This is a genomic window from Lysinibacillus sp. NPDC097868 (assembly GCF_044761135.1).
Lineage (GTDB): Bacteria > Bacillota > Bacilli > Bacillales_A > Planococcaceae > Lysinibacillus.
In genome coordinates this window covers 749,295-806,965 of the sequence record NZ_JBIWBS010000001.1, presented here as the reverse complement: position 1 = coordinate 806,965, position 57,671 = coordinate 749,295, and the positions used below count along the sequence as shown (strand labels likewise).

General features: G+C 37.2%; 57 protein-coding genes (2 of these 57 cut by a window edge). 8 read left to right on the top strand and 49 right to left on the bottom strand.

What is annotated here, in order from left to right; genetic code table 11:
- From mtaB to ACIQXJ_RS03725, 9 genes are all read right to left on the bottom strand, one after another.
- Positions 1–564 carry the start of a tRNA (N(6)-L-threonylcarbamoyladenosine(37)-C(2))-methylthiotransferase MtaB gene (gene mtaB, locus ACIQXJ_RS03765; protein WP_340823610.1) on the bottom strand. The gene continues 771 nt to the left of window position 1, outside the view, so the window shows 564 of its 1,335 coding nt (coding positions 1–564); the start codon lies at positions 562–564; its stop codon lies beyond the left edge, outside the window.
- A 15-nt stretch (positions 565–579) separates the two neighbouring features.
- Positions 580–1,317, bottom strand: a complete 738-nt coding sequence (locus ACIQXJ_RS03760; RefSeq protein ID WP_403049808.1) for a 16S rRNA (uracil(1498)-N(3))-methyltransferase — start codon at positions 1,315–1,317, stop codon at positions 580–582.
- Between the two features lie 77 nt (positions 1,318–1,394).
- Positions 1,395–2,336: a 50S ribosomal protein L11 methyltransferase gene (gene prmA / locus ACIQXJ_RS03755; RefSeq protein WP_403049805.1), complete on the bottom strand. Its 942-nt coding sequence runs from the start codon at positions 2,334–2,336 to the stop codon at positions 1,395–1,397.
- 21 nt (positions 2,337–2,357) lie between these two features.
- The gene (dnaJ, locus tag ACIQXJ_RS03750) at positions 2,358–3,476 is read right to left on the bottom strand and encodes a molecular chaperone DnaJ (protein WP_401010573.1); all 1,119 of its coding nucleotides are present in this window, start codon (positions 3,474–3,476) and stop codon (positions 2,358–2,360) included.
- A gap of 242 nt (positions 3,477–3,718) precedes the next feature.
- Complete coding sequence (dnaK, locus tag ACIQXJ_RS03745; protein WP_403049802.1) at positions 3,719–5,560, bottom strand: molecular chaperone DnaK; 1,842 nt, start codon at positions 5,558–5,560, stop codon at positions 3,719–3,721.
- Between the two features lie 76 nt (positions 5,561–5,636).
- A complete protein-coding gene (gene grpE, locus ACIQXJ_RS03740; protein ID WP_401010578.1) occupies positions 5,637–6,203 on the bottom strand; it encodes a nucleotide exchange factor GrpE in 567 nt (188 codons plus the stop codon).
- 17 nt (positions 6,204–6,220) lie between these two features.
- A complete protein-coding gene (gene hrcA / locus ACIQXJ_RS03735) occupies positions 6,221–7,249 on the bottom strand; it encodes a heat-inducible transcriptional repressor HrcA (protein WP_340823604.1) in 1,029 nt (342 codons plus the stop codon).
- Positions 7,250–7,338: 89 nt separating this feature from the next.
- Positions 7,339–8,484 (bottom strand): radical SAM family heme chaperone HemW, encoded by a 1,146-nt coding sequence (gene hemW / locus ACIQXJ_RS03730; RefSeq protein ID WP_403049798.1) that lies wholly within the window; start codon positions 8,482–8,484, stop codon positions 7,339–7,341.
- 252 nt (positions 8,485–8,736) lie between these two features.
- Positions 8,737–9,138: a YhfM domain-containing protein gene (locus ACIQXJ_RS03725; protein ID WP_403049796.1), complete on the bottom strand. Its 402-nt coding sequence runs from the start codon at positions 9,136–9,138 to the stop codon at positions 8,737–8,739.
- Between the two features lie 479 nt (positions 9,139–9,617).
- On the opposite strand from ACIQXJ_RS03725, the gene ACIQXJ_RS03720 reads away from it, so the two are divergent.
- Both ACIQXJ_RS03720 and rpoN read left to right on the top strand, forming a co-directional pair.
- Positions 9,618–10,268 (top strand): hypothetical protein, encoded by a 651-nt coding sequence (locus tag ACIQXJ_RS03720; RefSeq protein WP_403049793.1) that lies wholly within the window; start codon positions 9,618–9,620, stop codon positions 10,266–10,268.
- Between the two features lie 176 nt (positions 10,269–10,444).
- Positions 10,445–11,710: an RNA polymerase factor sigma-54 gene (rpoN, locus tag ACIQXJ_RS03715; RefSeq protein WP_403049790.1), complete on the top strand. Its 1,266-nt coding sequence runs from the start codon at positions 10,445–10,447 to the stop codon at positions 11,708–11,710.
- 132 nt (positions 11,711–11,842) lie between these two features.
- Here rpoN and hutH read toward each other — a convergent pair whose 3' ends face one another.
- From hutH to hutU, 8 genes are all read right to left on the bottom strand, one after another.
- Positions 11,843–13,348, bottom strand: a complete 1,506-nt coding sequence (gene hutH / locus ACIQXJ_RS03710; RefSeq protein WP_403049787.1) for a histidine ammonia-lyase — start codon at positions 13,346–13,348, stop codon at positions 11,843–11,845.
- A 38-nt stretch (positions 13,349–13,386) separates the two neighbouring features.
- Positions 13,387–14,703, bottom strand: a complete 1,317-nt coding sequence (locus tag ACIQXJ_RS03705) for a Na+/H+ antiporter family protein (protein WP_403049784.1) — start codon at positions 14,701–14,703, stop codon at positions 13,387–13,389.
- Positions 14,704–14,723: 20 nt separating this feature from the next.
- Entirely contained in the window at positions 14,724–15,893 is a 1,170-nt protein-coding gene (locus ACIQXJ_RS03700; RefSeq protein WP_403049781.1) for a hypothetical protein, read from the bottom strand.
- A gap of 12 nt (positions 15,894–15,905) precedes the next feature.
- Positions 15,906–17,084, bottom strand: coding sequence for a M20 metallopeptidase family protein (locus tag ACIQXJ_RS03695; protein WP_403049778.1), 1,179 nt, complete (start codon positions 17,082–17,084; stop codon positions 15,906–15,908).
- A gap of 16 nt (positions 17,085–17,100) precedes the next feature.
- Complete coding sequence (locus ACIQXJ_RS03690) at positions 17,101–18,264, bottom strand: M20/M25/M40 family metallo-hydrolase (protein WP_403049775.1); 1,164 nt, start codon at positions 18,262–18,264, stop codon at positions 17,101–17,103.
- Positions 18,265–18,279: 15 nt separating this feature from the next.
- Positions 18,280–19,545, bottom strand: coding sequence for an imidazolonepropionase (hutI, locus tag ACIQXJ_RS03685; protein ID WP_403049772.1), 1,266 nt, complete (start codon positions 19,543–19,545; stop codon positions 18,280–18,282).
- A 12-nt stretch (positions 19,546–19,557) separates the two neighbouring features.
- Positions 19,558–20,910, bottom strand: coding sequence for a YjiH family protein (locus tag ACIQXJ_RS03680; protein WP_403049769.1), 1,353 nt, complete (start codon positions 20,908–20,910; stop codon positions 19,558–19,560).
- A gap of 77 nt (positions 20,911–20,987) precedes the next feature.
- The gene (hutU, locus tag ACIQXJ_RS03675) at positions 20,988–22,703 is read right to left on the bottom strand and encodes a urocanate hydratase (RefSeq protein WP_403049766.1); all 1,716 of its coding nucleotides are present in this window, start codon (positions 22,701–22,703) and stop codon (positions 20,988–20,990) included.
- A 291-nt stretch (positions 22,704–22,994) separates the two neighbouring features.
- Between hutU and ACIQXJ_RS03670 the strand changes: the two genes are divergently transcribed.
- Complete coding sequence (locus ACIQXJ_RS03670; protein ID WP_403049763.1) at positions 22,995–24,677, top strand: sigma-54 interaction domain-containing protein; 1,683 nt, start codon at positions 22,995–22,997, stop codon at positions 24,675–24,677.
- Between the two features lie 347 nt (positions 24,678–25,024).
- Here ACIQXJ_RS03670 and chrA read toward each other — a convergent pair whose 3' ends face one another.
- Together chrA and ACIQXJ_RS03660 are read right to left on the bottom strand one after the other, a co-directional pair.
- Entirely contained in the window at positions 25,025–26,185 is a 1,161-nt protein-coding gene (gene chrA, locus ACIQXJ_RS03665) for a chromate efflux transporter (protein ID WP_403049760.1), read from the bottom strand.
- A gap of 100 nt (positions 26,186–26,285) precedes the next feature.
- Complete coding sequence (locus ACIQXJ_RS03660; protein ID WP_403049757.1) at positions 26,286–27,152, bottom strand: DUF4179 domain-containing protein; 867 nt, start codon at positions 27,150–27,152, stop codon at positions 26,286–26,288.
- A 497-nt stretch (positions 27,153–27,649) separates the two neighbouring features.
- On the opposite strand from ACIQXJ_RS03660, the gene ACIQXJ_RS03655 reads away from it, so the two are divergent.
- Both ACIQXJ_RS03655 and ACIQXJ_RS03650 read left to right on the top strand, forming a co-directional pair.
- Positions 27,650–29,293, top strand: coding sequence for a pyridoxal phosphate-dependent decarboxylase family protein (locus ACIQXJ_RS03655; protein ID WP_403049754.1), 1,644 nt, complete (start codon positions 27,650–27,652; stop codon positions 29,291–29,293).
- On the top strand, positions 29,277–30,974 hold the full coding sequence (locus ACIQXJ_RS03650; protein ID WP_403049751.1) for a methyl-accepting chemotaxis protein: 1,698 nt from the start codon (positions 29,277–29,279) through the stop codon (positions 30,972–30,974). Before ACIQXJ_RS03655 ends, ACIQXJ_RS03650 begins: the two co-directional genes overlap by 17 nt.
- Before the next feature lie 116 nt (positions 30,975–31,090).
- Here ACIQXJ_RS03650 and ACIQXJ_RS03645 read toward each other — a convergent pair whose 3' ends face one another.
- The 14 genes from ACIQXJ_RS03645 to ACIQXJ_RS03580 form a co-directional block, all read right to left on the bottom strand.
- On the bottom strand, positions 31,091–31,516 hold the full coding sequence (locus ACIQXJ_RS03645) for a GatB/YqeY domain-containing protein (protein WP_403049748.1): 426 nt from the start codon (positions 31,514–31,516) through the stop codon (positions 31,091–31,093).
- Between the two features lie 68 nt (positions 31,517–31,584).
- The gene (locus ACIQXJ_RS03640; protein WP_403049745.1) at positions 31,585–32,034 is read right to left on the bottom strand and encodes a DUF7310 family coiled-coil domain-containing protein; all 450 of its coding nucleotides are present in this window, start codon (positions 32,032–32,034) and stop codon (positions 31,585–31,587) included.
- A gap of 131 nt (positions 32,035–32,165) precedes the next feature.
- Positions 32,166–33,176 (bottom strand): DUF1835 domain-containing protein, encoded by a 1,011-nt coding sequence (locus ACIQXJ_RS03635; protein WP_403080840.1) that lies wholly within the window; start codon positions 33,174–33,176, stop codon positions 32,166–32,168.
- 55 nt (positions 33,177–33,231) lie between these two features.
- A complete protein-coding gene (locus ACIQXJ_RS03630; protein ID WP_403049739.1) occupies positions 33,232–33,564 on the bottom strand; it encodes a formate/nitrite transporter family protein in 333 nt (110 codons plus the stop codon).
- The gene (locus ACIQXJ_RS03625) at positions 33,539–34,222 is read right to left on the bottom strand and encodes a VOC family protein (protein WP_403049736.1); all 684 of its coding nucleotides are present in this window, start codon (positions 34,220–34,222) and stop codon (positions 33,539–33,541) included. Before ACIQXJ_RS03625 ends, ACIQXJ_RS03630 begins: the two co-directional genes overlap by 26 nt.
- 116 nt (positions 34,223–34,338) lie before the next feature.
- A complete protein-coding gene (locus ACIQXJ_RS03620; RefSeq protein WP_403049733.1) occupies positions 34,339–34,677 on the bottom strand; it encodes a cupin domain-containing protein in 339 nt (112 codons plus the stop codon).
- 84 nt (positions 34,678–34,761) lie between these two features.
- A complete protein-coding gene (locus ACIQXJ_RS03615) occupies positions 34,762–34,971 on the bottom strand; it encodes a hypothetical protein (RefSeq protein ID WP_403049730.1) in 210 nt (69 codons plus the stop codon).
- Between the two features lie 37 nt (positions 34,972–35,008).
- Positions 35,009–35,476, bottom strand: coding sequence for a tetratricopeptide repeat protein (locus ACIQXJ_RS03610; RefSeq protein WP_403054815.1), 468 nt, complete (start codon positions 35,474–35,476; stop codon positions 35,009–35,011).
- Positions 35,477–35,554: 78 nt separating this feature from the next.
- On the bottom strand, positions 35,555–35,926 hold the full coding sequence (locus ACIQXJ_RS03605; protein WP_483869681.1) for an SMI1/KNR4 family protein: 372 nt from the start codon (positions 35,924–35,926) through the stop codon (positions 35,555–35,557).
- Positions 35,927–36,603: 677 nt separating this feature from the next.
- The gene (locus ACIQXJ_RS03600) at positions 36,604–36,801 is read right to left on the bottom strand and encodes a hypothetical protein (protein WP_403049724.1); all 198 of its coding nucleotides are present in this window, start codon (positions 36,799–36,801) and stop codon (positions 36,604–36,606) included.
- A gap of 14 nt (positions 36,802–36,815) precedes the next feature.
- The gene (locus ACIQXJ_RS03595) at positions 36,816–37,358 is read right to left on the bottom strand and encodes a Pathogenicity island protein (protein WP_403049721.1); all 543 of its coding nucleotides are present in this window, start codon (positions 37,356–37,358) and stop codon (positions 36,816–36,818) included.
- Positions 37,359–37,665: 307 nt separating this feature from the next.
- Complete coding sequence (locus tag ACIQXJ_RS03590) at positions 37,666–38,304, bottom strand: DUF2306 domain-containing protein (RefSeq protein WP_403049718.1); 639 nt, start codon at positions 38,302–38,304, stop codon at positions 37,666–37,668.
- A gap of 223 nt (positions 38,305–38,527) precedes the next feature.
- Entirely contained in the window at positions 38,528–38,917 is a 390-nt protein-coding gene (locus tag ACIQXJ_RS03585; protein ID WP_403049715.1) for a VOC family protein, read from the bottom strand.
- Between the two features lie 244 nt (positions 38,918–39,161).
- On the bottom strand, positions 39,162–39,866 hold the full coding sequence (locus ACIQXJ_RS03580; protein ID WP_403049712.1) for a hypothetical protein: 705 nt from the start codon (positions 39,864–39,866) through the stop codon (positions 39,162–39,164).
- A gap of 189 nt (positions 39,867–40,055) precedes the next feature.
- Between ACIQXJ_RS03580 and ACIQXJ_RS03575 the strand changes: the two genes are divergently transcribed.
- On the top strand, positions 40,056–40,220 hold the full coding sequence (locus tag ACIQXJ_RS03575) for a hypothetical protein (protein WP_172772122.1): 165 nt from the start codon (positions 40,056–40,058) through the stop codon (positions 40,218–40,220).
- A gap of 226 nt (positions 40,221–40,446) precedes the next feature.
- On the opposite strand, the gene ACIQXJ_RS03570 is transcribed toward ACIQXJ_RS03575, so the two are convergent.
- From ACIQXJ_RS03570 to gpr, 5 genes are all read right to left on the bottom strand, one after another.
- Positions 40,447–40,671 (bottom strand): PepSY domain-containing protein, encoded by a 225-nt coding sequence (locus ACIQXJ_RS03570; RefSeq protein ID WP_139859978.1) that lies wholly within the window; start codon positions 40,669–40,671, stop codon positions 40,447–40,449.
- Between the two features lie 360 nt (positions 40,672–41,031).
- Positions 41,032–42,858 carry a translation elongation factor 4 gene (gene lepA, locus ACIQXJ_RS03565; RefSeq protein ID WP_403049707.1) on the bottom strand — a complete coding sequence of 609 codons (1,827 nt, stop codon included), beginning with the start codon at positions 42,856–42,858 and terminating at the stop codon, positions 41,032–41,034.
- Between the two features lie 550 nt (positions 42,859–43,408).
- The gene (locus ACIQXJ_RS03560) at positions 43,409–45,292 is read right to left on the bottom strand and encodes an acyltransferase family protein (protein WP_403049704.1); all 1,884 of its coding nucleotides are present in this window, start codon (positions 45,290–45,292) and stop codon (positions 43,409–43,411) included.
- 602 nt (positions 45,293–45,894) lie between these two features.
- On the bottom strand, positions 45,895–46,737 hold the full coding sequence (gene spoIIP / locus ACIQXJ_RS03555) for a stage II sporulation protein P (protein WP_403049701.1): 843 nt from the start codon (positions 46,735–46,737) through the stop codon (positions 45,895–45,897).
- Positions 46,738–46,788: 51 nt separating this feature from the next.
- A complete protein-coding gene (gpr, locus tag ACIQXJ_RS03550) occupies positions 46,789–47,805 on the bottom strand; it encodes a GPR endopeptidase (RefSeq protein ID WP_403049698.1) in 1,017 nt (338 codons plus the stop codon).
- Positions 47,806–47,968: 163 nt separating this feature from the next.
- Between gpr and rpsT the strand changes: the two genes are divergently transcribed.
- Positions 47,969–48,217 (top strand): 30S ribosomal protein S20, encoded by a 249-nt coding sequence (rpsT, locus tag ACIQXJ_RS03545; RefSeq protein ID WP_172772128.1) that lies wholly within the window; start codon positions 47,969–47,971, stop codon positions 48,215–48,217.
- 194 nt (positions 48,218–48,411) lie between these two features.
- Here the strand turns inward: rpsT and ACIQXJ_RS03540 are convergent, their stop codons facing one another.
- Positions 48,412–49,446, bottom strand: coding sequence for an acyltransferase (locus ACIQXJ_RS03540; protein ID WP_403049695.1), 1,035 nt, complete (start codon positions 49,444–49,446; stop codon positions 48,412–48,414).
- Between the two features lie 57 nt (positions 49,447–49,503).
- Entirely contained in the window at positions 49,504–50,514 is a 1,011-nt protein-coding gene (gene holA / locus ACIQXJ_RS03535; protein ID WP_403049692.1) for a DNA polymerase III subunit delta, read from the bottom strand.
- 169 nt (positions 50,515–50,683) lie between these two features.
- On the opposite strand from holA, the gene ACIQXJ_RS03530 reads away from it, so the two are divergent.
- The gene (locus ACIQXJ_RS03530; RefSeq protein ID WP_340826450.1) at positions 50,684–50,821 is read left to right on the top strand and encodes a YqzM family protein; all 138 of its coding nucleotides are present in this window, start codon (positions 50,684–50,686) and stop codon (positions 50,819–50,821) included.
- 32 nt (positions 50,822–50,853) lie between these two features.
- On the opposite strand, the gene ACIQXJ_RS03525 is transcribed toward ACIQXJ_RS03530, so the two are convergent.
- From ACIQXJ_RS03525 to aroE, 9 genes are all read right to left on the bottom strand, one after another.
- Positions 50,854–53,103 (bottom strand): DNA internalization-related competence protein ComEC/Rec2, encoded by a 2,250-nt coding sequence (locus tag ACIQXJ_RS03525; RefSeq protein WP_403049689.1) that lies wholly within the window; start codon positions 53,101–53,103, stop codon positions 50,854–50,856.
- A 35-nt stretch (positions 53,104–53,138) separates the two neighbouring features.
- The gene (locus ACIQXJ_RS03520) at positions 53,139–53,708 is read right to left on the bottom strand and encodes a ComE operon protein 2 (RefSeq protein ID WP_403049686.1); all 570 of its coding nucleotides are present in this window, start codon (positions 53,706–53,708) and stop codon (positions 53,139–53,141) included.
- A gap of 120 nt (positions 53,709–53,828) precedes the next feature.
- Positions 53,829–54,467: a helix-hairpin-helix domain-containing protein gene (locus ACIQXJ_RS03515; RefSeq protein ID WP_403049683.1), complete on the bottom strand. Its 639-nt coding sequence runs from the start codon at positions 54,465–54,467 to the stop codon at positions 53,829–53,831.
- Between the two features lie 196 nt (positions 54,468–54,663).
- Positions 54,664–55,404, bottom strand: coding sequence for a class I SAM-dependent DNA methyltransferase (locus ACIQXJ_RS03510; RefSeq protein ID WP_403049680.1), 741 nt, complete (start codon positions 55,402–55,404; stop codon positions 54,664–54,666).
- A complete protein-coding gene (gene rsfS, locus ACIQXJ_RS03505) occupies positions 55,405–55,749 on the bottom strand; it encodes a ribosome silencing factor (protein WP_340823538.1) in 345 nt (114 codons plus the stop codon).
- Positions 55,746–56,318 (bottom strand): bis(5'-nucleosyl)-tetraphosphatase (symmetrical) YqeK, encoded by a 573-nt coding sequence (gene yqeK, locus ACIQXJ_RS03500; protein WP_403049678.1) that lies wholly within the window; start codon positions 56,316–56,318, stop codon positions 55,746–55,748. The genes rsfS and yqeK overlap by 4 nt, the downstream gene beginning before the upstream one ends.
- Complete coding sequence (locus tag ACIQXJ_RS03495; protein WP_403049675.1) at positions 56,287–56,877, bottom strand: nicotinate-nucleotide adenylyltransferase; 591 nt, start codon at positions 56,875–56,877, stop codon at positions 56,287–56,289. Before ACIQXJ_RS03495 ends, yqeK begins: the two co-directional genes overlap by 32 nt.
- 9 nt (positions 56,878–56,886) lie before the next feature.
- Positions 56,887–57,189 carry a ribosome assembly RNA-binding protein YhbY gene (yhbY, locus tag ACIQXJ_RS03490; protein WP_139860444.1) on the bottom strand — a complete coding sequence of 101 codons (303 nt, stop codon included), beginning with the start codon at positions 57,187–57,189 and terminating at the stop codon, positions 56,887–56,889.
- A 5-nt stretch (positions 57,190–57,194) separates the two neighbouring features.
- Positions 57,195–57,671, bottom strand: partial view of a shikimate dehydrogenase gene (gene aroE / locus ACIQXJ_RS03485; protein WP_403049672.1) — the 3' portion only. 354 nt of this gene lie beyond the right edge of the window; only the last 477 of its 831 coding nucleotides appear in the window; its start codon lies beyond the right edge, outside the window — the gene reads right to left on this strand; the stop codon is at positions 57,195–57,197.

Genomic DNA, 57,671 nt, shown 5'->3' with positions numbered 1-57,671 from the left:
ACCAGCATCAACTAATTGTTGCGCTTGGTTTAGTACTTCCTGTGGATCACGCGAGCGCATTAAACCACGCGCCCAAGGAATAATACAAAACGTACAGAAGTTATTACAGCCTTCTTGGATTTTTAATGATGCACGTGTTCGGTCTGTAAATGCCGGCACATCTAATTCTTCATATACACGGTTTTTCATAATGTTGCGTACAGCATTAATTGGTTGACGCTCGTTACGATATTGCTCGATATAGCCAAGTAATTTTGTACGATCCTGTGTCCCTACAACAATATCAACACCAGGAATCGCCATAATTTCAGCTGGAGACGTTTGAGCATAACAGCCTGTAACACAAATAACAGCATCTGGATTTTGACGCACAGCTCGACGAATAACTTGACGTGATTTTTTATCTCCCGTATTTGTTACTGTACATGTATTAATAACATAAACGTCCGCTTGATGATCAAATTCCGTACGGTCATAACCGTCTTCTTTAAACAGTTGCCAAATAGCCTCTGTTTCATAGTGATTTACTTTACAGCCAAGTGTGTGAAAAGCCACTTTTGACAAGGCTAAACACCTCTTTCATTCAAATTCATATGATATTGCAGATAGCGCATAAAGTGGCGCTGTTTCTGCACGTAAAATTCTTGGACCAAGAGACATCGTTTGTGCGCCAGCTTGCTTCAGTGTATCTGCTTCTTTGCGCGCAATTCCACCTTCTGGACCGAAGATAATAAGGATTGATTTCGACTCCTTATCATACACGTTTTTTAGCTTATCCGCAAACCTTGTGCGTTTTTCTGACTTTGCATCCTCTTCGTCTGCAATGAATACAGCGTCAAAATCGCCCATATGCGATACAAGCTGCGAAAATTTTATTGGTTCGTATATTTCTGGTATGTGCGTGCGATGTGATTGCTCCGCTGCCTCTTTTGCAATTTTTTGCAAGCGCTCCTGCTTTTTCGCACCTTTTTTAACATCCCATTTTACAATAGATCGCTCCGCTTCAAATGGTAATAAGGCGTACATACCAAGCTCTGTTGCTTTTTGTGTAATGAGTTCTAGTTTATCTCCTTTAGGCAGCCCACAAGCAACTGTTACACGAATTGGGAGCTCTGGAGATGGGATTGTTCGCCCCGTCGCTTTCACAATAACATCATCCTCTTCAAATGCAGCAATTGTGCAAATATAAGCGGTGTCTTGTGCCACGACGATGATTTCCGCACCTTCTTTCATACGCATAACACGCATAATATGGCGCGCATCTTCGCCTGAAATGCGGGCTGAATCAATGGTTGTGTCAATGAAATAACGTTGCATAGCTCACACTCCTTTCTTATAGAGAAAACGCCAAATCGTAAGCACTCGGCTCACGATTTGGCGCTTCCTTGGTCAATTTATTGTGGTCGACGAGCGATAATCGCTACCCAATCTTCCATTAATAATACTTCTTCTATCACAAACCCTGAAGCTTCAAGAGCTGTTTTCACATCATCTCGTTTCGCCCCAATGATGCCTGAAGTGACATATAATCCACCTGGTTTGACAATTGTAAATGCATCGTCAGTAAAGGACATAATTATCTCTGCTAAAATGTTTGCGACTACAACATCAGCTGGCTCTTTCACAGTATCTAATAAGTTACCATGGAAAACTTCAACTTTATCGCTTACTTTGTTTAACGCAACATTTTCTTTGGCAGAACGTACAGCTACTTCATCCAAATCAAGCGCATGCACACTTTTTGCACCAAGCATAGCTGCACCAATCGAAAGAACCCCAGAGCCTGTGCCTATGTCGACAACCGTGTCGCCTTCTTTCACGACTTTCTCGAGACCTTGTAAGCACATAACCGTTGTTGGGTGTGTTCCTGTACCAAATGCCATACCAGGATCTAACTCAATGATTAATTCATCTGTTGAAACTGGTGTATAGTCTTCCCATGTCGGTACAATTGTAAAACGTTCCGAAATTTTAACAGGATGATAGTATTGCTTCCACGCTGTCGCCCAATCTTCCTCGTTCACTTCTACAATAGAAACAACATTTTCTCCGATATCAATGTTGAAATTCGTTAAATTCGTAATCGCCGCCTTGATTTCTTCGACTGTTTCATTTAAAAAGCTAGACTCTGATAAGTAAGCTTTAACGATAACACCCTCTTTTGGGAAATCTTCTTCATTTAGCGCGTAAATTTCACCATACTGATCTTCGCGTGGCTTCGCATATTCAGCTGAATCCTCAATAACAACACCGCTAGCCCCTGCTTCATGCAAAATATTTGAAATTGCTTCCACCGCTTCATTTTTTGTATGAATGGATAATTCTGACCACTTCACGTAGCTCTTCAGCTCCTCTAATTATTCACCTTGGAATTTTTTCTTGATTTTATCAAATAGTGAGCTTCCTTGTTCTTCTGGAATATCGCCACTAATTTCTGCAAATTCACGTAGTAATTGTTTTTGTTTTTCCGTAAGCTTTTCTGGCGTAATCACTCTCACTGTTACATATTGGTTACCTGTTCCATAACCATGTACATTTTTTACACCTTTATCTTTCAAGCGGAATTGTGCACCTGATTGTGTACCCGCTGGAATACGTAATTTCACTTTACCATGTACAGTCGGTACTTCAATTTCATCGCCTAATGCTGCTTGTGGGAATGTTAATTTTAATTCATAGTAAATATCATCGCCATCGCGCTCGAATTCATTGTGCCCTTGAACTCGGAACATAATGTATAAGTCACCGGCCGGACCACCGTTAATACCTGGTTCACCTTGACCTGTTACACGAATTTGTTGACCATCATCAACACCTGCAGGAATTGACACTTTAATTTTTTTACGTTTTTGAACTTTACCTTCACCGCGACAAGTTGAACATTTTTCTTTAATAATTTTACCTGTTCCGTGACAAGTCGTACAAGTACGACGATTCATCATGCGGCCAAATGGTGTATCGACAGCTTGATTAATTTGTCCTGCACCTTTACATGTCGAACATGTTTCAGGAGTTGTACCTGGTTTTGCACCCGAGCCATGGCATGTATCACATGTTTCGTCTTTAGGAATTTCAATTTCTGTTTCTTTCCCAAAAATCGCTTCCTCAAATTTAATATTCATGCGGTATTGCAGATCATCACCTTTACGTGGTGCATTCGGGTCTTGTCGGCGTCCACCACCACCAAAGAATGAACTGAAAATATCCTCGAAGCCGCCAAAGCCACCGCCTCCGAAACCACCGCCAAAGCCGGCATTTGGATCTTCATGTCCAAATTGGTCGTAGCGGGCTTTTTTCTGATCGTCACTTAATACTTCATAAGCTTCAGCAATTTCTTTGAATTTTTCATCCGCACCTGGTTCTTTATTTAGATCAGGATGGTATTGTTTTGATAATTTACGGTATGCCTTTTTAATGTCATCTTTAGAAGCCGATTTCGTTAAACCAAGCACCTCGTAATAATCGCGTTTCTCCATGATTCACACTCCGCTCTTTTTGCATAAAATCTATTGTAACATGCAGTCTAAAAAACTGCCTCTATTTTCGCCATAATTTTCACTTTTCTATCAATGCATCTATGCGCTATTGCCGAATTGACATGTCGCTGACATTTCGGGTTCATCTACTAGAACATCATCAAGCAATTATATAGAAAGAGAAAAGCCAAAGCCGCAAGCGGTCTTTGGCTTCTTCACTTTACTGTGCTGTTGAGAATTTCTTATTTATCGTCTTTTACTTCTTCAAAGTCAGCGTCTACGATACCGTCGTCTTTTTTATCTGCTCCAGCATCTGGACCTACTTCGCCACCTTGAGCCGCTTGTGCTGCAGCTGCAGCTTGTTCGTATACTTTCATTACTAGAGGCTGTAATACGCCTTCTAATTTTTCTTTCGCTGATTTAATACCTTCTAATTCGCCAGCTTCAAGCGCTTTTTTAAGCTCATCACGAGCATCCTCTACAGATTTTTTCTCATCTTCTGTAATTTGCTCACCTAAGTCAGCGATTGTTTTATCAACTTGGAATACTAATTGATCAGCTTCGTTGCGAAGATCAGCTTCTTCTTTACGTTTTGCATCTGCTTCTGCATTCGCTTCAGCGTCTTTTACCATGCGTTCAATTTCATCGTCTGATAAACCAGAATCAGATTGAATAACAATTGTTTGTTCTTTATTTGTACCTAAATCTTTCGCTTTAACCGAAACGATACCATTTTTGTCGATATCAAATGTAACTTCGATTTGTGGAATACCACGTGGTGCTGGTGGGATATCCGCTAATTGGAAGCGACCTAATGTTTTGTTATCCGCTGCCATAGAACGTTCACCTTGCAATACGTGAATATCTACTGCTGGTTGGTTATCAGCTGCAGTTGAGAATACTTGTGATTTAGATGTCGGAATTGTCGTGTTACGATCGATTAATTTTGTGAACACGCCACCCATTGTTTCAATACCTAAAGAAAGTGGTGTTACGTCAAGAAGAACTACGTCTTTCACATCACCAGTTAATACGCCACCTTGAACTGCAGCACCCATCGCTACTACTTCGTCAGGGTTAACTCCACGGTGAGGCTCTTTACCAGTTTCTTTACGTACAGCTTCTTGTACTGCTGGAATACGAGTAGAACCACCAACTAAAATAACTTGGTCAATTTCAGAAGTAGATAGGCCTGCATCAGATAATGCTTGACGTACTGGACCTACTGTACGGTTTACTAATGATAATGTAATTTCATCGAATTTCGCACGAGTTAAAGAGATTTCTAAGTGTAATGGACCTGCTTCACCAGCTGTAATGAATGGTAAAGAAATTTGTGTAGAAGTTACACCTGATAAATCTTTTTTCGCTTTTTCAGCAGCATCTTTCAGACGTTGCATAGCCATTTTATCTTTAGAAAGGTCGATGCCGTTTTCTTTTTTGAATTCAGCTACTAAATATTCGATAACCGCGTCATCAAAATCGTCACCACCAAGTTTGTTATCACCAGCAGTAGCTAATACTTCGAATACACCGTCACCTAATTCAAGGATGGATACGTCGAATGTACCACCACCAAGGTCAAATACTAATACTTTTTGGTCTACATCTTGTTTGTCTAAACCATAAGCAAGTGCAGCAGCTGTTGGTTCATTGATAATACGCTCTACTTCAAGACCAGCGATTTTACCAGCGTCTTTTGTCGCTTGACGTTGCGCATCGCTAAAGTAAGCAGGTACAGTAATTACTGCTTTTGTTACTTTTTCACCTAAGTAATCTTCTGCGTAGCCTTTTAAGTATTGAAGAATCATTGCTGAAACTTCTTGTGGTGTGTATTCTTTATCTTCCACTTTCACTTTTTCAGCTGTACCCATTTTTGATTTGATCGAAATAATTGTGTTTGGATTTGTCACTGATTGGCGTTTTGCTACTTCACCAACTTGTTTTTCACCATTTTTGAATGCTACTACAGATGGTGTAGTGCGGTTTCCTTCTGGATTTGGGATAACTTTTGGTTCTCCGCCTTCAAGTACAGATACACAAGAGTTTGTTGTTCCTAAGTCAATACCGATAATTTTGCTCATAGTAAAATTTCCTCCTATTATTAAAACGCAAAGCTGCGTTAATTAACTAAAATATTTTTTCTTAATGATGCTTTGATTATTCGTTTACAGATACCATCGTTGGGCGTAATACGCGATCCTTTAAAATATACCCTTTTTGCAACTCACGTAATACTACACCTTGTTCTTTTTCACTATCTTGTTCTTGCATTACAGCTTGGTGGACGTTTGGATCAAACTGCTCCCCTTCTGCTTTAATAACTTGCAAGCCTTCTTTTTCAGTTGCTTCCAATAGTGAGCGGTAGACCATTTCGATACCCTTTACGATTGATGTTGCTTCATCAGAAGTTGGTTCAATTTGCAAAGCACGTTCAAAATTATCTAATACCGGCAGTAAATCGGATAATAGGTTTTGTGCACGATATTTTTCGGCAGCCTCACGATCAAGTTGTGAACGACGACGTAAATTATCAAAGTCTGCACGCAAACGTAGGTGACGATTTTCCTCGTCATCTAGCTTCGCTTGCAACTCTGCCAGCTTTGCTTCATACTGCTCTTCCACTGTTAGTTCTACTTCTTGCGTTTCTGTTTGCTCTACAGTTGACTCGTTTTCAGCTTGTACATTTTCTTGTACAAGGTCTTTGTTTTCAGTTGTTTCAGTCACTTAAATCCTCCTCATTATCAATCACTACGATTCTTCGTAAAGGCTTGGGATAAATCCAAGCGCATTACTTCAAGCAAAGCAACAACACGCTTGTAATCCATACGTGTTGGACCAATAATTGCAATGGCTCCTTGTTGATCTTCACCTATTGAATAAGTCGTTGTTATGACACTACAGTTTTCCATTTCTAACTGCTTATTTTCCGAGCCAATACGAATATGAATACCCGATTCGTTCGGATGGAAGAGCGACTGCACTTGGCTAGTCGTTTCCATTAAGTCCAGAATCATTCGGACCTTATTTAAATCGTGGAATTCCGGCTGGTTGAACATATTTGTCTTGCCACCGTAGAAAATTTTACTTTCCGAATTTTGCATTGTAGCTGAAACGAGCGAATGGATAAAATCATCCGCAGATCGCACATGTTGTTGTAAAATGGCGAGTATTTCTATTTCCAATTTTTTATGAATTTCATCTAATGAAACACCAACTAAACGCTCATTTAAGATGTTAACCATTTTTTCTAGTTCAGCAGCGGTAAAATTAGGTGGTAAACTAAACATGCGATTCTCAACATGACCGTTATTCGTTACGATAATCGCTACTGCAGCATCACTTGAGAGTGGCACAATAGAAAAACGTTTTACTCGATGTCTTTGGACATCTGGTCCTAAAAGAATCGATGTATACGATGTCAGCTCAGATAGAATATTGGCTGACTTTCGGATAATGTGCTCTACTTCTACTAGACGTTCGTTGAATATCGATTGAATCTGCTGAATATCCCGAGAATTAATGCCCTGTGGATTCAACAAATGATCTACATAAAATCTATACCCCTTTTCCGAAGGCACTCGACCAGAGGAAGTATGTGTTTTTTCTAAAAAACCTAATTCCTCTAAATCCGCCATTTCGTTTCTAATAGTGGCTGGACTAAATGTAATCTCATGTTTTTTTGAGATTTGGCGAGAACCTACCGGCTGTGCAGACATAATAAAATCATCTACGATTACTTGCAATATCTGTAATTGCCGATTTGTTAGCATGATTATCACCTCTGTTAGCACTCAACTAAGAGGAGTGCTAATACTATTAATAAGTTATCAAATCCCACATTTTCTGTCAACGATATCGCTCAATCTTCTAGTAAAAATTGTTGAAAAACTTCATTTCCGACAAAACGCCCCTTGCGCGTAAGACGAATGCCCACTGTATCATGCTTTAAAAGACCTTCTGAAACTAGTTTATCAATAACTTGACCATAGCGGTTCATCATTGGCTCCTTAAATCTTTCTTCATATATAGCGTGTGCAATCCCTTCCGTTTTACGCAGTCCTAAAAACATTTGCTCTTCTCGCTGTTCTGTTTCCGTCACGATATGTTCCTGCATAATCGGCAAATCCCCTGCACTTACAGCATCCATATATTTTTTTAAAGGGCCGTGATTTGAATAACGTATACCATTTATATAGCCATGTGCACCTGCACCAAAACCAGCATATTCATCATTTTCCCAATATATTTTATTATGGATAGAAGCAAAATCAGTTTTGGCAAAATTGCTAATTTCATATTGCAAAAGACCATGCGATTGCATTTCTTGCATAAGAACCTCATACATATCCGCTTCTAAATCTTCCGTCGGTAAGCTCAGCTTACCTTTTGCATACTGGTTATAAAAAATCGTTTTTGGTTCTACTATAAGGGAGTACGCTGAAAAATGCGGTAGGTCAAGTGCAAACGCTTTTTCAAGTGAATCCTTCCATTGCTCCATTGTTTGACCTGGCAAGCCATACATTAAATCGATACTTATATTTTTAAAACCAACCTTTTTCGCGAGTGCAATTGTGTCATAGACATGTGCATTGCTATGTGTGCGGCCAATTTTTTTTAATAATTCTTGATTGAACGATTGCACTCCCATACTTAAACGATTGACGCCCCCATCAAACAAGGCATGCATCTTTGCCTCTGATAACTCATCTGGATTCGCCTCTGATGTAAATTCTGTCACACTGTCCATCGGAATATACGTGCGAATCAGTTTGAGCAATCTCGTCAATTGTTCTGGAGATAGAGCAGTAGGTGTGCCACCTCCAAGAAAAATGGTTTCAATTTGTTTAAAACTATGCGGATATTTTTTAGTAGCAAGCGCCATCTCCTTGCCAAGTGTTTCTATATATTCATCTACAGGTTGATTTTTAAAGTAAAACTTGTTGAAATCGCAATAGTTGCAGATTTGATGACAAAAAGGAATATGAATGTAAACACCTCGTGCCATAGCTATCCCTTCTTTCTAGTTGAGTTTTTCCATTTCCCCATTATAAACAAACGTTATGGAGAACGCCATGAATCCATCCAGATACATGAACAAACTGTAAAAACTTGTTTGTATGATGTTGATATAAACCTTCATTCATATGAAAAATCATGACCATCGAATTGATAGTATAAAAGAATCCATTAATGGTTACTTATTAGGCCATTCAAATAAAGGAAAATAGCATCTGGCAAAAGGTCTAGAAATCAAATTTTATTTAAGAAGATCTATTAACTGTTCCGTAATTTCTTCTGAAATGGCATAAGTGAAGTGTGTATCATTCACCTTCATTATGGTACTTTTTTGTCCTTTTTCCCCTAGCCATAGATGATAACCTTGCTTATTTCCGTCTATATAACTGACTTTTAAATCAAACTCAGGCTCAGCCATATCCGCTATTCCTTCTCTCTTAACAGCGGTTGAGATGGCATTGTTAAATATATCGAGACTGTCTTTGTCTTTATATACGGTAAAAAAATCAGCATTCACTTTACCGAAACCACTTGATTTAGAGATACTAACCTTTGAAATATTTACACTTTCATTTGATTGACATGCAATAACAATGACCGACAGGATACATAATGATAAAACACATAATATAAATTTTTTCATATATACTCCCTTATTCCCATTATTTTACTATCAATTTTATACGAAACAAACCTTTTTTACATTTATAAGTATTACTTTTTTATTCATAGCATCAAAATTGACCAAATTTATCGAACAACGTAAAATATAAATAGATTATTTCACCTATTCTGACATTTCAGGAGGGGTTTTAATAGATTAGTACCTTTAAACCTGGAGAACTTGTAAAATTTATGATGATTTAATCACTATTTTGTTTTAAAAACGCTCATCATATCTTCAATTCTCCATGCTCCTTGTTCTATAGTACTTTCATTTCCCCCTCTTCCGTCCAACAAATAAATCCTGATATCAAACCGATATAGAATTTAATATTTTCAAGTCCAAGTGTATATAGCCTGTTAATATTGTTGCGAAGTGAGTAACGTATACACAACTCAATAGGTGAATTTTTCCTTACATCAGCATATGGATACATCTAGCAAAAGGAGGATGAAAGCATGAAACGTCTTATGTGTAGTATGATTGCTCTTGCTTTTATTGGTGTAATTAATGTGTTTAGCATATCAACGTCCGCTGCTGAGCTTGCTTTATCACAAGAACAAAAAGAAAAATACTACCAGCAATATTTGAATGATTTACAAGACTTACAAAGCAAGTATATAGGACAAGAAGTTTTAAATGTCACTGTTGCAAACTATGAATATTTTGAAGAATACGGATGGATTGAGCCAGCACAATTCAAAACATTTTTAAATGAAGTGATGACAAGTAAAATTGTCTTGTCAGATGATGCGCATTCAAGTAGTCTTGCACGAAAAATTGTCACAAGTATTACAAAATCATTTAATGTAACAAATACAAATGGCCATATTATCGGACGAATCAATGCAATAGTTACGCCACAATCAGCATACGATAGTGACCGTGATGGAATGGTACTTACAAGTCCAGGGACAATTACAACTGCTAAAGGTTGGGGGGCGGGTTCTTGGAGCCAAACACATGCGGGCGTGTCGCATTGGCCTCAAGGTCAGCCATATACTTATTTCGGCTATAGTATTGCTGGCAACTACACTTACCAAGGTGTCGTTATCCCATTTACGACTAATTTTACGGTAAGCATCTCCAAAAACGGTGCATTATATTAAATGAGCATTATTTTACAGGACGGCATTATGCCGTTCTTTTTTATGTAAATTAATCTGCTATAAAAATCTTTGTATAAAAGTAAAACAGCAAAAACTAGTATATAGTTGATATTTTTCTGAAAATTCACTTAGTTATATGATATGATAATAAAAAGTGATAGACAGGAGGAATCATAATGGACCCTAGTTTAAAGTTACAGCAGCAACAGAAAGTGATGATGACACCTCAATTACAGCAGTCTATTGAATTACTACAATACAATGCCTATGAATTAGAGCAGTTTCTTAATGAACAACAATTAGAAAATCCATTCATTGACCTACAATCACCTGCTTTTCAGGAGAGAGTTTATAGTACTCCCCATAACTCATCTTCATCAATGCCAAACGAATTCTATACAAAAATGGCAGAACCAAACTATCGTGAAGAGTTATTACAATTAGCTACTCTCACTTTTGTAGGGGATGATTTACGACTTACCCAAACCGTAATTAAACACTTAGACAACAAAGGATATTCGCCCTTACAGCTTGGCAACCTTTCTGTACAACAGCATGATCGTGCCATTCAATTATTACAGCAAATTGGACCTCCCGGAGTAGGAGCACGTAATTTGCAAGAATGTCTTTTATTGCAAATTGAAGAGAAAGACCACGATTTGCAACAGCTTATCCAGAACGGTTTACTGCTATTAGCTGAACGGAAATTCCTAGCTCTACAGAAATCACTTCAGCTTTCAAAGGAACAATTGTCAGATTGTATTAATCGGCTACAACAACTAACACCCATACCATGTACGATGAGCCAAGAGAATGATACGTTGTATGTAACACCTGACATTATCGTTTTTATGGAAGACGGAACACTACAATTCAGCTTAAATGATGGCTCACTGCCGAAAGTTCAACTCAATGATAGCTATAAAAACATCGCTTCTTTTTTACCTAACTCTGAGCAAAAATATGTAAAACAACATTTTAAGCAATATAACTGGCTTATACATAGCTTACAGCAACGGCGACAAACAATTATTCAAATAATGTCCGTAGTTTTAGAGCATCAGCAAGCATTTTTCGTTCAAGGTCTATCTTCTTTAAAACCACTTACTTTACAAGACGTCGCAACGCAAATTGATATGCATGTATCCACTGTAAGTCGAGCAATTCGCAATAAAAGGATTCAAACGCCTGTTGGAACCTATTTGTGGAAAGATTTATTTTCTTCAAAAATAGACAACACGCAGGCGCAACATTCTCAAACTTCCATTTTGGAAATGATTAAAAATATTATTACAGCAGAAAATAAACAAAAGCCATTATCCGATCAAAAGATTGCTGAAATATTAGCGAGCTCCTATCAAATTCATATTGCAAGACGCACTATTAGCAAGTATCGCGAGGAACTAGGCATACAAGCAGCGAGCAAACGAAAGGAATTATAATGGACTACTTTAAACGGTATATTCAAAGTCTTTGGGAACGAATGAGAGAGTACGAGAACGAAAAACGTTCCCGTACTCTCCTTTTCCTTGAAATATACAAAGTGCCAGTCACCCAAACAATTCAAACAATTTTTACCCAATTGCTACAATATCATTACTATTTAGTAAATAGTTTGCCAGTGCCTCTGTTTCTTCCCCAATCGCTTTATCTCCTCTTAAAGGTGGACAGAATGATCGTACTATATCTAAATATTTACGTGTTGTTGGTGCTAATTGCTGCTCGGCTTGTTCCAAATAAATAGCTTGAGAAGCAGCAATTAATTCAATCGCAAGCACACGTGCACTATTATGCACAACCTGTCGCGCTTGCCTTGCCGCAGTTGTGCCCATACTCACATGATCTTCCTGATTCCCAGAGGTAGGAATGGAATCGACACTCGAAGGATGCGCAAGTACTTTGTTCTCAGAAACGAGTGATGCCGCAACATATTGCACGACCATCAAACCACATTCAAGACCTGGATCTGTTGCTAAAAATGGTGATAGCCCACTTAATTGAGGATTTACTAAACGCTCCGTTCTTCGCTCAGAAATATTGGCCCACTCCGCTACGCCTACTTTTAAAAAGTCCATTGCAAGTGCAATCGGCTGACCGTGGAAATGTCCTCCAGATAACACCTCACCATTTTCTAACACAATCGGGTTATCTGTCGTTGCATTTATTTCCGTCTGCAAGCGTTGCTGGACATAATCAAAACATTGCCAAGAGGCACCGTGAACTTGTGGCACACAACGTATCGAATAGGCATCTTGCATACGAACTTCACCTTGCAACGTTATCCTTTGACTGCCTTTTAGCCACTTTCGAATTCGATCACCAACCATAGCAATTTCAGCATGAGGACGCACTGCCAATAAATCAGCATCAAATGCGGAAATAATGCCCTGTAACGCTTCCATTGTTAGACATGCTGCCATATCGGCTACATAGCCAAGACGTTCCGCTTCCTTAATTGTCATTACTCCTATGCCCGTCATCGCCTGTGTCCCATTGATTAACGCAAGTCCTTCTTTCGCTTGCAGTCGGACAGCTGTTAGCCCTACTTTTGTCAATGCTTCCTGTCCTGACATAACGTGTCCATTTAATTCTGCCTTGCCTTCACCAATTAACACTAATGCGATATGTGACAAAGGCGCTAAATCACCACTCGCTCCAACAGACCCTTGGGATGGCACAATCGGATGCACATTATGATTAATTAAATCCACTAATAATTGAAGGGTTTCTTGCCGAATGCCCGAGTATCCTTTTGCTAAAGCATTGGCACGTAATACCATCATCGAACGAACAATGGCCGTATCCAATGGCACCCCAACGCCAACCGCGTCGGCGCGTAGCAAATTTAATTGCAATAATTCATTATCCTTTTCGGCAATTTGGACATCACTTAGTTTCCCGAAGCCTGTATTTACGCCATAAATAGTATGTCCATCCGTTAATCTTTTTTCAATTCTAGCACGACTTGCTTGCACTCTTTCTAAAGCACTCGGTGCAATGGCAACTTGAGCATATCCCCTTGCTATTCGATCAATTTGTGTTGTCGTTAATGTATGACCGTCCAACTGAATAACTTCCATTTAAAACTCCACCCCTTTAATTGTTACGTATCTTCCTTCTATAAAATCATTGCTGCGATAATGCCAAATATAAATAAAGGGATATTATAATGTAGGAATGTCGGTACACATGTATCCCAAATGTGATTATGCTGTCCATCTGCATTTAACCCTGAGGTCGGACCTAGTGTACTATCAGAGGCTGGAGAACCTGCATCCCCTAAAGCACCTGCTGTTCCAATAAGCGCAGCGGTTGCAAGCGCACTAAACCCGACTGTCGCGCACAACGGCACAAACACTACAGCTAAAATTGGAATCGTCCCAAAAGAAGTCCCAATTCCCATCGTTACAAGTAAACCGATAAATAATAAGAAGATAGCCGTAATAAGTTTACTTTGCCCTGTCATACCAGTCATTGCTTCCACAAGCTCCGTAATGGCATTTGTTTCTTTTAAAATCGTTGCATAACCTGAGGCAATTAGCATAATAAAGGCAATAACCCCCATAAGTTTGACGCCATTTTGGACCACTTCTTCACTATCTTTAATAAATACTACACGGCCAACAAACATAATGATAATGCCTGATAGTGCGCCTAAAACGAGTGAACTTAATGATAATTGAATGCCAAGTGCCACAAAAATTGCGACGATTGCTATCCATCCTTTAGCATCCAAAGTGGCCTTTTTATTTTCCTTCTTTGCTTGCTCATAATCTTTGATATCTTCTTCAAGCTGTTGATATTCTCGAGGCTTTCGATAAGAAATAAAGACAGCAATCACTAATCCAACGAACATGCCAATAGCCGGAATGGCCATCGCTTTCGGTATTTGACTTTGAACAATGGCCATCCCATTAGCTGTCATCTCATTGGCAATAATCCCTTGAAATATTAATCCATAGCCAACAGGAATCCATAAATAGGGCATTTTTAAGCCAAAAGTTAGGGCAGAGGCCAATGCACGACGATCCATTTTTAATTGATTAAAGAAAAATAAAAGTGGCGGTATCAATATTGGAATAAAGGCAATATGTACGGGAATCAGTGTACCTGATAAACACGCAATGATTGCCAACGCAAAGATTAAAATGTATTTATTCGGTTTTTCAAGTGACAATAATTTTTGTATAAGAATGTTTGCTAAGCCGGAATGCGCGATTAACGCAGCAAAAATTCCTAACAATATATAACTTAAAGCCGTCTCAGACTGACCGCCCATGCCACCAATAAAGATAGATATTGTTTCAGCTAGCGATAAATTAGCAACTACCCCTGCAACAATTGCCGCAATTAATAATGCAAATAACACGTGAATGCCACATAAACTTAAAACGGACAACACAATCACTGAGATTAATACAGGATTATCTAACATCTACATCCCCTCTGTCTGTTTTATATTGTTTTAATCAAAATACTCGCTATAATAACGCTTCCCAAGGTCACTGTCGTAAACCCTCCTACAAGCATTGGTGTTAAAATTTCATTAAAGATTTTTCTTTGCTCTTCTTCTGTTTTCCCAATGCTCCTACTTACTTCCTCACATACAATGTAATCACCTGGAAAGCCGAATGTAGACGTTAAAGCAACAGGAATCCCGAGAAAAGGATTAACCTTCAATAGCTTAGATCCTAATAATCCCCCTAACAAAATGCCAAGTACCCCTACGAATAGAATCGTTAACACAGCAGGTAACTTTTCAATAAACATTTCAAAAGTAATATCGTTCATCATCCCAATAACGATGAAAATAATCCCTGCCATCCCAACGGTAAAACTATTTGATTTCTCCATAACGCGCTCAGGATAAAATTTCACTAAACGACCTATAATGCCTATCGCCAATGCCCATAAGCTATACGGAATACCAGTCAATTTAGCTAATACAACTGCAATCGCACCACCAATAAACAACATAAACAGTAATACTAAAGGCGTTTGAAACTTTTTAGGGATCATTAATTGGTCATTATCTTCTTGATCAAAAGCAACATTGCTAGAGGCTATAAACGAACCACTTTTTATTTGCTCGTTAATCGATGTAGCATGTTTGCGTAACAATAAATTAGCTAGCGGAATACCAATTAACGACTGCAATGCCATAATTAATGCAGGGATGGTCAATAAACTGACAAACCCCAATTCTTTTATCCCCTCAGACGTAATTAAAACCGCAATAATACCCCCATTTAAAGGTCCCGTACCTGCAACCGCTGTTTGATAATCAAAAAGGACTGTCACAATCGTTAAAATAAAGAGTGAAGCAAAAAACATGCCCATTATTGCAATCAATACTACTTTCCATTGCGAGCGAATCATACGTAAAGGAATTAAAGTACCCATATGAACTAAAATAGGAGCCGTTCCTAATAAAGCGCCAACTGTTAAAAATGTCGAGTTTTCAAGTAAGTCTTTCGGAAATATTCCAAGCCACAATAAAATCAAATAGCCCATCATTGCCACAAACAGCATTGGCACTCTTGCTTTACTAATAACAGAAATGATTTCTCCTAGCGCAATGAGCCCTAAAATTATCATCGCTGCAATTACAGGTTCTTGAACCATTTAATCTCCCCTTTAACTATTCAATGTTAAAGCTGTATGAACAAAAAGTTTCAAGCCAATTGCTAATGAATCTTCATTAACTGCAAATCTAGGATGATGATGAGGATAATTTAATGTTTCATCGTCAAAAGCTGCTCCAATCGCGATAAATACACCAGGCACTTTTGTTAAAAAAGCCGAGAAATCTTCACCACCCATAAACGGGCCTATGTGTAAAATGGTCTCTGGAGTAAAATGCTGATGTATAACCTCTTCCACTACGGCAGTTAATTGTTCATCGTTTATGACTGAAGAATAACCATCGTGATATGTTAATTTATAATCAGCACCATGTGCAGCAACAGTATGTTGAACAAGCATTTCTATTTGTTGGGCGATACCTTCTCTCACTTGCTGCGAGAATGTTCGCACACTCCCACCTATTACTAAGCGATCTGGGATAATATTTTTGGCACTGCCCGCATGAAACTCTGTTACCGCTAGCACAGCTCGCTCTTGCGCATCAATTTTTTGCGGAATTATTTGATGTAATACATTCGTAATTTGCGACCCTATTAAAATCGGATTAATAGAATCTTGAGGCTGAGAAGAGTGCCCTCCCTTTCCGATTATTTCTAAGTCAAATGTATCTGAATTGGCTGTAAAAGGTCCTGCACAAATGCCAATTTTGCCTGTAGGAAGTGTTGAAAATAAATGCAATCCTACAATGTGATCTGCACCATCTACTACACCAGCTGCCACCATTTCTTTCGCGCCACCTGGGAATAATTCCTCTGCATGCTGAAAGATGAATCGAATTTCTCCTTTTAAGGATCGTTTCAACGTAGATAAAATTTTAGCAGCGCCTAGTAACATAGCAGTATGTCCATCATGTCCACAAGCGTGCATAACTCCAGCTACTTTAGAAGCAAATGGTAAATCTGTTTCTTCTTGAATCGGTAATGCATCCATATCTGCTCTTAACGCTAAACAATTTCCTGGCAAATGCCCCTTTAAAACAGCTAATACACTTGTCTTTGTTGGCCTCGTTACGACTAAATTCCCAAATGAAATTAACTGATTGTAAACAAAATCTGCGGTAGCATATTCTTCATACGACAGTTCAGGATTTTCATGTAAATATCTTCTCCACTGTAAAATTTGCGGTACCACTTGCTCAATTTCTTGCGCTACATTTAAAGTGCTTGACATTTAACACTCTCCTCCTTTAATTATTATGGCGCTCATACCACTGCTCAATTAATGCCGCTGTTAATCTACCAGTATTGACTAAGTTTTCTATACTAATATTCTCTCTGAAAGAGTGAATATTCTGAAATCCGTTTCCAAGCGTAATACACGTCAATCCATGTTCATTCAATACATTCGTATCTGCGCCACCCAATGTTTTCGTTAAATAGGATGAAACACAAATATTATCAGCCGCATTTTTTACAGTTTTAACGAGATCATCTTCCTCAGAAATATTAAATCCAAGATACTTTTCTTCAATGCGAACCTCGACAGTGCCTTGATATTTCTGTGCTGCTCTTTCCATCGCCAGTTGCATCTGTTTCAATTGTGCATCCAGCTTCTCCTTCGAAAAACTTCTTACTTCGCCACCAAGAGTGACTGAGCCTGGTATTATCGACGTAAGCTCTCCACCACTTATAATTCCTACATTTGCCAATGTTTCACTATCAATTTCCCCCAGCTCCATTGATAACAACCCTTCGGAGGCAATGACAAATGCATTATTTCCTTCGTCCGCATTTAACGCTATATGAGCGGCATTACCTTTCACAGTGAACCAAATTCTACTACTGTATGGACCTTGTAAAATGATTTGGCCAACATCCCCGCTACTATCAAAGATATAACCCTTTTTACTTTTAATCTTGTTATAATCCATATATTTTGCACCTACTAAACCTGCTTGTTCATTTACAGTTAAAATGAATTCAATCGGTCCATGTGGGATATTACTTTCATAAATGGCACGCATCGCTTCGATATAAGAAGCAAGTGCCGCTCGATCATCCGCCCCTAAAATCGTCGTACCATCTGAATAAATAATCCCATCCTTGATGATAGGCTTGAGGTGTTCTGTTGGTAACACCGTGTCCATATGCGTAGAAAAGAATAAAGGTGGAATGGTATCATCTGTTCCTGGATGCCAAGCAATTAGATTTCCAACTTCACCATTAAAATGTTCATGTGCTTCATCAAATGCTAATTGAAAGCCTAGCTTCGGTAACTCTTCCTTTAAATACGCCGCTACTAGACTTTCCTTGCTACTAGGGCCATTTATTTGAGCCATCTCTAAAAACAATTGCACTAACTTATCCTCATCTACATGTGACGCCGCTTTCGATGCAAATTCAATTGTCATTACTAGTTCTCCCTTCTAACTGAATGTACTTTCCATTGCCCATGACCCTTCACTGATGACAACTTGCCCTCTTTTGATAACCGTATCAACAATATTCGTCCCAAGTTCATATGCCACATGCTTATAATTTGGCACATCCCATATTTGAATATCTGCCATTTTTCCTATTTCTAACGTCCCTCTATCTGTAAGATTGAGAGCCTTTGCAGCCATTTTTGTCGCCGCCTTAATGGCTTCCTCTACTGAAAATTGATAAAGTCTACATGCTAAATTAATAACAAAGGACATAGAAGTTGTATAACAAGCAGGGCACATATCTGTTGCTAGCGCTATATGCATACCATTATCGAGCATTTTCCGAGCATCAAATGGTTTGTTATGGGCTACGGCAAAATCTAATGCAGGCATTAATACACCGACGACTCCGGCTTTCGCTAGTTGTACCATTACGGACTCAGGTGTGTAATTGAGATGGTCAATAGAAATCATTTTCATACGTGCTGCTAAATCTGATCCACCGATATACGAATAGGCATCTGCATGAATTTTTGGTAATAATCCATGTGCTAAGCCCGCTTGTAAAATACGCTCCGATTCAAGTTCAGTAAAATAGCCTTCATCACACCAAACATCACAAAACTCTGCTAAATTATGTTGAGCGACTTGCGGAATCATAACATCAACAATTTCATTCACATACTGTTCCTTTGTTAAATGATCTGGAATACCGTGCGCACCTAGAAATGTATTAACCACATCAATGGCTGTCTGGTCGTTTAAACGTCGACCTACACGTAAAATTTTCAGCTCACTTTCTAATGTTAAACCGTAGCCACTTTTACTCTCTACTGTTGTTGTCCCGTGTTTAAGCATCGTCGTTATTCGTTTTTTCGCTTGTTCCAAAAGCTCTTCCTCAGAAGTATCTCGCGTAAGTTCGATTGTTCGATTTGGTCCTGTCGTTATAGCAAGCTTTTTTAAATTATCTGCAATATTACCAGTGAGTTTTGCAGCGTACTCCTCTACTCGACTACCATGAAACACGAGATGTGTATGCGCATCAATATAGCCAGGAGCCACTACTTTGCCACTTGCGTCGATACTATTATTGTTATCAACAATATAGCGTTGTACAAGCTGTTGATGGCTACAAATATCAATGATTTTTTGACCATCAATAACGACTGCTTGATCGGTTAAAACCTGAAAGTCTTGCATGTTGTCGCCTGTACAAGGCAATAATTGTGCTGCATTTTGAATTATCATGTCTGGTCTTTTTAACACACGACCACTCCTTTACAATAGTAAATAGGCGATAGGCGTAACGATCATTAGCGTTAAAACTGTTCGTACAAACCATACTGCAATCATTTTGCCTAAAGATATGGGAATTTCCGTTGATAGAATACAAGGTATTAATGCAGAGAAGAAGAGAATAGCAGATATCGATAACGTTCCAACAATAAATCGCGTTTCTATAGCACTATCAACAGCTACAAGTGAAGGTAAAAACATATCGATTAAATTAATGACGGCCGCTTTTGCCACAATTAATGGCTCAGCTATTTGCAGTAAATAAGTAATAGGTACAAACAAATAAGCTGCATAATCAAATATAGGCGTGTTATTGACAAGCCATAAACCGATTAAGCCGATTGACATAATTGTTGGTAGTATCCCCATTGCCATCACTAAGCCATCTTTCACATTGTCCTTCATACTTTGCCACAGATTCGGCGCATTTTCAGCCGTCTGTAACGCCTCTCTCCATGCACACTGCAAACGCTTCTCCTTTACAATTTTCTCCACATCCCCATCCATCTGGTTGTAATAGTCCGTACTCATATTACGAATCGGCCAAATCCGAACACTAATGGCTGTTACTAAAAAGGTCACGAGGAAGGTCACCCAAAAATAAAGATTCCAAATATCCATTAAACCAAGTGTTTTTGCAACAACAATCATAAAGGTAACTGAAACTGTCGAAAATCCTGTAGCTATAATGACCGCTTCTTTTGTTGTATACTTTCCTTCCTTATAAATGCGGTTCGTAATTAATAAACCGATGGAATAGCTCCCGACAAAAGAGGCAACTGCATCAATAGCAGATCGACCAGGCGTTTTCCAAATTGGTCGCATAATTGGCTGCACTAAAATACCGATAAACTCCAGCAAGCCATAACCGACCAACATAGCTAGAAATATGGCACCAATTGGAACTAAAACACCGATTGGCGTAAGTAGAGAGTTGTACCAATAGGGTCCCATATCTGCAGCTAACAGCCAGCTCGGACCAATTTTGAAAACAACTAAAATGGAAGCAATAGCCCCCATTATTTTCAATGTAGAAATGACCATTTCGACAACCGATCGATTCCACGTTTTTTTATAAAAAGGGTAAACGGCGCCCGCAACAACTATGACTAAAATATAGTAAACAATAACTGACGAAAACTGCGTCCGGATAAAGGTTACTAAATGATCGAGCGGAATTGTCTTCTTACCATTTAAGGTAATAGAGATAAAGAACATGAAAATGCCGAACAAGCTAAAAGCAAAAAATTTGTAGATGGCTGATTTCTTATAATTAGGAGCTACGTCAACTAGAAGATTATCAAAATCCACAGGTGTCATATCTGCTTTTTTCATGTACATCCTCCTTTTTAACGAACAAGAGGCCAGCGTTACGCATTAGTTATTACACCAGCCTCTTTTTCACAAATACATTACACTTTTTCTTTTACTAAATCTTTCGGACCAAATGTAGCTGTTGGCTCCCACCATAATGGGATTTGAATACTTTCATCGGTTAATTTCCCTTTACCATTCGCTACATCTTTTGCTGTTTCATAGCCGGCTTGTGCATGACGTACAACCCCTATACCAGAATCTACTGTCATCGCTACTTCTAAGCGCATATCCGATTCCTCTGTTCCATCAGCAATCATCGTTACACCTGTATGAACAGCCTCACCCATTGAATAGTTAGCTTGAAGAGCGATTAAATCACACATACCAACTGCATTTAATAGGCCATTTAAAACTGGCCAGTCAGAAATTAAATCTCCGCCATCCTTCATATTTTCAGATTCAAACGTAGGATTGACTATGGAACCAGAATCTAAATTATCGCGGGAGAAGGCAACAGGTCCACTTAATTCCCCTCGGCGTATCATATCGTTAACTTCTAATGCGAACTTTTTACGCTGTCCAAAGCCCATATAACAAATACGAGCAGGTAATGCCTCTATCGGAATATGCTCCTTCGCTAACTTTATCCAGCGCGTAACAAGTAAATCATCACTAAATTTCTCTAAAATCATATCGTCTATTTTACGTAAATCCTCTGCTTCACCTGACATACAAATCCAACGGAATGGTCCACGTCCCTCACAGAATAATGGACGAATATATTCTGCTACAAATCCAGGTAAACGCTTCGCCTCTTTCTCATCAAATCCAGCATCAATACATTCTTTACGAATACTTGTGCCATATTCAAACGAGTGTACACCTTTATCAAGTAATGCTATTAATGCCTTCAGTTCGCGAATCATCGTATGGCGTGCTTTTTCTAAGTACGCTAGACGATCTTGATCACGTAGCGCATCTGCCTCTTCGACACTGTAGTCAGCTGGTAAATAGGCAATCGGGTCATGTGCAGGTGTCATAGATGTTGCAATATGTGGTAGGAAGCCAAGTTCTAATGTCTTTTCGAAAATATCTGCTGCATTACCTACTACCGCTATGCCAAGTGCTTCTCCAGCAGCCGCTTTCGTTTTTGCTAGTTCAATAGCCTCTTCTAATGAATCTACAACAACATCAATAAAACCCTTTTCAATACGGCGATTAATAATGTCGATATTGGAGTCACATAAAATAGCTACACCACCATGCATTGTCATCGCACGTGTCTGGTTGCCACCCATACCGCCTGCACCAGCAGTCAATAAAATTTTCCCAACAAGTGAATCGTTATAATGCAATCGCGCAATTGCCGAAAGCGTTTCAAACGTTCCTTGAATGACACCTTGTGTACCGATATATTCCCAAGGCGCCGCTGTATAATTAGCATACATTGTTAAGTTCTTTTCTTGTAAATCATAGAAAGTTGGCCAATCTGCCTTCATAATATTTGTCGTCGCCATAACAACAGTTGGTGCATATTTATGAGTTTTAAAAACAGCAACTGGCATCCCAGACTGCACAACAAGTGTTTCATCATCTTCTAAATTTTTTAAGGAATCTACAATGGCATGATAGGACTCCCAGTTACGAGCTGCTTTCCCAATTCCACCGTATATCACGAGTTCTTCAGGTTTTTCAGCATTTTCCATATTATTTTCTAGCATTCTTAAAATAACTTCTTGACGCCATCCTTTGCATCGTAGTGTATTTCCTCGCTGAGCCTTTACTGAATATAAAATTTCTGGTTTTGTCATTGAAAATTCCTCCTTTTTTGTGACTACACACTTTAATAATGCAAATAGCGTGCCAACTTTTAAAAACACTCAAAAAAATTTTATAAAAAGTGAAATTCAAAGCGTTTCCTAAATGATGTACATAAACATTCGGCATTTGCTATTGTCATGAAATGGAAAGTGACTGCAGATAATTTTTGCACCTCTTTAATTTTCTGTATATTGTTTCTATTCAGAAAATATTTGTGATACGATTAAGGACAAAGCAGATAAATTTTGCATGCAAAATAACGAGAGAAAGTAGGTTTTTGTATGATTAAGGAATTGCAGCGTTATACAGCATTTTTAGGCGCAAATATCATTGCACTAGACAACTCTTTCAAGGTGAAATGGTGGCATTTCAATGAAAGTATCTCGTTAAATATTCAAGTTGATATGCCAATAGAAATCTTTGCTGCCATTGATGTGACAAGCTTGCATCAGCCGCAACAATTGCAAATACAAGAACAGCTTCTATCTTTTACAATAGAGCCTTTTTATTTTCCAGAGCAATTTTTTATTGTTTCAGTAGAAAACTTAATAGATTTCCAGTATTCATTACAAAATAAAGTTTTTGTCCTAGAGGAAATTATTGAACATTTAGATGAAGGGATTATTGTGAGCAATGAGGATGGGGACATTATTTATTATAATGAGGCACTTGCTAAAATGGAGGAGCATAAAAAAGAGGACATGCTTGGCAAGAAGCTGTGGGATGCATACAACTATCAAGATCGTAGACTATCAGAGCATAATCATATTTTAAAAACAGCGAAACCAATTTATACGAAATACAGAGCTCATGCTTATTCAGAAAATGAACCTAAATTTGTAGGTTACAGTTCGTTCCCTATTCAAAAAGATAATAAAACAATCGGTGTTTTTTCAATTACACATACGGAAAAAAGCTTACGAAATCAATTACAACAAACATTGGATTCCAAACGTGAAACTTTGGAGGTACCGGAAGAGGTCAAACGTAATAACGGTACGATTTACACATTCCAAGATATAAAAGGAAACAGTCACGAGCTTCTTCAAACGATATCTGAAGCTAAAAATATTGCAAATTATAATACGGATACGTTAATTGTGGGTGAAACTGGTACAGGTAAAGAATTATTTGCTCAAAGTATGCATAATTTAAGCCCTCGCGTAACAAAGCCCTTCGTTGCGATAAACTGTGCTGCTATCCCTGTTACATTGTTGGAGAGCACGCTTTTCGGCTCGGTTAAAGGGGCATTTACTGGTGCTACAAATCAAGAAGGTCTTTTTGAATATGCAAAAGATGGGACACTTTTTCTAGACGAAATCAATTCACTACCAATGGAGCTTCAACCAAAATTAATGCGTGTCTTACAAGAACGTGCTGTGCGACGTGTTGGTAGTAATACCCTTATCCCAATTGAATGTACTGTATTTAGCGCATCTAATGAAGACCCTGAGCTACTAACTGTTGGCGAGCGAATGCGACTTGACCTATTTTATCGTATTGCTCATTCAAGTATATATATCCCTCCACTGCGGGAGAGACCTGATGATATACTTTTCTTTATCCAGCATTTTTTACATAAAAATGTGCTGAAATATATGAAGGCAAATATCACCATTAAGCCGGAACTGTATCAGATACTTGTTGCATACGATTGGCCAGGCAATGTACGTGAACTGGAGCATTTAATTGAAAACCTCGTAATACAAGCAAGCTCTGACAGCGATATGACAGAAGATATGCTGCCTCGATATTTAAAAAATAAAATATCAATAAAAGGAGCCCCTTCAAAAAAGCGCCCTTTTAAAGCACTCATGCATACAAATGAAGAACAGTACATTCGAAAAGTGCTGCAACAGTGTGATGGTAATATATCAGCTGCCGCGAAGCAATTAAATATTTCCCGACAATCTTTGCAGTACCACATGAAAAAACTAGCGATTCAAAAAGAAGAGCTTATTTAAAACAAAAAGAGAAAAAGTGTTAGATTGATTGCATTCAATCTAACACTTTTTGTTATGCCGTTGTTATCTACTACGGTTGGTACTTTCTGCGGGCACACTAAATTGTTTGAGTGACTGGCACCTACGGACACTCCGCAAGCCGAAACCCTGGCTGTAGCGCGGTCTGTTGCGTCTTACATTGCGTGCTTTATCGCAGGAGTCTACGTGGATTTTTACTTGGTAATTCATAAAATACATTGCTAACATGGAAATTGTTTGAGTGACTGGCACCGCCCTCCGATGGCGAGGGTCGATAGAAGATTCGCCACAATGTCAGGTGAAATCGCCACTACATACCAGTGGTGCTCTTAATAACATATAAGTCCAACAATGATCCCCATCAATACTAATAGATAAGGTGACCATGCCCGTTTAATGGACAGCCATAAAAATATGACTGCTAAAAGTAAATCTAATCCACTTTGTATTGTTTGCGTTACAATGGGATGAATAAAAGCGCTAGCTAAAATACCAACAACGGCAGCATTTGCACCTGTCATTGCGCCTTTCAATGCTGCATGTCTGCTCATGGAGAGCCAAAAAGGCATTGCTCCAACGATTAAAAGAAATGCCGGTAGAAAAATACCCAATGTCGCTACCGCTGCTCCTGGCACTCCAGCAATGACCATACCAATATAGGATGCAAACGTAAATAGTGGACCTGGCACTGCCTGAGCAAGACCATATCCTGCAATAAAGTCAGCGGAACTCATTAAGCCACTTTGCACAAACTGTGTTTCTAGTAACGGTAGCACTACATGCCCGCCACCAAAGACTAAAGCCCCTGCTAGATAACACTTTTCCAATATCATAAGCCATTCGTATTTTAAAAGTGCAGTAGCAATCGGTAAAGCGATAAGTAGTATGACATATAATACCAGTAAGAATCCACCTGTCGCTTTTGAAATTGGTACAGCTTTATTTGAAGAATCTGCATTTATTTTTGTTTGCTTAAATAGAAGAGATCCCGTTAAACCAGCCAATACAATGATAATTATTTGAGCAAATGGATTGCCCCATAATAGACCCGTTATAAGCGACAAAATTGCTAGAATTAGGTGTAGAATGCTTGGAATTAATTTTTTCGACATATCCCAAATTGCTTGTGCAACTATGGCAACAGCAACTAATTTCAAGCCATGAATCCAGTCCATATCCATCCTTGTATGCATGTAAAAATAGGCAAATAGCATTAATAGCAACACAGAGGGCAACGTAAACCCAAGAAAAGAAACTAAACTTCCTAAAAGTCCACCACGTAGTAGACCAATACCCATTCCGACCTGACTTGATGCAGGACCAGGGAGAAATTGACTCAACGCAACTAAATTACTATATTCTTTGTCCGTTAGCCATTTTCTCTTTTGCACATATTCATTTTGAAAAAAACCTAAATGGGCGGTTGGACCTCCAAAGGATGTACAGCCTAGTTTAAAGGACGCAAGAAAAATCTCTAACAGCTTTGGCAATCAGTTCAACTACTTTCCATGTTATATACAATCATATTACATGGAGAATACTTCATTATAAATTAAGATAGTGTAAAAATTAATTGATAGATTGTAAAATTCATTTTCCACGAATTTTGATAGCTGGCCCAAGTTCTATACCCCCTGTCGTAACAGGAATTAGCTTATACGTTTTATCTGATAAGTATCGTGCATCAAAGCGAATCCCCCACTTTGTATGTGCTTCATTTAATGTATAAGAAGAGTCATGACGCCATGTTTTTCCTGCCTCAGTTAAAATATTAAAGTCAATGGATTCATTCAATGTTTCCTTAGTTTCAAAATATACCGTAGTAGAAATCGGTGTAGAAACAACCTTATTTACTTTAATTTCTTGGCCGTCATTCAGCTCAATAGTTTTATTAACTGTAATTACTTTTCGATCCTCTTGTAATTGCTTTTGGGAAGCTTCGATTTCAAATGCCCAAGGCTTATCGATTGGTTTTTCCCAATTCCAATCGTTATAAAGAATTTTAAGTTGCAGTATTTCATCTTTCGGTAAATCACGCATCTTCACGCTGCTATAGATGGTATAGGTTGAGGCGGACTGTGCAATGGTCTGGCCCCCATTTCGAACCATATAATCTTGACCATTTACTAGTACTTGCGGAAAGAAAAATACTCGATAGTTGAAATTCATCCCTTTTGCTGGCTCAAATGTTGCATTTAGTAATAATTGATTATCATCAATCATCACCTCATTTAAGGTCAATTGTCCAAAATCATTTTTAGTTGTTTTACCTACAAGTGTTTTATAGGCTGAAAAATCCGACTTATCATTTTTATTAAAAATAGAGGAGACGAACCGACCACTTGCCAACAATACACCACCAACTACTAAAATACTTACTACAATCATCACCCATCTTTTACGTTTTCCACTTTTTTCAAGATAGTCAACTTCATGTACATGTGGCTCAACTGGCAATTAAACACCTCCCAATTCAAAATCTATCGACGTTATCTCCTATGGTTCATTGTAATAACGAGTTATGTATTATATAACCACCAACCCGCAATACAAAAAATTAGGGTGTTTCTCAGATAGTCTAAAACTAACCTCCAATTATACAAAATAGGTAAAAGGTATCATGAGAAAAACAGTAATTTATTATGTTATTTTTTCATAGCTAAAAGTATCTATTTTACATTTAATTATATTAAAAAAATATTAATAACTCATTTTACCAGGACCTTTGTTGCACCAAATAGTAATAAAAGTTAAAAAACAATATAAACTTCTGTTAGTAAATCATTCTTTAAATATAATGAAAATATTATCTAATAATTTAAAATAGTAGAAATTTAATATCCTAGTCAAATATGAATATATTTCCCATAAGAATATGTTATTATGACTTTAGTAAATTGTACTATTATTATCTAAATAATGGTGAAATATGAACTAATAAAGGATGATGCAAAATGAAGAAAATTCAACAACTATTTCAAAGTGAAGATGGCAACAGCTTACAAAGGGAAAACTTTTTATCACTAATAGAGCAAATTGTAACTTCATTAGATCAATTAAAAGACCCAAAGAAAACAACGCTTGGACCAATGCAAGAACGTTCTGCTACTTTCTATAAAGATCTTATGCAAGAAAATCAAGTTCCTACATCAGGCGTTGGTCTTGATCAGGTCGTTCAAGACTTAACACAATTAATGCAAGGTCATCCTTATCATACACGCAACTTTGTCACAAATGTTTTACCAATGGCTAGTATCCCTGGTGTATTGGGACAGTTTACAAATGCCTTACTTAATGGCAACAATCTGTGGGATGTATATGGACCTGCAGCAGCAGAATGTGAAGTAAAAGTTATCGCAATGATGTCAAAATTAGTTGGCTATGATTTCACAGAAAGCTTCGGTTATACAACATGGGGAGGACAAGGAGCTGTTTTTAGCGGTTTACGTCTTGCCATTGCTAAACAATTCCCTCACGCTAAAGAGGAAGGTGTCCCAAATAATTTATATTGCTTTGCTTCTGAAAACGCCCACTATAGCTTATTAAAATCAATTGAAGCAGTTGGTATTGGAAGTAATCACTTAGTACGTGTAAAAGCAGGAAAAGACCAATCGATGGACATAGAAGATTTAAGAAAACGCATGACGGAAGTAATCGAGAATGGTGGTATTCCAGTTTACATCGTAGCGACTACAGGTGCCACAGATCAATTTGCTATTGATGATGTGCAGGCAATTAAGGAAGTTGCAACAACACTTGAACAAAAATACGATCTAAAACAAATACATATCCATGCTGACTCTGCTTTAGGCGGTTTTTACGCATTTTTCAATGATTATGACTTTAAGGCAAACTCACTACAATTCGAGGATAATGTATTACAAGGCTTAGAACAAATTCACCAACGTATGCAACATCTTGCAATTGCAGATAGTCTTTGCTTCGATTTCCAAAAACTTGGTCAAACACCGTATTTAACAAGCCTTTTCTTAATAAAAGAAGGGAAAAGTTTACAACTGTTAGATATTGACGATTTTGATACACCATATGTAGGCAATAGAGGCTATGGCTCATATCATACTGGTTACACTTTAGAATGTTCTCGAATGGGTAGTTCAATTGCTATTTATGCTGCATTACAAGCTTTTGGTAAAGAAGGTTATCAACAAATATTAGCTAACTATGTCCGTGTAAATTTAGCATTCCGTACACAATTAGCTGAGAAATTACCAATGCTGCAAGTAGTGAATGAAGCAAATATCGGGCCTGTAACAGCCTATAGACTATATCCAAAAGGCTTTGATTGGGCATCTGAACAAGCTGGAAACTACACACAAGATCAAATCGAATACATTAATGGCTTAAATGCTTCTTTCTTTGAGATTTTAGGTGAAGGTCGCGATGAAGTATTTTTCGGTGACACAACACGTGTCTGCACTGTTAGCGCGAGCGATACAAAACAACAAGTTCCTGTGGCAGCAGCTAAATTCTTTTCTATCTCACCGTACACAGAGACAGAACATATTAGTGATATGATTCATTTCCTACAACAAAAAGTTGTAGTATTGGAGGATTTACAAGTTGAGTATATTAAGTAAATTTAAGAGTTCTTTACTCTATAAATATATTGCAAGTTTAACAATTCCAATTGTTATTATTTCTATTATATTTAGTTTCATGTTATTTATAGTTTCTTTTAAAATCATCGATAATTTTGTTATTAAGCAATTTGAATCATCGTTAGAGGTGATTTCTAGTAACATTTTCGAGGACATCGATAAAAATAAAGTTAAAGCTGCCGATAACGGTATTAAAAATCAGTATGAAAAAATATTGAAACAATTGAATGGTACAACCAAAAAGTTTGATATTGAAAATGCATATATCCTTTCACGTGCCAATGGTAAAGAGCATATTGTTGCATTAAGTAATAGTGATAATTATCAGGCTGACTACGTTTTCGATCCAAAAATGCATGCTGCTTTAGATACTGGCCGTACTCAAGTAAGTGAAATTTATGAAGATGAATATGGTATTCATAAGTCGATTTTTATTCCATTTAACAATACTGATATACTTTTTGGCTTAGATATGGATGCTTCATTTATATCTAAGCTACAAACTCAAATTATTTGGGTTAGCATCATCATGACAATTATCTTTGTGCTATTTGGTATCGTTGTCGCTTATTTCATTAGTAAAAGTATTATTAAACCAATCAAAAATATGACAAGTTATGTTGATAAGGTTGCAAAAGGAGATTTAGCTGTTGAATCACTGCCAATCAAAGGCACGAATGAAATCGCCCAACTTTCAGATGGCATCCAAAATATGACGGCTGATTTACGTACGCTCATTCAGCAAATTGCGGAAAATGCAGAGCAAGTAGCCGCCATGTCAGAAGAATTAACTGCCAGCTCCGAGCAAACGAGCGCATCTATTCAACAAATTACATCTTCTATGCAGGAAGTGGCTGCTGGCTCAGAAAAACAAACTTCATCCATTGAAGAGGTGGAAAATCATATTACAATGATTTCGACGAAGATGTCCGATGTTGTTGATAGTGTCAATGATGTAACAACGAAGGCATTTAGCGCTTCCACTATTGCCGAAAAGGGCAATACCACAATTCAAAGTGCTACAGAAAAAATGGCGATTACATCTGAGGCGATTCATAATACTGCAGATGTTGTAAAACGCTTAAGCACTTATACAAATGAGATTGGTGATATCGTTTCACTTATAAATGAAATTACAGACCAAACCAATTTACTTGCATTAAATGCATCTATTGAAGCAGCACGTGCTGGTGAACATGGTAAAGGCTTTGCGGTTGTAGCTGAAGAGGTACGTAAATTAGCTGACCAATCACTTACAGCAACAAATAGTATTCGAACACGCATTGAAACAATCAAAGAAGAATCTGCTCAAGCAGTGAAATCAATGGCGATTAGCAGTAATAACCTTGCTGAAAGTTCTACTACTTTTAACGCTTCAGGTGAAGCCTTTGGCGATATCTATTCACACATTACAGAACTTACACAAGAAATGAACCAGGTTAACAACATCATTACGAACATGAATGAAGGAGTTAGCAATATCGCTAATTCTGTTGAGCAGGTTGGTGTTGTAGCCGTTCAAGCATCTGGAAACATTCAAAATGTCGCAGCTGCTTCCGAAGAACAATCAGCAAGCATCGAAGAAATTACCGCTTCTTCAAATAATTTAGCTGAAATGGCTCAACAACTACGAAACATCATCCAAAAATTCAATCTTTGAGTGCCACTTTGAGTGCCAGGCACTGAAACAATTCTGAATTCTTTCAAAAGAGTTCCGTGGTAGAACATAAACAAAGGATAGCCAACGCTAGCGTGGCTATCCTTTTTGTTCCTATATTAAATTAAACTTTTTACAACTTTAGAAATTACAGCACCTTCTGCTTGACCATTTAACAATGGTTTTGCAATTTTCATTGCGTCACCCATATTCATGCCTTTCGTAACACCTGCTGCTTCTAATTTTTCAGCAATTTCTGCTTCCGTTAATTGTTTAGGAAGAAATGATTTTAATAGTACTAATTTTGCTTCCTCTTTTTCAATTAAATCCGTACGATCAGCATTTTGCGCACCTTCTAAAGCTTGATTCGTTTGCTTGACTTCACGGTTAATAATAGCAATCTCCTCTGCTTGTGTTAAAGGCTCCCCTTTTTCCTTCTCCGCTAAATCTAGTGCTGATTTGACAAGTGTTAAAACACCTTTTGCCAAGACATCTTTTTCTTTCATTGCTTTTTTTAGTTGTTCAAATACTTCTGTTTTTAACATCAAGCTCACTCCTCAGTTATGGTCACGAATTGTCTATGATTATTGCACATAGTGACACCCGACACAATTTATTTTGCTTTCTTCAACTTTAACACGTCGGCCTTTGTTTCTAATATTTCAAGTATTAACACTTCCATCTTCGCATCCACTTCTTCTATTTTTTCACTAAGATCTTTTTCAACTGCGTCGGTTTTTTCTAGTAATTTTTTCTCAAGTGATTCAATTTTCTTCTCTAGTCTTGTTTCAATCGAATCTAGTCTTGTTTCAACCGAATCTAATCTTGTTTCAACCGAATCTAATCTTGTTTCAATCGCATCTAATCTTGTTTCAATCGCATCTAATCTTGTTTCAACTGAATCTAGTCTTGTTTCAATCGCATCTAATCTTGTTTCAACTGAATCTAGTCTTGTTTCTAGCGCCTCGATTTTTTGTAGAATCTCTGTTTTCACGCCTTGTACTTGTGTAGAAAGCTCCAAAATTGCTTGAAGAATCGCATTTTGATTGATTTCAGGATTCATTGTTAACTTCCTTTCTTTTAATTAATCTATTAATGCAATCTTTATATTCACTGATAAGTGCTACTAACTTGTGAGAGTCATTCTAACTCTTCTACATTATTTTATCTATGCTTTTTAATGAAGTCAAAACTTCAAGAAATTTGATTTGTCAAGAAATCATCTTGTAATTTCACTTCATAAAATCGCATTGCCTTTAAATCACCTCTATACGAAAAAACGCCTTGCTTGATTAAACTTCTTAGACGATATTCAATCCATTCGTCTCCGGTATATTGTTGCATATGTCCAATCACTTCTCCAATTAATCGTGCAGCCTTCTTATATTCCACCTTACCATCTTCATGATACATACGTTTAGCGCATTCAATAATAAAGTCATCATCTCGATTTTCATTACTGCTGTTTAGTAGCTGATTACCTGCCCATGTTCGGATGATATGGATATCGTCTGACAATATATATCTACCCTCATCACTTAGAGTTTGTCTTTCGACGTTAGATAATGGTTCCATCCCAAACTGCTCGTAAAATTTAAGAAGCGTTTCTCCATTTAATTCACCAGTTGTTCTTGGATAGTTTTCTTCCACTAAGCGCGAGGACATATTTTTTTCATGAAAAGCAGTAAACGTATCAATTACACGTACTGCATTCAATTTGCCTTCAAGCATGGCTAACACAAGTCGTAATCCTGTTTGTTCGTGCGCATTTTGACATGTCCAAATAACGATAGTCTGATGTGGTAAAATATTGTTTACGTTTTCTAAAGCATCTAACATACGTTTTCTATAATGCTCCAGTCCATCATCTTCAATTTTGTATCGTTTCTGAAACCACTCAAGTCGTGCTTCAATCCCCGACGCTTTATGTATATTTTTTACTGGCCCAATGGACAAATTATCCGGGAAGACAATAATATCCTCTGTCTTTTGATAGTCCGTATCTCGGAATGCAGCTTTTATACTTCCACCCGGTGAATCACCAAATAGGATATGTAGCGTTTGTGCATTAAATGCTTTTTCCTTATCTTCTGACATGTGCAAAATAACTTGTTTAATGTCCTCACTCGACTTGCCATTTAGTAAAGATATGAAAAGCATTGACTTTGCTTCCTCTTCACACAGCTTTTTTATTGCTTCTTTCAAACGACTAGCATCCTCCAACATTCATTGCTCCTTTCTATGACTCAATCTTTCGCGATTATTCCCTCGCGTTAACCCAATAGACAAAACCTACTACTGCACCGCCAATAATATTACCAATTGTGACAGGAACTAAATTTGCCACCGTACCACCAAGCGATACAAAATCACCGTGTGGAATAAAGAGCGCAAGGCTAAAAAGTGTCATATTGGCAATGCTATGCTCAAATCCCGATGTAATAAAGGGGAAAATATAACAAAAAATCATCGCTAATTTTGCTATTTCTGTTTTTAATTTATAAGTACACCATACAGCTAAGCAAACAAGAAGATTACTATAATAATGACAAATAATTGATGCTTTATTAAAGTTGCGATATAGCGAAATCACCCTTAGCACTTATGTATAATTGTAGATAATTATTGACTATGATATTAATAGGACTGACAATTGCTTTTTTAGTAGAGAAATACCACATGCGTTCACTTGGACCGATTAATAGATGGACACCATCCTCGTAATTCCCCATAAAAGTAAGCGCATCTGTACGTATTTCTTCATCTTTAAGGGGCGTGATACCATACTCCTTTAAACGTTCTGCGACAGTATGAATCGCATCAGTCGTTAAATTTATTTCCGCAATATTTAATACATGTTGAATGGAAAATGCCTTGTTACTAACTTTTGGGTTTATCCCCTGTCTAGCAATAAACTCTATTATATTGTCCTCTGGATCGTAAAAATAGCATGCGTACGCATCTAAAAATTTAAAATATACTTCATCTTGTTCATCTGAGCGTAATATTTCTACGCGTTCTTGCACCCATTTTTTCGCTTGCTGAAATAAATTACTTGGTATATTGAGCGCAAAATGATATTGCTTTGCTACAGAAGCATCCAATATTTCGAATTGGATGACGCTTTCCCCGGCTGCTATTTCAAAAAAATGCTCCGCTTCTTCTAACAATTCAAATCCTAATATGTCACAGTAAAACGCCTTCATTTTATGTAAATCATGCGCGTAAAGCTTCATTTTTGATATTTTCATCCTCCAGACATCCCCTTTGCATTTAATACATTTACTGTACTAAATAAATACTTGATGTACCTCATGCAAAAGAATGAACAATTTGAAAAGCAATTACGGCTTGAAAACTTCTACCACTATACGGGTATACGATCCCCTCTACTATTCGGTTGAGAAATTACCATAAATTCTACATCTTCCTGCGAATCATTACGCATTTGATGTGACTGAAGAGCGGGCACTTCAATTCCTTCATTCGCCTGCAATATAATTCGTTTTCCGTCTATTTCCATTGTTGCAGTACCCGAAAGTACAAAAAAGAATTGTTGGGCTTCAAGATGATAATGACAAACTTCAGCTGTATTGGCAGGCATTCGTTCATGAATAATACTCAATTCATTATTTTTAACTAAATGCCAACCATCACACGCATTTCCCCAATGATAATGTTCTGCATGTTCTTTACTAATTTTCAACTACAACACCCCTTCAATTTTACCTTAATGGACGGCACTATCATTTCATAAAAAAAGTCACGCGCATCATACGTGATATCACGATCATTTAACTTTTATTTTTTCGACTGTAGCAATATAAATCGATTCTTCATGCATTTTGATATATTGATACTTCGATTCCTTATAATACCCTTCATTTTTCAAATACTCTTTTAGCTCAGATTTTTTCTCAAAAACTTTTTCTTCATTCGTTTCCCCACATTCTAAGTTATCTGTTTTTTTACATATGTTCATCATAAAAAACTTCGTCATTTGTAAACCTCCTCCATTATAGTAGGATTAAATTGTTCTATTTCCATACTTTATCTAATTGATCTGCATAGAAATTAATCGCATTTTTATAACTCAGTATGTCAGCGTCTGTTGTAGTATCTGTCAGGCATTTTAATAAGAGCTCCATCGCTTTTGAATGTTCGTTTAGATTATATAAAGTCATTGCATAAAACACTTGTAATGCTTGATTCGTTGGAAATAATGCTATTCCCTCTAAAAAAACATTTTTCGATTTTTCATAATCCCCTAACGTTCTATATGTACTGCCAAGTCCTAAGAACGCTCCCTCTAAATCTGTTCCAGATAACCCTTGCTTAATGGCCTTTTCATAGTAGGGAACGGCTTGTAATTCTTCTCCTAAAACATCAAAGCTCCACGCACATTGGTAGTTAATGAATGCATCATCAGGATATTCCTCTACCATTTGTAAAAGTAATTGATTGGATTCTCGCTTCTTATTATCTGTTCGTAATTGAATGGCCATTGCTAGTTGTTCTTCGTACAATATTCTTAGCTCCTTTAGTTGATTTACTCTTTTAGTCGTACGTTAGTGCATTTCAAATTAAATTGGTAACTTTAATAAATTTCTGAACAACTTCGCAGATGGACTTTCTGGTAAAAGCTCACTTTTAGAATTTGATGTGAATGGTAGCCACTTCCAATCTTTCCCTCCCGCAAATGCAACTCTTGACCATTTCTCCAAAAAATCAATAAAGTTATCCGCAAATTTATAGCCATGCCCTTCTTCATCATCATGGCTTAAATAAACAACACAAGCATCTGGACGATTATCAGCGAGGTCAAATGCAAAATAATCTCCATTGCCTACCTCATAAAAGGCTAATGTATGATGCCGCACTTTGTCATACTCATTATTTAGATTTGAAAAAAACTTCTGTAACCCATCATTTTTATCATCATTCAGCTCTTTCAATAATCCTAAATCCCAGTGGAGCCTCCCGCTAAACATTCCATCCAATTCACCAGCTAATTGATAATCATCGGGAAAAACCAATGAAAGTTACATGTGGATGAAAACTCTAATAGCACTTTGTTATAACTCTCAGGCAGCTGGAAAACTAATTGGTTTTCACATTGTCCAATTTGTTATGGCGATGCAGCCGCCTCAATCTTTACTATCGATACGTCTCCACCGATTGCATTCATTCGTTCGACTATATTGGGAATGCGATGCTCCAATATACGATAATTCCCCCTTTTCTTAAGAATACACTAGATGTAAGTTCAATAAATATAAATTTCCAATTTTTATAATTATTTTCAGCCATAAAAAAAGACCAGCTTCACTCTATTTTGTGCAACCGGCCATTGTAATATCTTATCTTAATATGTTGTCTTATTAATTTGTCTAATCTGATAGACGACACCTATAATTAAATTTGCTATAAATAGGAAATTTAACGGATTAAAAATAAGCCAGATTAAATTAAATTCTAGTGCAATTTGTAAGAAAATCGATAAAATCCAAATGACAAAACTACTTAATATCATTGGTATACTATACCAATCACGCATTTCCAAAAGACATCACCCCATCACTTAAAACTTGAAGTAGCTAGAGCGAATAGCTAAATGTCCACCAGTCCTTGTTCATTGCGTTGTCTTTTTATTTTGTTTAATCTGATAAAAAACACCAAAAATTAAATTAAACAGAAAAAGTGGATTTAACGGATTGAAGAGTAAATCGATTACTTCACTACCTAACGCCAACTGTAAAAAGCTCCATAATATCCAAATAACGACTTGACTTATTATCATCGGAATACTAAACCAATCACGTAATTCCATTTGCCATCACCCCATTAATCAAAACAAGATTCAGAAGCACCTGTCATTCCGCCTCCAATTGCACCAATTATTGCACCCCCAACACCACCAGCAAGTGTCCCTAATCCTGGAATAAGAGAACCTGCAGTAGCTCCAGAGGCGCCTCCAATGACAGCTCCAGAATAATATCCACCTAATATTCCTAAAGCACATTTCCAATTTGACTTTTTCGATCTGCCCAATGACATTATTTCATCTTTGTGTAATTCAACAATTAAACCGAGGTTTGTTTGTTTATAAACCAATTGTACATAATCATTATTTTTATCAAATGCATAAGTAGGTAGAACTTCTGATTTTTCACTATTAGATAGTGTTACTTCACCATTCTCATTAAATGAAATATCAACATTTTCATTTATAATTTCAATTTGTAACATACTATCATTTAACTTAATAATATCAACATCAAATTTTTTGGCATTTGTCTCTATTTCATCAGACGAAATCGATTGATTAGTCGTATAAACATTTGAAAAAACGCTTATTTCTGAAGCTGATACTTGGACATTGGACAAAGAGAACATTGCAAATGTTATAGATGCTACTAATATTATTCGTTTAAATTTCAGAATGAACCTCCTTATTTATTTGAGTAAATTATTTGAATAGCTATAGCTAAACTACCTCAATTTAATAATAATTTATCATTGAGAACATTTCTCAATCAATAGTAAAATGACTTTACTTTTTTATAAAATTCAGACATTTTTTTAATAAAAATTTTAGTATTATGTAAAAAATATTATATATTAATTCTCCCCTTATATTTTTCTACAAGAACATATAAAAAACCACCCAAAATGAAGTGGTTTTAATCCTAACTTATTTAACTATAACGCCTCTTTCATGACGTGACCGCCCAATAATCCATTGAGCTATAATGAGATTAGGCACCCAACATAACCATGAAATGATTGGATAGCTAATCATAAAATTTTCAAAACCAAATAATACCGTAAAGACTAAAAGCCAAATTCTCAATGTTACAGCTGCGAAAGTTAACGAATAATTGCGTATCATCCATTTTTGATGATCATGAATTTTTTGTTTTTTAATTTTGACAACTGCTTGATATCCAGTGATCATCCATAATATAGATAGTGCACTAAAACCGAGCTGTGATACGAATCCCCCAGTAGCATAAATGGCTAAATAAAGTCCTGAAACACTCCCGAATAATACGCCTATCATATAGATTTTCCCTAAAATTCGATGTCGCTCTATATTGTTTTCTCTAAACTTTGAGAATAATGTAAAGGGACCTATAACTAATGCCAGTACACTAAATATAATATGAAAATAAAGCATGGTATACCAAAGCGAATCTAATGTATCAATAAACATAAGTTTCATACTAACAAATCCTGCTTGATGTGCATCCAATATCAAATATTGAACAATGGAATAACTAGCAATACCAATAGCTAAGCAACAAAAAATAAGCCAAGTTTTTTTATTCATTTTGCGGTCCCCTAAGATTAATTAAATTTATCAAAGAAATTTTCGTTCCTTATTCCATAATGTAACATTAAGTTTTAACAGATTTGATTTTCACAAGATAAGTGGTAAAAAAATTTGTATAAGAGGTCCTTAATTATCAATATCATTTATTGCTCTATACGCGATTTATATCGTAAGTCAGAATGGATAGTCATTACAAACCGCCCAGCATACTAAAACTTGGTTAAGTTGTCTCTTTACAAATCATCAGTAAATTACCATCGGGATCTTTAATAACAAAATAAAAATTATCCTCAATTTCTGTTACAAGTTCAACATCATTTTCTTTCATAAATTGATAGGAAGCATTGATATCATTTGTTATAAACTGTATAGAAGGAGCTTGATAAGTTGAAATATCCCCATCTTCAGTTCTCCACTTAGGCATTGTATCTAACATTAAACCTGCCGTTCCCTTCATTGGTGCTGTATATATATGCCCGAAAAATATTTCTCCTCCTTCTATTCCAAGTATTTTACTGTACCATTCTTTTGCTTTTTCAAGATCACGTACCGGTACAAATACACCGCCAATTTGGTTTTTAATCGGTGTTTTTTTTATTGGTATGGTCACAATATCTTGCCTCCCTACAATTATTTAATATAAGATAACAATTTCGACATTTACTAATATTAACCTTTTTTGTTTGAAAATTTAAATTCAATAAAATAACTGCGAAGCTAACTGAATAATAAAAACCCAGGCTCAAAATTGCTTGAGAACCTGGGCTATTTTAATTCTAAATTGACGCTAAGACTATAGAGGTTACATCCTTCGTCTAACTTCAGCACAGCTTTATTAAGCTTAATCATGCTCATTATTGATTATCCGTTTTTGAATCCTTAAGCTTTTCGTCTTCATTCATAGAAGCTAAAAAATTTTCATCATTTAGTTCATTATCATCAGTATTCTGAATTTCTTCAGCAACTTGTTCTTGAACAGTTTGAATTCGATTCTCTACATCCGAAAGTTTTTCATATTTACTATCAATAAAAATACCTCGGTCGGCATCCATCTCTAATTCACTGGAAAGGCGATTTTGCTCACGTCCTAATGAATTCTTTGTCAACTCAAGTGTTTTCACTTGTTCTAGTGAAACCGATTTTTCTAAAAGATTTTCCATTGAGTTGGATGGCTTTTCGTTTTTCAAATCCTGTTCATTTTGGTTTGTCGTTTTCTTTTGCTCATCCGTTTGCTGTTCAGCTATTTGCGCATCAATATCAGCTATTTGCTTTTCAAAATCTTTTAGTTGTTCTTTAATAGATGATAAGTCGCCGCCACTTTCTAACGTACGTTCACTCAGGTCACTTTTCATCTTTTGAATATTCTCACGTTGTTTCATTAAACTTTCGATAAGACTTGTTTTAGCTTGCTGCCCTTTAAACAAATTACGAGCTTGTTGTCCAATTGTTAATGTATCTTTATGTACTATAAGATTTTGCTGAACCAATTTAGGCTTAATTGCTGATCCATTTGACAACTTCATGAAATTAGAAGAATTTACTTCATTCGTAAGTTTCATATTACATCACCTCTTGTTTATATATCGACCATTTATTGGCATTTTAAAGTGAAGAATCGTTAACTCTTCGATATGGCTCTTTCATTGCAAATAAAAAAACCAGCTCCGCTATAGTTGTAAGTATGAAGTCGAAATAAACAAGGATATTTTATTGAGAAAAGTTAAATAATATCTTTAGGAGGTGTTGAAATGAAAAGGGATAAGAAAGATACAGAATTTGCAACAGACGAGCCAACAAAACAATCAAATATAAAAAAACCTAATGAGCGTGTCGGACATACTGAAACTGCTCGCCCACAAAATCAAGAAGACCTTATAATTAATGAGAAGAAAAGTAAATCAACCTCATTATAATATAAGATTAATTAGGTTTTATTTATTTTGACCACCCATATTTGAAGTGAACCCAAAAAGTTAGACACTTTATACTTTTGTAAGTAAAGTAATTGTCTAGTGTAAACTTAACCATATTAAACGCACCTCAATTGTTAGATTGTGTCTAACAATTGAGGTGCAGTTCATTTCGGAGTCATTTTTTATTGTTTATTCAGCTAAGTAAGTCCTGTCCTTTTATTTTTAATTAATCATAATCATTCTCTTCTTCAATTTTTCGAACTACACCTGTCTTTGCATTTACTTCTACTTCATAAATCTTATTTTGAGCAGTTAATATGAATATTTCATACACTAAAGTGCCGTTTTCCATATCCATACCATAATGAATGATCTGGCCAGGTACTCTTTGCACAGCAATCTGCATTGCCTGCTGGGGAGTAATTCTCTGATTATATGAAGGCATTACCATATTTTATCCTCCTCTTTTTGCATACATGCTCCTATAGTATGCAAAAACAAGGAAAACTGTTATCACTTATCATTTACTACCTCTCTGCTGAATTGGTGTCATATAAACCAATCAATGGTCAGTTGTACCATTTTATAAATCCTGAAATAATACCGTCCTTAACAGTGTGCGCAATAAAGCTTCTGTTTCAGTTCTCATAACTGGTTCAAATCAATACCTCTCATAAGGCTCATCTCCTATTTTTGAATAAGAAAAGCCCTCCACAGAAATGTGAAAGGCTTTTCTAACTCAGATATATTTATTCGTTAGTTACCATTGAACCCTAAAATAAATACGTTACAAACTCTTACCACTACTGAATTACTTCGAATCATCCATCTTCAGTACAGCCATGAACGCTTCTTGTGGTACTTCGACTGAACCGACTTGTTTCATACGTTTTTTACCTTCTTTTTGTTTATCAAGAAGTTTACGTTTACGGGAAATATCTCCCCCGTAACATTTTGCTAAAACGTTTTTACGCATCGCTTTAATCGTTGAACGAGCTACAATTTTTTGACCAATTGCTGCTTGAATTGGCACTTCGAATTGTTGACGTGGAATTAATTCTTTTAGTTTTTCTACAATTACTTTCCCACGCTCGTAAGCAAAGTCACGGTGAACGATAAAGCTTAGTGCATCAACTTGCTCAGCATTTAATAGGATATCCATCTTCACTAGTTTTGAAGGCTGATAACCGATAAGCTCATAGTCAAATGATGCGTAGCCTTTCGTATTTGATTTTAAATAATCGAAAAAGTCATAAACGATTTCAGATAATGGCATTTCATAAATGATGCTGACACGTGAAGTATCAATATAATCCATCGTCATGAAATTACCACGTTTAATTTGGCAAAGCTCCATTACTGCACCAACATAATCGTTTGGTACCATAATCGTCGCTTTAACATATGGTTCTTCTACACGATCAATTTTTTGTGGGTCTGGCATGAATGATGGGTTGTCAACTTTAAGTGACGAACCATCTGTCATGTAAACATCGTATATTACTGATGGTGCTGTTGTAATTAAATCAATGTTAAATTCACGTTCAATACGTTCCTGAATGATTTCCATATGAAGTAGTCCTAAGAAGCCGCAACGGAAACCGAAGCCAAGCGCTTGCGATGTTTCAGGTTCATATTGTAATGCCGAGTCGTTCAGTTCTAATTTTTCTAATGCATCACGTAAATCATTATATTTGGCAGTATCGATTGGGTATAAGCCACAGTACACCATCGGATTTAAACGACGATAACCTGCTAATGGCTCTGTCGCTGGACGATTAGCAAATGTTACAGTATCACCAACTCGAGTATCACCAACGTTTTTAATAGACGCTGTTAAGTAGCCAACATCACCAACCGTTAGCTCCTCTTGCGGTACACTTTTCGGAGTATGTACGCCGACTTCAATTACATCAAATTCAGCACCTGTCGCCATCATGCGAATTTTATCGCCCGGTTTAACAGTACCACTCATAATTCGAATAGAAATGATAACACCTTTATAGGCATCATAGACAGAGTCAAAAATAAGTGCTTGTAATGGTGCATCTGGATCACCTGTTGGTGCAGGAACCTTTTCAACAATTTGCTCTAAAATATCTTCAATTCCGATACCAGCTTTTGCAGATGCTAATACCGCTTCAGAAGCATCTAAACCGATTACGTCTTCGACTTCTTGACGGACACGCTCTGGATCTGCCGCAGGTAAGTCAATTTTATTAATAACTGGTAAGATTTCTAGGTCGTTATCAAGTGCTAGGTAAACGTTAGCCAGCGTTTGCGCTTCGATGCCTTGTGCTGCATCCACAACTAAAATAGCGCCCTCACAAGCAGCTAAACTACGTGATACTTCATATGTGAAATCGACATGTCCTGGTGTGTCGATTAAATGGAATGTATACACTTCGCCATTTTTGGCTTCATATTTTAATTGGACTGCATTTAACTTAATTGTTATGCCTCGCTCACGCTCTAAATCCATTGAGTCGAGTAGCTGTGCTTTCATTTCACGGGATGTCAATGACTTCGTTTGCTCTAAAATACGGTCAGCAAGCGTTGATTTCCCGTGGTCAATATGTGCAATAATAGAGAAATTTCGAATATTCTCTTGTCTTTTTAATCGTGCTTCTCGGTTCATCTCTTCCACTCCTAATTAAACTATAATGAATTATACTATGAACCATATACAAACCACAACATTAGAACGGCATAAATGCTGTTAAATCAATGGTTACTCTTATTTATGTTTGTTATTTTCTGCAAATCAATGCATAATAAAGCACCATATTGAGGCAATTAAGCTAAAAATGGCTCTCTATAAGGAGCACAAAAAATATGGCGAGTGTGTGTACAACATTGGTCATTGTCATTTATGTTTTGGAAACGTGATGTCTATGCAAAAATGTCATTTTCGCACGCATATACTTGTGAGTGAGTAGACACTATCAAAAAAAGCACCTGCATTTTTTTTGCAGATGCTTTCTAAGCCTACCCTTTATTTTGTAACTATTCGCTTACTTTAGTGAGTGGAAAATGTATGCAAAAATCTCTATGATTTTATATTTAAAACAAAAGAGAGACCAGCAACTAATTTTAAGCTGCTGGTCTCTTTGTATCTTATCATTACCTGAAAGTTATTCTACATCAACGTTGAAGTAGATAAATGGAGGCTAAATTGGTAGTTTACATTAAACATTATTCATATGAGCATCGATTGCTTGCTGAATAAGGTTAGATAAAGCTTCTACCCCTTTTGGTTCTAAATGTACGCCGTCCGGAGCAAAATACTCTGGATGGTTAAGCGCTGTTGAATGCCAATCAATTAATGTAATATTGTTATACTCATGCGCTTTATTTGCTAAAGCATTATTGACTTTTGTTTCCCATGGACGTGGTACACGTGTATTCACTAAGTATATTTGAGCTTGTGAGAACGCGCCAAGGAGCGTATCAATCTGGTCATTTGTAAAATAACCATTTGTGCCTAGTTGTATAATGACCGCTTTATCTGGTTGATTAAAGCGATTGTAACTAGGAACCAATTTAACTGCTTGTGAAACTTGTCTCCCGATTTTCCCATCGATTGTAATGTTAGGGTATAGCGTATGTAAACGCGTAGCAATATCAATCATAACCGAATCCCCGATAGCTAATAGTTCTTTATATGGTTCATTCATAGGATTTTCACTCGGCTTGTCTTTTTCTGCTTGAGACGTTTCGTCGTTATTTTCCACAGACGTTCCTACGTCTTCCTCGTTCTTATTTTTTTCTTGCGTATCTTTAGCAGAATGCTGTTCTTCACCATTTATTTTAATATTTGTAGGGTAATTCTCCTTTATATCCTGTTGTGCTTCCCCTAGTACCCCTGTCATGCCAGTAAAAAACACTAAAATGAATAGCGGAATAACAGCAGTTGCTATTTTTCTTGCAATCGAAAAATTTTGCCACTTGCTCGGATTGATGACCAAATATTTACGGAAATATGTTCGGAATCCTTGTTTACGAATCGGCATTTCAATAAAACGATACGATAATTCTGCGACGATTAATATAAATACAAGCTGTAAAGCGACACGCCAATATACTGGATTTCCTATTTCATGAACAGGAGTAGTTAGCACTATAATTGGGTAATGCCAAAGATAAATTCCATATGATCTAGAACCAATCCAGCAAAGTGGTTTCCATGAGAGTAGTTTCCCTAAGAAACTAGCTGGATGACAAACACAGGCAATTAATAATGCAGCATTAATACAAAATAGGAACATGCCGCCTCTATATAAAAATGCTTGGTATTCATCTACATACAAAATACAGGCAATAAAAATAATAAAGGTGATTACGCCAATACTATTGAGCTCATAAACATGCTTTGCAGAAAGTTTTTTAGTAGAAAGTCTTTTCATCGGCCAGACGAAGGCAAGCCAACAACCGATTAGTAATTCAAATGAACGTGTATCTGTTCCATAATAAATACGGCTTGGATCAGCTCCAGGCTGAAATAGGATAGCCATAAGTAATGCTGAACAAATTGCGCCAATAAAAATAATGTTAGAAAATTTACTTTGTTTTTTAAATATAGACAATCCAATGATTAATACGATTGGCCAAATAACATAAAATTGTTCCTCAATTGCTAAAGACCATAAATTTTTCAAAGGGGAAGGCGACCCAAAACTATCAAAATAAGATAGTTTGTGATAAATAAACCACCAATTACTAGAATAAAAAATTGAGGATAGGGCATCTCCTCGCAAAGTATTTAAAAGCTCTTTATGAAATAACATCACCCACACGAAAGTGGTCATTATCATGACATATGCAGCAGGTACTAGGCGTCGAAAGCGTCCAATCCAAAATTTACGCAAATTGATTGTTAGTTGCTCACCTTGCATCGGTAAAATCGTTGAGGTGATTAAGTAACCTGATAATACAAAAAATATATCAACTCCGAGGAATCCTCCACTGGCCCATCGAAAGTTAAAATGATAAGCAATTACAGCTAGTACTGCTAATGCTCTAATCCCATCTAATCCCGGGATGTAACGATGATTCAATGTCTTGCCTAACATACTGTTTCCTCCAATAAATGTAAAACCCTTTTAACATTATTTAGTTTTAAAAATAGTTCGTATTATGCCTAGCCTCTGCCCCTTTTCTATCATTTCCATTGCTATTATTAAAGACGAATGAGCTACCTAAAAAGGTTAACCATTTTCTAAAACAAAAAAAATTTTCACTGAGAATTTTTTTATCTCCGTGATTTGTATAAATACCAAAAAAACTACAAATGTATGTATAAAATACTTTACTTTTACATTAAAATTCGTAATATTAACCAACGAAAAAAAGCATCTGCCCATAATGGTAGATGCTTTTGAAGCGGTTTTTCCATTGATGTACACCATCGAAAAAATTGCCCGATTCAATAAGGCGTATGAGCTGACTTGAAAAGTATAATGCAAGGTAAAAACAATTGAAAGACCTCTGAAACAAAAAAATTTAGGTAATTTTTTCAATAGTCAACCTCACTTACCATTCATTCCCCTACATGGATTACATCAACTCATTTTCATAACAGTGACAACGACGAAGATCGCATGGATATGATTATTTCATTATAAACTAGCTATCTCGAATATTTTTAAAATAAAGAATGACAAGACGCTCACTTTTAACTTTTTGACTCAGTCACAAAGCTTTTAGCAATTGCTTTTCCAATTACTGCAATTGTACGATTTAATTCTTCTTCTGTATTATCTATTCCACCTAATTCAATTATAATCATTTCTTTGGCTAAATCTTGATTGTAACGACCATCTACATTGTCACCACTTTTAGATATAACCCCTCTTGAAACCTTTGGCACAATTTCATTCATAGCAGCAGAAAGACTTTCTGCATAAGCAGTATTCCACCTGTAATTTTTATGTTCTGCCCCCACAACAATGGCTATACGTGCGTAACTTTCATTGTTATGTGTAATAGTTGTCGTATCACGCTTGGCAGAGTCTCGATGCAAATCAATCACTAAATTATAAGATTGTTCCTGTAAACGATTTGCTAAATATGGACGTACTGTGTTGTAAGCTTGTGGGAAAGTTTTGCCTTCAGCTTTCATTACTTTCATGACATCAACATCTAATACATCTGTCTGTATACCGTTCATGCTAAAATGCTTGGCAACCGCACCTTGTAAATTATAAATATTTGTCTTCTCATCATAAACGTCTGCTTTCCCGCTTACCGCTTTCACCATTGGTTGATAGGCTTCTTGTGAATGCGTAAATAACAATAATACTTTAAAAGGATCCTGTTCTTCCGTCTGCTCTTTTGTCAACTCTAGTGCTGTTTGTTCAGGCAAATTAGTAGCGGCAAACACGACTTGTTTATCCTCTGGTTGCTTGATCGGAGTCGATGCTTGCTTGTTGAACGGAAGTTGCCCAGCAATGACTGGTAATACGAAAAAGAACAATAATAGACCAATTGACCATTGTAGTTTTTTTAGCAAAGTCACACCCTCCTCCCCTTATCGTATGGAGGGGATGTGTCTTTTAGAACGATGTTTTTATAGATCGTTTGCCCAATTCATAAGCATAGTTGAAATGATTGTTGCATACTTATCTATCCAATAATCTGCTTCTTTTGGTGTAACCATTAACTGCGCATGGGAAGCGGCAAATGTCTCTTCAAAAAGCTGTTGACGCTCCTCTTTTGTCCATGTTGCCCATTCACCAAAAATCGGTGTCACAAGGGACATATCAAGTTCTTTATTAATGTCTGGTCGCCAAGAAGATAAGGATAATTTAGAAGAAGGCTTTCCACGTTCCGCAACACGCGCAGCAATAGAGCGTAGCATCACCTCTACTGCATCAGCAATTAAAACTGGCGCGTCAACGACTGTTGGAATTCCGATAGCAGTAACCGGGATACCGAGCATCTCATAAGAAATTTCCTTGCGCTGATTGCCAACACCTGATCCAGGGTGAATACCTGTATCTGTAAGTTGAATTGTTTTACATAATCGATCACTGGCTCTCGTTGCGAGTGCATCTACTACTACGATTAATTTTGGTTGCAGGCGCTCTGCTAATGCTGCTACAAATTCACCTGTTTCATATCCTGTTTGTCCTGTTACCCCAGGTGCATACATGACAAATTTGTCATCGATTTGCTCTAGACTATGCAAGTGATCAATAACATAAGGTCCAATGGCATCTGGCGTAATCGTTCTATTGCCAAGACCTATAATTAATATTTTGTCATCTTCCTTCCAGGAAATTGATTCATGCATTGTTTTAAAATTTTCCAACAATGCTTTCTCAAGCTGTTCGAATCCATCTTCATCCTCTAAAGTAAGCGTTGGGACGGAAAGGGTTATATATTTCCCTTCCTTTTTGCCTATTTGTTTTCCACCCTCAGCATTTACTTGGACATCGGTAATTTTCACACGCCCAGCTGTTTTGTCTTCAATTTGAACCCCACTTGAATGTTCAAGTGTATCTTTTTGTTCCTTCGTTTGATGTAAAACTACCTCTTCAGATTCATCAATTAAATCAGTACGCTGCCAATTTAAGTTTTGCATTCAGTTCACCTCAATTTGTAGTTTGTTCAAACTGTCAAGTAAATATTCTTTGCATTTATCTATTGCAATTTAGCCTAGCGTTTGTTAAAATGATTTTTGTTGTATTGACACAAGAAATCAATGAGAAGATATCATCTCGTACCTATTTTAGGAGGTGAAAGATATGCCAAACATTAAATCTGCGATTAAACGCGTAAAAGTTAACGAAAAAGCTAACGCTGCTAACACTCAAGCTAAATCTGCAATGCGTACTACAGTGAAAAAAGCTGAAAACGCTGTTGCTGCAAACGCTGAAAACGCACAAGAACTTTTACAAGCAGCTTACAAATCTTTAGATAAAGCAGCTTCAAAAGGACTTATCCACAAAAACGCGGCGGCTCGTAAAAAGTCTCGCCTAGCTAAAAAAGCGTAAGTGTTTATTAAGGATCAGTTTACTCTTAGGAGGAACTGGTCTTTTTTCATTTCTAATTTTTTTTATCAGTAATAATCTACAAATAAAATCCGCCTTGCTACTGCGAGATAAGTAAAAACACGAGACATTCGTGTCTTACTCCGCGCTAATAAGCAAAGCGGATTTTTAATCGTTTATGTGTTCGATTTTTTCTACTAAATCAACCTTTTTAACAATGGTATTTTCTGTATAACCCGCACGATAATTGTAGAAAGCACTAAAATGATTACTACTTGTAACGGAATCGCCATAAGTGGCTTTACAAAAAGCTCATTTCCTTCAAAAAAGTACGGACGGACTTTATCTAAAATCATCGCATGTACTAAGTAAACACCAAAGCTTGTTTGTCCAATTAGCTTGACTATCCTACTTGTTTCATAGCCTCCGCTTGCTACTTTTTGATTAACCCAATATTTTACAAAAACAAAAAGTGCAACACTCATCGCAATAACATTAGGGCTGGAATACGAAAATGCATAGCCTGAAAATTGTCCTTGCTGCTCTGTCAACACATTTGTGCTCCAAATCGTTTCAAGCGCACCAATTATCCCTAACATGTAAATTCCGACACGCCATTTTTTCGATAGCTCAAATTTCGCTAAATAGTAGCCTAGTAAAAAGAAGCCGATGTACTCACTTAAAGGGAAAAACAATGTAAATTCATTACTCACGATATATGAATAATAACGGAATACCCCATAAAATAACATCCACAGAACAATCACATAGCCTATCATTTGTTTGGAGGCATGATTAACGAAAATATTAAAAACTGGCGCTAGTAGATAAATACCGATAAGCGCATAAAAATACCACAAATGATAGTATATCTGATCATTAAAAAACATGATTAGAAATTCTTTTAACGAATACCCTGGATTCCACATATATGTTGCCCATGCATAATAAATAATCGACCAAGCAATGAAAGGTAGTAAAATTTTATTGGCACGCTTTTTAAAAAAGGTGCTTAAAGATTCTTCCTTTCGTCCAAGTAAAAGTGCCCCACTAATCATTAAAAAAATGGGTACACACCATCGTGACAAAGCATTGAACACAATGCCTGTTTGCCAATCAAAACTAGATAGTTTGTCATAAAGTACGACATAAGGAGTCGCAGCATGTAAAAATAGTACGCCTATAATTGCAATAGCACGTAGGCTATCCATGTACTGAATTCGTGTTTGCACGTTCAAAAACCCCCCACGACATTATACAACCATTCATGCCCAACTAGTAAATATTTTTTACAGTTTGCGCAGTAAAAATAGTTCTAAATAACGCTCGCGGTTTCCACCAGCTGTTTTTAATTGTAAATCGACCTCAGCCAATTGGTACAAAGCCTTCAATAAGCTCTCGTCAGATGGACGGTTGCGTTGTTCGACCATTAGCTTTACACGATAAGGGTGGATTTTTAAATTTTTTGCAATTTGCTGTGGATGGTAGCCTTTTTTCAGCAAGTAAAAAACATTCGACATCGTACGCACATTTGAGGCAAGAAGACCGACAAGCATAATTGGCTCCTGTTTTTGTCGTAATAAATCATGGTAAATTGTTAATGCTGCTACTGGGTCATGTGCCAAATACGCGTTTAACATTTTAAAGGCATCTTGTTCTAGTGTTTTCGCTACTAAATCCTCCACTAGCATCGTTGTAATTTCTCCACCATCGCCTACGTATAATGCAAGTTTTTCTATTTCCATTTGAAGTTGTAGCATATTCGATCCAACCATTGAGACAAGCTGCTCAATAGCACTTTGAGTAATTGTATTACCCTGCGCTTTTACAAGCCCTTGAATCCACACTGCTAAATCTTGTTCTTTCGGTGTTTCTGCTTGGACGATAAACGCATGCTCTTTCATCATTTTTGTCACTTTTTTTCGTTCATCCAGCTTTTCATACGGGGCAATGAAAACCGTAACCGAAAAATCTGAAGGGTTTGCAAGCCATGACTCTAAACGTTTAACATCGTGATCTATTTTTTCCTTACCTTTTTCAGTTGCCTTTAAAAACGACGCATTTTTAGCAATTACAAGCTTCCGTTCTGAAAAAAATGGGATTGTATCCGCCTCATCTATAACGACATCAACCGGCAACTCTTCCAAATCAAAAGTGCTCATTTCAATCTCTTCTTCATTTCCTAGTGCTTCCTTTAAACGTTTTACAGTTTCATCTATAAAATAGCTTTCTTCACCAATAATCAAATACACTGGCGAAAGCTCACCTTTTTTTATTTTGTTCCAAACCGTTGAAATCATAATATTTTTACCTCCATATAGCAATACTACTAGTATACATGATTTAGTTTCGGTTGTGACCTTGAGCTAAATTGTGTCCATTCCTTGCCACAGTTGGGAATTCATCTTTTCGATATAGCTTTTATGAAAACGATGTCTTATAATTAGTAACAGAATTGGAGGGATGACAATGAATCCATTTGAAGGTAATAATATACAATGCAAACGTAACGATGCTATCGATTCAGGCGTTGGTTTCGGCGTATCATTTGGGGTCTTCACTATTATGTTCATCATCGCAGTAATAGTAGACTACGCAAGCATGTAATCTACCTCTTATAGCAATGGAAAAGACCTTGTTCAGTTTCGGACAAGGTCTTTTTCTGTACGAACAATCCATTTATCACGATAAATAGTGACTTCGATTGTGCCATCTATACTGGTCGTTTTTGTCGCTAATCGACGCTTCTTAAAACGCTCGACTACAATGTCATGTGGGTGTTGGTAGCGATTATTACGTCCTGCACTAAAAACTGTTAATGCAGGCTGTAGAAGCTCTACAAATGGCTCTATACTTGATGTTTTACTACCGTGATGACCTGCTTTTAAAAGCGTAATGTTTGCTAGTTGTTGGCCATATAGCTTTATCAGCTGACGTTCTCCAGCTTCTTCTAAATCACCAGTTAACAATGCACGAAACGATTGCTGCTGTATAAATAATACAATGGAATCGTCATTGCCTTCATAATGCGTATCGCGGGGTGATAAATAGTGAAAGCTTGTAGAACCTACATGCCATGATGTACCTTCCATCTTTTCCTTCACTGGTACTTTTTGTTTCGTTGCTTCCGCTAATAAATCTTGCATCGCAGGTGTATTTAATGAGCCTGGTGTTACATGAATTTCACGCATCGTTATCTCCTCAAGCACTTCTTCTGCTCCCTCTACATGGTCGGCATCTGGATGGGTCAAAATCAATATATCCACCTCCCGAATACCCTTTCCTTTTAAAAACGGTACAACAACCTGTCTACCAACCTCATAGGGGCTGTTTGAGACCTTCCAAGGCTCTTGCCTAAACCGAAGTACACCGCCTGCATCAACCACGTATACGGCCCTTCTAAACGGCAATTCAATGATTGTACAATCACCCTGACCTACATTCAAAAACGTAATCTTTGTTTCCTTATATAATATAGGCGCAAGATGTATACAAAAAGCAGGAATAAGAAGGACAATGGCTACTTTGCTATAGTGCTTCGCTTCTAAAAAATATAAACTAAAAAGCACGCTGACAAAAGCTATGCATATTAGCCATAAGGCAGGTTTCCCCGGCGACCATAGTTGTAATGGCAAAGCTTGTAAAAATAGAATTGCCTCCGTTAGCCAATTACGCATTGGCTCATATACGTTAAATAATAGCTTTGCTAAAGGCATTGAGAGAAATGTGGCGATAACCATTAAAATATTTATTGGTAAGATTATAAATGAGAATAATGGTACAAAGATAATATTCGCTAAAAACGAAGATATGGATAGTTCATAAAAATGATGAAGTAATAGCGGATAAACAAGTAGTTGGCATACAAACGTGATTAAAAATGATTTTTGTAACCAATTCCTGTCTTGAAAGATACCCCTCGAGTATATAAGACTAGCTGTTGCTAAATAGGATAGCTGAAAGCCAATTTGAAAAATAACACCTGGCTCTAGTAAGACAAAGCAAATAAAGCTGATGGCTAGTGCATCATCAACTGACAAATGCCACCTCGTAAAGCGCAGTAACATGATCAGTTCCACAATAGAAACTGCACGGATTACTGAAGGTGCTCCACCCGCTATGACACCATAAACAGGTAACAAGATGAGCAAGACAATTATGGCCATTTCTTTGCGAATCCCCAAGCGTAATAACCCCTCATAAAACAACCATGATACAAGCGCTACATGTAAGCCGGAAATCGCAAATAAATGCGTAATGCCGAGCTTTTGATATGCTCGTTGGAGCTCATCATCCATATCTCGCAAACCAATAAGCAGTGCCTGTGCCTCTGCGATAAGCGATGGTGGAAAGGAAGTCTCAATATGCTTTTTCAGGTGAAATCTGTACTTCGCAAGAACAGAGCTAATGGTTTTTTTCTCCGTCATCAACGTCCAACTCTTCACTTCAAATATGCCCCTTGCACCTTTGCTCACTAAATATTTCTCAAAGGAAAAAGCGTAAGTATGTGCAGGGGGATTTGGTGCTACAAGTTCTCCTTGAACGACATAGGTAAAGCCTGTAATTGATGTAGTTTCATAAAAATGCTTTTCGAGCTCAGAGGATAACGTATACATGACATAAAGTTTTTCACCTGTTTCCGTTCTCGTAAATCCACTAAGCAGTTGTCCATTAATTTTATAATCGCTCGTCCATGTTAATTGAAAAGTTGACGGTAAAGGGGAAGGTTCCGTCAATCGAATAGTTGTAATAAAGAAGAAAGAAAGAAGTCCAGCACTTACTACGAGTGCGGAGATGATAAATGTTTCGCCTTTTAAAGTAAGCCAAGTTGCTACTATTAGTAAACTAGCAAGTAGCCAAGCTGACTTGTGTGCTGCTAGTGAGGCCACAAGTACAGCAAGTGCTACATATATCCATTTATGCTTTATTGTATTTTGCCAAATAATGCACTCACCTTCTGTTCATAAGGGAGTAATTTTTCAGCAGGCACACCACTTTCACGTAACTCATTAAGCATATCTATGTACAAAGCCAATTTTTCATTTCTTAAAAAGTCAATTTTGCGTTCCTCAAAAGGTACATGCAATACCTCTACACCTGCTTTTTCAAATAATTCTTGCGCATATGAATTGTTTTTATAGTCCGTTGCATAATAGACTCGTTCAATTCCTGCTTGAATAATTGATTTTGTACATGGTAGACAAGGGAAATGTGTAACATAAAGGTCTGCTCCTTTTGTCGGCGTTCCGTATTTTGCGCATTGTAGGAGTGCATTCATCTCTGCATGCACTGTACGTACACAATGATTATCAACGACATAGCAACCTTCCTCAATACAATGTTCATCACCTGTAATCGAACCGTTATATCCTCCTGCTATAATACGCTTATCACGTACGACCGTCGCTCCGACTGCCAGTCTTGTACAAGTACTACGTAACGCGAGTAAATGGCTTTGTGCCATGAAAAATTGATCCCAAGTAATACGCTCCATATGACTACCTCCAAAATTTATTATCATGTTTATGGACTGTGCATCACTGTCCCAGTCACTTTTCTACTATAGTGTAGCCCTTTTCGAAAAGAGTCGTCAACTTCACACTATATTAACCAATTAGTTGACAGTAATTGAATCTTTAAGCATTTCAAATGTTTTTTCGCCGATACCAGTCACTTTTTTTATATCCTCTATTGTTTGAAAGCCTCCGTTTTCCTCACGATACGCAATAATGCTTTGTGCCTTTGACGGGCCAATACCTGCTAATGTTGTCAGTTCCGTATTATCTGCCTTGTTGACATTCACCTTATCATTCGTTGACGTTTGGCTTCCTGCAGCAAAGGTGGCATTATTAAAGCTGACCATCGCTTCATCAAGCTGCTCACCTTTTACAGGTATATAAATAACCATTTCATCTTGTACCTTTTGGGCATGATTAATAAGTCGAGTATCCGCATCTTCACTATAACCTCCAGCAAGCTGTATAGCGTCGATAATTCGTTGTTCAGGATTTAGCTCATAAACACCTGGATGCAATACAGCGCCCTTTATATCAATAAACACCTGCTGTAAGACCGCTTCTTCTGCAGGTTCTGTTAATGCTGATTGTTCTGTAAGTTGGATTGTTTCGATGAGCTCTTCTTGGGGAGGTGAAGAGTCAAAACTCGAAAAAAAGAAGTAACAAAGTCCACAGATTACAAGTATGCTAGGGAGCAACATACTTTTTCTATACTTTTGCCATAAAGATTGGATCATACAAACCATCCTTTCTATGCAAAAGGCAATCATATGGAGTCAATCTCATCATATACTATCATTCTCGTGTTGAAAAGTGGATTGATGCTATATATCAAAAAGTGAATTGTTCCTGCGCTACGTTTCCAAAAAGTTATATTTAAGTAAAAAAAAGTTCGGTATAATACCGAACTTTTTTGAGTCACTTTTGCTTTTTTTATTTCACTGCACGAATAAAAATGCGTTCGCTTTCGTATTCAGGTGCTTCATCTGTAAAATCTGCTGTAACTTCTACATCTGTAAAGCCAATTTCACGAAGCCATGTCATATATTGCTCAATTGGGAATGTGCGCTGGAAATGCTCCTCATCAAAACGTTCGTACAAATTACTCGCTGCATCTCGTACATAAAACGTCATTTGATGAACAACAGAATGTTCATACTCGCCAGGCTCTGTATGCCATACATAGCTAATATCTCCATCATCATACGTAAATGGTCCGTCTAAAAAAATCTCCTCCATTTTAAATAATGAATGGACATCAAAAAACAGTTGCCCACCTTCACGTAAAGCATGGAAAATACGTTCTAGCGTCGAATAAACATCTGCTTGTTCCACAACATAGTTAAGCGAATCAATTGCAATTGTTACAACATCTAGTGCCTCAAAGCCATCTAATTCATGCATCGACATACAGAATAGCGGTACTTGTAGACCCGCCTCTGTAAAACGCTCTGCCGCTACAGCGAGCATATCGTCTGATAAATCGATGCCACTTACACTATAGCCAGCATTGGCTAACATAAGGCCAAGAACACCGGTGCCACAGCCAATATCTAAAAGCCTCGGGAAGTGTTTGCTCGGTGCATATTGCTCAATCCATTCCACATAGCTACTATATGGAATATCAGTTTGGAGCTCATCGTATACATGAGCAAACCGTTCGTAGCTACTCACTTACGCCTCTGGTACGTCTAATTGTGGTGCATCGCCCCATAGACGCTCTAAGTTATAGTAAGCACGCTCATCCTTGTGGAATACGTGTGCTACAACATCACCAAGGTCTACTAAAATCCATCGTGCGCCATCGAAGCCTTCCACGCGACGAATTTCATGTCCCTCTTTGACTGCTACATCTTGTAATTCACGTGCAATCGCTTGTACTTGGCGATCTGAGTTCCCGTGTGCAATGATGAAGTAATCTGCTAATAGTGAAATACCTTGCATATTTAAAACGACAATATCCTCACCATGTTTGTCGTCGATTGCTTTGTAAGCTGCTTGTAATAAAGTTGAAGTCATCCTTCACTTTCCTCTCTTTTCATCATATCGTTATAACATGCTATAGATAATGGGTAAATTGCCTGCTTTGTATCAATTAAAAACGCTAATGTATGGCGTATACAGGCACTCATTGCCTTATCCAAATTTTTTTGAGCTTTTTTTCGCAGGCGTTCAACACCTTCAAACTTTCGATTCGGTTCAATCATATCTGCGACAAAAAGTATTTTTTCTAAACGACTCATAGCTACACGTCCTGTCGTATGAAAACGGATAGCATTTAATATATCTTCATCCGTAATGCCGAATTCACTTTCAGCAATATATGCCCCAACTGGACCATGTAGCAATTCATTGCCCCAGCCAATCAGTTGTTGATCTAATTTTTCGTCTTGAACGATGCGCTCCATCCATTCGACCTCTGCATACTTTGCAATGTCATGGAGAATGGCTGCTGTTTCAGCTTTCTTCTCGTTCTCACCATAGATTTTTGCTAACGCGATGGCTGTTTCCATTACACCTAGTGTATGGATATAACGCTTTTCAGGCATACGTGGTTTAATCGCTGCTAAATATTGTTCGCGTTCCATAAAGACCTTCCTCTCGTATAAACGTCTCTACCGCTTCTGGCAGTAAAAAGGTTACCGTTCTACCAGTGGCAAGGCGTTCACGAATCAGTGTAGACGATAAATCGATTTGCGGTACTTCCACCATCAAGACAGGATACTCCGTACGCGCCTCAGTACTTGGACGCTTTACGCCGACAAATTGAACGAGCTTCACTAGCTCATCAATACGATACCACGTATGGAGTGAATCAATCATATCCCCACCAATGATAAAGTAAAATTTTACAGTCGGCTCTCTTTCACATAATGCAGCAAGTGTGTTATATGAATAGGATACGCCTCCTTTATCAACCTCATACGACTCCACACGAAAATGCGAATATGGTTGAATAGCACGCTCAACCATTTCTAATCGTTTCGCATCACTCGCATCATGAGGAGCTTGTTTATGAGGTGGTAATGCATTCGGCAAAAAACGTACCTCATCTAATTCCAATGCATGAAATACTTCGTTTGCCATCATTAGGTGTCCGATATGTGGTGGATTAAACGTACCTCCAAGTAAACCGACCTTCTTCATCGTTTCACCTTATTTCGCTACTTTTGGTAACACAATTTTTTTGTTATTACGTGATTCTTTATATAAAACAACTGTTAATCCGATTAATTGAACAAGCTCAGCATGTGCACCTTTTGCAAGAGCTTCTGCCACTTCTTGCTTGTCATCTTCACAGTTATCTAAAATACGCACTTTAATTAGCTCACGTACTTCTAATGCTTCACGAATTTGCTTTGTCATTTCGTCATTCACGCCGCCTTTTCCTACTTGGAAAATCGGTGTTAAATGATGTGCTTCTGCACGTAAAAAACGCTTTTGTTTACCTGTTAACATAAAAATTATTGTCCTCCTAATTGCGCCTTCAGTCGCGCAATCATTGAATTTGTTTTTGGATATTCGTCGAGCCAGTATTGGAACGCAATCGCACCTTGATGTACGAACATGCCAAGACCAGTTACTACAGTTGCACCTTTTTCCTCAGCCGCTTGTAAAAAAGGCGTCATTAATGGATTATACACAATATCTGCAACAATTGCGCCTTTCATTAGTCGATTCAGTGAAAATGGCATTGAAAAATCACCCGCAACAAGTCCCGCTGACGTCATTTGTACTAAAATGCCATAGTCAGCCAACGTTTCCTCAGCTTGCGCTAATGAAATCGCTCGACCTGTTCCAAGTTCCTCGATAATTGCTTGAGCATTGGCAACTGTACGATTGGCAATCGTTAAATTCGTATAGCCTTGTTGTTGCATCGCAAAGGCTATGCCACGAGCTGCCCCTCCTGCTCCGATAAGAAGCACTGGCTTTTCTTTATG

What these genes read in the sequence shown, in the direction of transcription:
- ACIQXJ_RS03720 (WP_403049793.1), top strand. Translation starts at nt 9,618, where the DNA reads ATGAAACGTCTTATGTGTAGTATGATTGCTCTTGCTTTTATTGGTGTA.
- ACIQXJ_RS03590 (WP_403049718.1), bottom strand. Translation starts at nt 38,304, where the DNA reads ATGAATAAAAAAACTTGGCTTATTTTTTGTTGCTTAGCTATTGGTATT.
- ACIQXJ_RS03610 (WP_403054815.1), bottom strand. Translation starts at nt 35,476, where the DNA reads ATGGCCATTCAATTACGAACAGATAATAAGAAGCGAGAATCCAATCAA.
- ACIQXJ_RS03670 (WP_403049763.1), top strand. Translation starts at nt 22,995, where the DNA reads ATGATTAAGGAATTGCAGCGTTATACAGCATTTTTAGGCGCAAATATC.
- dnaK (WP_403049802.1), bottom strand. Translation starts at nt 5,560, where the DNA reads ATGAGCAAAATTATCGGTATTGACTTAGGAACAACAAACTCTTGTGTA.
- ACIQXJ_RS03760 (WP_403049808.1), bottom strand. Translation starts at nt 1,317, where the DNA reads ATGCAACGTTATTTCATTGACACAACCATTGATTCAGCCCGCATTTCA.
- ACIQXJ_RS03615 (WP_403049730.1), bottom strand. Translation starts at nt 34,971, where the DNA reads ATGACGAAGTTTTTTATGATGAACATATGTAAAAAAACAGATAACTTA.
- hemW (WP_403049798.1), bottom strand. Translation starts at nt 8,484, where the DNA reads ATGGCACGAGGTGTTTACATTCATATTCCTTTTTGTCATCAAATCTGC.
- ACIQXJ_RS03495 (WP_403049675.1), bottom strand. Translation starts at nt 56,877, where the DNA reads ATGAAGAAGGTCGGTTTACTTGGAGGTACGTTTAATCCACCACATATC.
- ACIQXJ_RS03530 (WP_340826450.1), top strand. Translation starts at nt 50,684, where the DNA reads ATGAATCCATTTGAAGGTAATAATATACAATGCAAACGTAACGATGCT.
- ACIQXJ_RS03520 (WP_403049686.1), bottom strand. Translation starts at nt 53,708, where the DNA reads ATGGAGCGTATTACTTGGGATCAATTTTTCATGGCACAAAGCCATTTA.
- ACIQXJ_RS03580 (WP_403049712.1), bottom strand. Translation starts at nt 39,866, where the DNA reads ATGAAACTTACGAATGAAGTAAATTCTTCTAATTTCATGAAGTTGTCA.
- yqeK (WP_403049678.1), bottom strand. Translation starts at nt 56,318, where the DNA reads ATGGAACGCGAACAATATTTAGCAGCGATTAAACCACGTATGCCTGAA.
- dnaJ (WP_401010573.1), bottom strand. Translation starts at nt 3,476, where the DNA reads ATGGAGAAACGCGATTATTACGAGGTGCTTGGTTTAACGAAATCGGCT.
- ACIQXJ_RS03645 (WP_403049748.1), bottom strand. Translation starts at nt 31,516, where the DNA reads ATGTTAAAAACAGAAGTATTTGAACAACTAAAAAAAGCAATGAAAGAA.
- hrcA (WP_340823604.1), bottom strand. Translation starts at nt 7,249, where the DNA reads ATGCTAACAAATCGGCAATTACAGATATTGCAAGTAATCGTAGATGAT.
- ACIQXJ_RS03695 (WP_403049778.1), bottom strand. Translation starts at nt 17,084, where the DNA reads ATGTCAAGCACTTTAAATGTAGCGCAAGAAATTGAGCAAGTGGTACCG.
- hutH (WP_403049787.1), bottom strand. Translation starts at nt 13,348, where the DNA reads ATGGAAGTTATTCAGTTGGACGGTCATACATTAACGACAACACAAATT.
- ACIQXJ_RS03515 (WP_403049683.1), bottom strand. Translation starts at nt 54,467, where the DNA reads ATGATCCAATCTTTATGGCAAAAGTATAGAAAAAGTATGTTGCTCCCT.
- ACIQXJ_RS03700 (WP_403049781.1), bottom strand. Translation starts at nt 15,893, where the DNA reads ATGGTTCAAGAACCTGTAATTGCAGCGATGATAATTTTAGGGCTCATT.
- ACIQXJ_RS03705 (WP_403049784.1), bottom strand. Translation starts at nt 14,703, where the DNA reads ATGTTAGATAATCCTGTATTAATCTCAGTGATTGTGTTGTCCGTTTTA.
- ACIQXJ_RS03560 (WP_403049704.1), bottom strand. Translation starts at nt 45,292, where the DNA reads ATGTTAGGCAAGACATTGAATCATCGTTACATCCCGGGATTAGATGGG.
- ACIQXJ_RS03680 (WP_403049769.1), bottom strand. Translation starts at nt 20,910, where the DNA reads ATGAAAAAAGCAGATATGACACCTGTGGATTTTGATAATCTTCTAGTT.
- ACIQXJ_RS03655 (WP_403049754.1), top strand. Translation starts at nt 27,650, where the DNA reads ATGAAGAAAATTCAACAACTATTTCAAAGTGAAGATGGCAACAGCTTA.
- yhbY (WP_139860444.1), bottom strand. Translation starts at nt 57,189, where the DNA reads ATGTTAACAGGTAAACAAAAGCGTTTTTTACGTGCAGAAGCACATCAT.
- lepA (WP_403049707.1), bottom strand. Translation starts at nt 42,858, where the DNA reads ATGAACCGAGAAGCACGATTAAAAAGACAAGAGAATATTCGAAATTTC.
- ACIQXJ_RS03600 (WP_403049724.1), bottom strand. Translation starts at nt 36,801, where the DNA reads ATGGAATTACGTGATTGGTTTAGTATTCCGATGATAATAAGTCAAGTC.
- ACIQXJ_RS03690 (WP_403049775.1), bottom strand. Translation starts at nt 18,264, where the DNA reads ATGACAATTGAATTTGCATCGAAAGCGGCGTCACATGTAGATGAGGAT.
- ACIQXJ_RS03570 (WP_139859978.1), bottom strand. Translation starts at nt 40,671, where the DNA reads ATGGTAATGCCTTCATATAATCAGAGAATTACTCCCCAGCAGGCAATG.
- ACIQXJ_RS03640 (WP_403049745.1), bottom strand. Translation starts at nt 32,034, where the DNA reads ATGAATCCTGAAATCAATCAAAATGCGATTCTTCAAGCAATTTTGGAG.
- rpsT (WP_172772128.1), top strand. Translation starts at nt 47,969, where the DNA reads ATGCCAAACATTAAATCTGCGATTAAACGCGTAAAAGTTAACGAAAAA.
- gpr (WP_403049698.1), bottom strand. Translation starts at nt 47,805, where the DNA reads ATGCAAAACTTAAATTGGCAGCGTACTGATTTAATTGATGAATCTGAA.
- ACIQXJ_RS03625 (WP_403049736.1), bottom strand. Translation starts at nt 34,222, where the DNA reads ATGAAAATATCAAAAATGAAGCTTTACGCGCATGATTTACATAAAATG.
- rsfS (WP_340823538.1), bottom strand. Translation starts at nt 55,749, where the DNA reads ATGACTTCAACTTTATTACAAGCAGCTTACAAAGCAATCGACGACAAA.
- ACIQXJ_RS03575 (WP_172772122.1), top strand. Translation starts at nt 40,056, where the DNA reads ATGAAAAGGGATAAGAAAGATACAGAATTTGCAACAGACGAGCCAACA.
- rpoN (WP_403049790.1), top strand. Translation starts at nt 10,445, where the DNA reads ATGGACCCTAGTTTAAAGTTACAGCAGCAACAGAAAGTGATGATGACA.
- holA (WP_403049692.1), bottom strand. Translation starts at nt 50,514, where the DNA reads ATGATTTCAACGGTTTGGAACAAAATAAAAAAAGGTGAGCTTTCGCCA.
- hutU (WP_403049766.1), bottom strand. Translation starts at nt 22,703, where the DNA reads ATGACAAAACCAGAAATTTTATATTCAGTAAAGGCTCAGCGAGGAAAT.
- ACIQXJ_RS03725 (WP_403049796.1), bottom strand. Translation starts at nt 9,138, where the DNA reads ATGAAAAAATTTATATTATGTGTTTTATCATTATGTATCCTGTCGGTC.